Origin of the sequence: Vibrio crassostreae, assembly GCF_041439375.1 — a bacterium.
GTDB lineage: Bacteria > Pseudomonadota > Gammaproteobacteria > Enterobacterales > Vibrionaceae > Vibrio > Vibrio crassostreae_D.
This window is the reverse complement of the sequence record NZ_JBGONY010000045.1, coordinates 1-40,980: the sequence shown is the minus strand read 5'-3', so window position 1 is coordinate 40,980 and position 40,980 is coordinate 1. Positions and strand designations below refer to the sequence as shown.

Sequence of the window (40,980 nt, the reverse complement as noted above, 5' to 3'; positions counted from 1 at the left end):
AATAATCACCCATACTGGCCGTTTCTATCTGAGATCCAATTAGGAAACAAAGCCTAGTGGAGGGCCAGTAATGCTGTCTTTCATTAATAATATATCGATTAAAAACAAGCTGATCTTGCCGATTATTATCTTTATCGGGGTTACTTTCGTCACTATTCAATCAGTTAATTACACTGTCACTTTTGAGCGAGAGAAAGAGAGCCTGATCCAGCGAGTTAAGGTATTGGCGCAAGGGGTAGCATATAACCTACAAGCAGCAATCTTATTTGAAGATAAGTCGTCTGCTCAGGAGATTTTATCAGCGTTCATTGCAGATAGAGATATTGTGAGGGTAAAGCTCTATGACACTAATGAGCAGTTATTTGCTAACTATCAAGTGAGCAATACCTTGATCCCAAGGCCGACTGCTGATGAATTAATTGATATCGCGGATCATCAATTTGCCATCTCTGAACATTTCATCTTTTTGCTTGTTCCGGTGACTCTGGATGATGCTGTTATCGCGAACTTGAGAGTGACGATATCAAAACAGACGTTTAATTCGATCTTAACGAATATTTTCAAGGTTGCAGCCGTCTACCTGTTGTTTCTGGTGATATTAGGGGGAATATTGGTCAAATTGGTTCAACGCTTGATTATCGAGCCGATGTTTGACCTCAATGAGGCGATGCAAGCCTTTGTTGAGCGCCGATCAGAACAACCAAAATTAGTCGCAACCAACCGTGATGAGATAGGGGATCTAGTTCGCGCATTCAATACCATGCTGGAAAGGCTTCAACATCGCGATAACCAAATCAATTTTACGCTAGATAAATTACAAGAAGAAAAATCATTCGCAAATGAAGTGGTTGAAACCGTTCAGCACTCTTTGTTAGTCGTGGACGACAAAGGGCTCATCGTTCATGCGAATGTCGCCACTCGTGATATTTTTAAGTGCTCAGAAGCGTTTCTTGACAACTTGTTGATCCAAGAGCTGATCACAACGAAGCAAAAAGGATTTTTACAAGACGTCATCGACGCCAATATTGAGCTCAATGACGAACTACTTGAAACCACAGATCTATTTCAATCAAAGCGCTGGCTTCGTGTGAGTAGTCGTTCGCTGTCAAAACAGGGCCGTATACTTTATGCAATACAAGATGTAACTGAGATAGAGATAGCAATGAGCCGCCAACGTATTGCGGCAGGTGTTTTCGAGAACAGTAAAGACGGGCTTATAGTATTAAATTCGTCTAACGTAATTACTATGGTTAACCCAGCTGTGACTCAACTTCTCGGTTATCACGCCGATCTGCTGGTGGACAAAACACCATTTGAAGCATTTTCTTGGCAACAATTCTCTTCATTAATGCCGACTATTCGTAGCTCATTGGAAAATTATGGCCAATGGCAAGGAGAAATCTGGGAGAAGAGTGCGTCTGGCACCTTGATTCCAATGTTTGTCAAAGTGAATAGAGTTTCATCAGACAATGAAAAAGATGAGTTTGATATGGTATTAACGCTGTCGGATTTATCTAACGTCAAAGAGATGGAGAGGCTCGAACACTTGGCTCATCACGACGCGTTAACAGGATTAGCCAATAGGGCTCAACTGTATAAGGTGATGGATGATGTCATAACCTCTAGTCATTATTCAAATCAGCTCTTTGCGGTGATCTATTTGGATCTTGATGGTTTTAAACACGTTAACGATAATTATGGACACGATGCGGGCGACGCAATTCTCAAACAAGTATCAAATAGGCTGTTATCTCAGGTACGGGCAGGTGATTTGGTTGCACGTTTGTCGGGAGATGAATTCGTTCTTATTATTAAACAGACAAACAAAGCCTTGTTGGTTAAGTTAGCTGAACGATTGTTAGAGCTTATTGAACGAGAAGTAAATTATAAACAGAGCTCACTTCATGTTGGAGCAAGCTTGGGGATCCATTTAGTTGATGGCTCTGAGCGCGATATTGACGTGATTCTGAGAATTGCTGATGAGGCGATGTACCAAGCGAAACGTAAAGGAAAAGGGCAATTTGTGTTCTCTCATGATGGTTAATTGCCTCAGGCATTTGTGACCTCAACCTAAGTTGTTGTATCATAAGTGATAGGTTGAGTATTTTTAATTAAAAGGTCTGCTAAACATGAATGTTCTAGTTACAGGTGGCATGGGTTACATTGGTAGCCATACAAGTATCCAGATGATTAACGCAGGTATGACTCCTGTACTTTTTGATAGCTTGTATAACAGTAAACCAAGCGTTCTAGAGCGTATCGAAAAGGTATCTGGCGTTCGCCCTAGCTTCATTGAAGGCGACGTTCGTGATAAAGCGCTTTTAACTGAAACCATGAAGAAACATAACATCGAAGCGGTTATCCATTTTGCAGGCCTTAAAGCAGTCGGTGAGTCAGTGGCAAAGCCTCTTGAATACTACGACAATAACGTAAATGGCACGTTAGTTCTTGTTGATGCAATGCGTGACGCTGGTGTTAAAACTTTAGTATTCAGTTCTTCAGCAACGGTGTACGGCGATCCTGCGAGTGTGCCTATCACAGAAGATTTTCCAACTAGTGCGACGAACCCTTACGGTCGAAGTAAGCTAATGGTTGAAGAGTGTTTAACCGATTTCCAAAAAGCCAATCCGGATTGGAGCATTACACTGCTGCGTTACTTTAACCCTGTAGGTTCACATCCAAGTGGTGAGCTAGGTGAAGACCCGCAAGGTATCCCAAATAACTTAATGCCATTTGTATCTCAAGTAGCAGTGGGCCGACGTGAATTCCTATCTGTCTTTGGTAGTGATTACCCAACAAAAGATGGGACCGGTGTTCGTGATTACATCCATGTAATGGATCTATCTGACGGCCACATTGCAGCGCTCGAGAAAGTAGGGCGTAAAGACGGTCTTCATATCTACAACCTTGGTACAGGTAACGGTTCAAGTGTATTAGATATGGTTAAAGCATTTGAAAAAGCGAGCGGCAAAGATATCCCTTACCAACTTGTTGATCGTCGTCCGGGTGACATTGCGGAATGTTGGGCAGACCCAGCCAAAGCTCAAAAAGAACTCGGTTGGAATGCGACACGCACACTGACTGAAATGACCGAAGATACATGGCGCTGGCAGTCAACCAACCCTGATGGTTTTCCTGGCTAACCGAGTTGTTTCATGAATGGTTAATGTACAAAAAGATGCTTTAGAGCATCTTTTTTGATCTAAATCGAATAAAAACTGAATTAGCGGTTAAAAAGTATCATTCTGTATCGGTTGTTGTTATCATGCTTGCGAATTATATGTTTAATGTTAATTTTCTTTGGAGTTAATCATGGAACTAGGCCTAATCATCACTTTTATCATTGCTGCTGCAGTAATGGTTAAGAAAGAAATGGCAGAGAAGTAATTTCACTTACCCCTTTTTGATACAATTTTTAGTGAAATAATAAAAGCCAGCATTTAGCTGGCTTTTTAGTATCTGCAGTTCAGTTTTTTAACGAATTAGAATTCGTATTTAGCTGAAATACCATAGTTTCTTTCCGCTTGAGAGTTTTCTTTGTAAAGCTCATCATCTCCGCGAACATCATTCCAACGGTAGTATTCTTCGTTTGTTAGGTTGAACACACCACCACGAATCGTTAAGTCTTTGATAGGCTTGTAGTAAGCCGTTAAATCAACAACTGTTGCACTTGGAAGCTCTGCTTGACCAGCGTTACCGCCATTTTCATCATCAAAGTTGATGTCTGAACCAGATTTATCAGCCGTATAGTTTAATTTAAGGCTAGTACCCCAGTTTTGGTTTGGCGCATCATAGTTAAGACCTAATACAGCATTCCAAGGGTTCACACTGTTTAGTGCATTTCCGTTACCGTCTTCACCTTCAGTGTAAGACGCCACGAAATGAGTTGAGATGCCTTCAGGCGCTCCCACTAAAACATCCCAAAGTAACGTGTTAGAGAACTCAATGCCCTTAATCGTTGCAGATTCTAAGTTAACATTAGAGTAGTGTGTCGTACCACCAACTTTCTTCGTTACCACAGTTTCAATGAAATCATCGTAATCACTGTAGTAAGCGGCAATTTCAGATGAAGAAGCCTGAGTATTGTGACGGTACCCTAACTCGTATGAAATACTTGTTTCTGATTTCAAATCTGGGTTCGGATCGTTTACGTAACCATGACCAGGGTTGTCATATGTATAGTACAGTTCATCAAATGAAGGAGCTCTAAAGCCTTGGCTAATTTGCCCAAACACAGTACCTGTATCTGTGAGTTTGTAAGTCGTACCTAAACGCCCTGTTACTGCAGAGTCTGAGAAATCAGTTAGTGATTCAGCTGTGTTTTTTCCTGGATCTGTTGAGAAGTAATCAAAGCGTACTCCTGGGGTAACAATGAGCTTGTCATTCAATAAACTAATTTCGTCTTGTACAAATAGACCAAACTTTTGTTCTTTAGCATCAGGAGTGTATACATAAAGCTTGTCATCAGTCGCAGGATCAGAGTTGTACTCCATATTTGTATTGCTGATGTCACTATGTGTATAAGTAGCACCATAAACTAGGTAATGGTTATTAATCTCTTTATCAAGCTGTGTTTCTATCTCTAGCTTATCTTCGGTGTATTCATAGTCTTTTGTTTGAAGATTGTCATTGTTAGCAGGGACATAAGGGGGGAAACCAGGACCTGCAGGTTTAAAGCGCTTCGTCACACCATTCTCTTCTTTAGAAATGTACGACACTTTGCTGGTCACGGTATCGGCAATTGCGCCATCAGTGAACCAAATGTGTTTAATCGCAAATCGATTTTGCTCTGTATCATCTGCACCCGTGTAGCTATCGTAGCTTGAGTGATAAATGTCAGAGTCTGAAGTGTCTTTGATTAGCTCAGCCAGAAACTCAATACGATGGCTTTCATTCAATTGATATTGCAATTTTACCAATAGGTTATCGGCTGATGTGTCTTGATCTTCTACTGCGTAATTCTCTAAGTTATTAGAGTCGCGGAAGTTTTGAAGCTCTTCACCGTCACGACGAGTGTAGGCAACCAATGTTTCTAAATCACCGAATCGATTAGCTAATGCAACATGCTCACTAAAAGAATTATCTTCTGAAGAGTAAGACAGTTTCGCTTGGCCACCGAAGTCTTCGCCGTCTTTCAAGAAATCAGAAGGGTCTTTAGTTTCAAAGGCAACAACACCACCAATTGCGTCACTTCCGTGTAAACTTGAAGCAGCACCTTTGATAATTTCGACACTTTTAAGCATGTCGGGATCAATTGAAATACCGCTAGAATTGATAAATGCGTATGGACCACCATCAAATGAACCTGGCTGAGAAGAGCCATCGACCAAAATCTTAACGCGTTTACCTTCCATGCCACGAATGTTGATAGTCTGTGCGCCTTGGCGAGAGCTTGAATTCATCGTTACACCCGGAGTGTATTCGAAGATTTCATTCACATCTTTCGCCATATTCTCTTCAATTTGCTTATCCGAAATGACAGTAACAGAAGCTGCTGTATTGATAAGTGTTTGATTAGTACGAGTCGAAGATACAACAACCTCATCAAATAGGGCATAATCGTCAGCAAAGGCTGATGTTGATGAAAGCGCTAAAACGATTGAAGCAGAGAGTAGGGATTGCTTATACATCTGATAGTTACCTTAGTTCCATAGTCTTATCTTGATTTGCGAAAGATAATATTGGATCTAAATGATAATTACTATTATTTGCATTTAAATAATTTTCAACCTTATCAGCTAATTCATAATTAATACTCTTAAACACCTGTATTAAAAAGACTTTTACAGTTCCATTCGTGGCATGAATGCTTCTGTTTTTGTGATTCAGATCTCATTTGTAAAGTAGGAAAGCTATGCATAGTCCAATAACACTTGAAGCATTACACATATTAGATGCCATTGATCGTCGTGGGAGTTTCGCAGCTGCAGCGAATGAACTGGACCGAGCACCTTCTTCATTGAGTTATCAAATCCAGAAGTTAGAACAAGACTTAGATATCATGATTTTTGATCGCTCAGGCCACCGTGCAAATTTCACGGAAGCGGGGCAGTTAATATTAGAGCAAGGTAGAATCATTCTTGGTGCCACTGAACAACTCGTTAACGATGCGAATATTCTTGCTAATGGCTGGGAGCTCGATTTAACCATTGCCTTTGATGGCATCATTCCTATTGCCAATTTCTTCCCGTTGGTCGACGAACTCGGGAAAATCAGCAAAACACGTGTTCGCTTACAAGAAGAGATCTTAGCCGGATGTTGGGAATCCCTGACAGATGGCCGAGCCGATTTGTTAGTATGTCCCAAGCTCGACACGATTCCAAACGATATGAAAAGTGACACCATTGGTAAGATGGAAATGGTATGGGTCGCGGCATCAAGCCACTACGTTCATAAGCGCTCTGGCGAGTTCGACCAAAAGGCGAGGGAAAGTTACAGGGTTATTGCAATTGCAGACACTGCACGCGATCAACCAGCGTTAAGTCGCAACATTCTAGAGAAACAACCTCGTTTAACCGTAACAAGCTTCCCTGCAAAAGTAGAAGCTCTAACGACGGGATTAGGGATTGGTACATTACCGAGTGTTATAGCGAAACCATTGATCGAATCTGGCGTTCTACTGCAGATTTCGGGAACAGAACCGCAACCTATCGATATTGTGATGGCTTGGCGACGCAACAAAATGGGCGACGCCAAGTCTTGGTGTATCCAACATCTTAAAAAAACATGGGCGTTAAAGTAACGGTAACACCATATCTGCAGTACCATCTTCAAAACTGATATCTAGCTCGAAGCCGAGCTTCTGGGCTAGTGTCAGCATGCCTCTATTGGTTGGCATTGTCATACCAGACATCTGTTTTGTCTGCTTCGCACGACAGTAATCGATAACCTTAGTCATAAGAATTCGACCTAAACCAACACCTTTAAGATCAGACCGAATCAATATCGCGAATTCAGCGTCCGTATTCTCTGGGTTAATCAGCGCACGGGACACACCAATAATCGCTGGAACGCCTTGTTCCTCACGTACCACTACAAACGCAATCTCTCTATCGAAATCAATCTGAGTAAAATTAGCTAATGCTTCATGATTAAACTCGCCCACATCACTAAAGAAACGCTTGTAGAGATCCTCTTTAGAGACACGATTAATGAAGTCGGCATGAAGTGGTTCATCTTCAGGAAGAATAGGGCGCAGCAACACTTCTGTCCCATCTTTTAACTGGATGCGTTCTTCAAGCTCTACAGGGTAAGGGCGAATCGCCAGTCTTTCTTGTGGATCACCTTCGTAGGCTTTCAATATAATATCGGCATCCAATATCGTAAATTTGTCTCCATTAGCGAGTACTGGGTGTATATCCAAATCGTGTATCTCTGGGCAATCCACCACCATTTGAGAGATACGGACCAACAGCTCAGACAAACCTTCTATATCAATGGGGTTAGGCAGTTTTTGCAGGCGAATCTTGCCACTTTTTATCGCCCTAATGATCAAGTAACGGGCCAGTGTCATGTTAAGCGGTGGGAAAGCAGCCGCGGCATCAATCGATTCGTCCCACTCAGAGCCACCTTGGCCAAGTAAAATGATAGGGCCAAAGGTTTCGTCCGTTGTAACCTTAACTCGCAGTTCTTGGCCGCCTGCAAGCTTGGCCATTCCTTGAATCAACAGCCCATGGATATGCGCGGTAGGGAACGACAATTGAGATCGATCGAGAATTGCCTGAGCGGCATTCGCGACTTCACTACTGTTTCGTAAATTCAGCATCACGCCTTGAACGTCCGACTTATGCGCAATGTCTGGAGAACGAAGTTTTACGGCAACCGGATAACCAATTGTTTCAGCTATATGTACCGCTTCACTTGGGTCGGAAGCAATCCAAGTTGGCAACACATCAAGATTGAAGAGCTTGAAAAACTGACTGTTTTGATGGGTATCAAAACTAACTGTATCTTTATCCAGTAGTTGGCGCTCTATCCAATTTTTTGCATCTGCCAAGTCTTCAATGTGCACTTTTTCTGCCGTGGTCGGCGTTTCCATTAACTGACGTTGGTTACGTCTGTACTCGACCAAGTGCATGAATGCGACCACTGAGCTTTCAGGCGTTCGATAGGTCGGGAAACCCGCTTCGGTAAACAGCTTTCTCGCTGGCCTAGCTGTTAACTCACCAGACCAATTCGTCAGGATGTTAAAGCGCTTGTGGCGAGGGTGCTTCTTAATCGCTTCAATAATTCGTTCAGCCGTTCTAGCGGAATGTGCAATTGCTGAAGGGCTATGCATGATAAGAATCGCATCCGCTTCATCGCCATCGAGTAAGATGTTTATGGTATCGATATAACGCTGATCACCAGCATCACCAACAATATCGATAGGATTGCTATGAGACCAACTCGATGGCAACACCTTGTTCAATTGGTCGAGTGTCTCTTCAGATAACTCTGCGAGTTTACCACCACGCTCAAATAGGGTGTCCACTGCCATAATTGCAGGGCCGCCCCCATTGGTAACAATAGCCAAACGCTCACCACGCAAGGGCACTGAATGAGTCAGTGTTTCTACCGCAGCAAACAGTTCATGTAAGTTCTTAACTCGTAGCATGCCACTACGTCGGATCGCAGAGTCATAGATAATGTCTAAAGTGTCAGCACCGCCAGTATGGGCCATGGCCGCCGCTCTGCCTTTCGCCGTGCGACCGCCTTTTAACACCAGAATGCGTCGGTTTCGCGATGCCGCACGCGCCGCAGAGATAAAGCGCCGAGCATCAGTAATGCTATCAACGTAAAGTAGTATCGCTTCAGTATGAGAATCGGTACTCAGGTAATCCAATAATTCCGAGAATTCGATATCACTGCCATTGCCTATCGAGATAAACGCTGAAAAGCCGATCTCTTTGTCATTAGCCCAATCTAAAATCGTGGTACACACAGCAGCAGATTGAGAAACAAAGGCGATTTTACCAGGTAATGCTGTTACTGGAGAGAATGATGCGTTCAAATTTAACCAAGGGACAATCACCCCCAAACTATTGGAGCCAAGCACTCGGATGTTGTTCTTTTTGGCTATCGCCAGGCATCTTGCGTCATACGTCTCGCCATTATCACTTTGTTGTTGCATGTCGGATGAAAGCACAATGACAGAAGCGATGCCTTTCTCAGCCAGCTCTTCAAAAATGGCGACATTACGAGTCGCATTGGTACACAATATCGCAAGGTCAGGAACGATCGGCAGCGACAAAATGTTTTTGTAAGAGAGTACACCTGCCACCGAGTCATATTTTGGCGTAACCGGCATCACCGCACCTTTGAAATCCCCGTGCAACAAATTGTTCATGACGATATATCCTGCACGCATTTCTCGTTGAGAAGCACCAACAACAGCGATTGAGCGGGGTTTAAGTAGGGGATCAAGATGATTCATAGACATATCCTAGCAATGCACGTAAGTTCATCGTAACTTACTTTTCACTAGCGGGTTGATGGCAAATTCACCGAATTAAGATGAATAAGCAGACACTGCATAAAGTTTGTGAAATAGGTCACCCACTAATGGTGTATAATCTCAAAGTTAACTTGATTCTAAACCGACGTATCGGCATGATTTATAGTAATTATTATTAAGGATATAGAGCTTTCCATGAAAAAATTTGCAATTGTGACTTTGCCACTGCTCTTGGCTGCATGTGTATCTGACGACTACGTTACCAATGTCACTTCAGATAGTTATCAAGAAGAGTACAAGACGGCCAAAGTTGAAGCTCCAGTTGTATCTCAATCTGAGCAAACAGGCGTTGTTGAAGAAAACGTTGTCAACGTGATCAGAACTGAACCTGTTGAACAGAAAGTCACTCAAACGACTAAAGCTAAGCCAGTTGCAGTAGTGACAGGACCAACGAAGAAACAACAAGACATGAACCAGCGTTTTGGTTACACAGTTCAAGTTGTTGCTGTTGGCAGCCAAAGTAAAGTCGATTCTTTCGTGAAAATGCTACCTACGACTTCTCAGCCAGTTTGGGAAAACTACAAAATGGTTAACGGCACTAAGTGGTTCACCGTACTTTATGGTGACTATGCAACGCGCTTAGAAGCTAAAAAGGCAATCTCAACGCTGCCGAGCACTTTCCAAAACTTGAAGCCGTTTGTTAAGAGCATTGATGACATCAAGAACTCTGAATACCCAACGCTTAACAAGTTGAACTAAGTTTTAATTCATAAAGAAGGGGCAAATGCTCCTTCTTTTGTTTTAAGACTCGCTGTTTTGTTTAATAGTTAATCGCTCGCTCTTTCGAACGCAATTTTAACAATCAAAACACTGTACCTATCTCGACTTTTGTTTATCATTGAAGTCAGTATTCCTAGTTTCAAGGACCGAATTTACCCATGAACACCACAAACATCCTTCTACTTTGCGGCGGTGGATCTTCAGAGCATGAAGTGTCTTTAGTTTCAGCTAATTACCTTTTTGAACAACTCAATAGCGTTGCAGATTTTAACGTTGTAAGAGTTGAAATTAAAAACGAGGGCTGGTGTCTTGATTCAGGTGAATTGGTTTATCTTGATATTAACGATCAAACCTTACGCGGTGACAATTTAGAATCTAAAGTCGATTTCATTGTGCCTTGTATTCACGGTTTTCCGGGGGAAACCGGTGACATTCAATCTCTGTTTGAAATGGCTAAAATTCCGTATCTAGGCTGTGGTTCAGAAGCAAGTAACAACAGCTTCAATAAAATCACTTCAAAGCTTTGGTACGACGCGCTTGGCATTCCAAACACGCCTTATCTATTCTTATCAGAAAACGATGAACAAGCTCACTCACAAGCGACTCAAGCCTTTGAAAATTGGGGTCAAGTGTTCGTGAAAGCTGCCCGTCAAGGCTCTTCCGTAGGTTGTTACCAAGTTAACCAAGTAGAAGATTTAAGCGAAGCGATCAACAAGGCGTTCACTTTTTCGGACCAAGTATTGGTTGAGAAATCAGTGGTGCCTAGAGAGCTAGAAGTTGCTGCTTATGAAATCGATGGCGAGCTACATATTAGCAAGCCGGGGGAAGTGATTGCACCTAATGGCGCATTTTACTCTTATGAAGAGAAGTACAGTGCAGACAGCCACTCCATTACCGAAGTTGAAGCAAGTAACTTAACAGATGAACAGCGTGAATTGATTGCAGACAGCGCACGCAAAGTCTTCACTCAGATGAAGCTTCGTCACTTGTCTCGTATTGATTTCTTCCTAACGCAAGACAACGAAATCTACCTGAACGAAGTAAATACGTTCCCAGGTATGACGCCAATCTCCATGTTCCCTAAAATGGTTGAGCATGCCGGTCACAAATTCAGCCAGTTCCTAGAGAACTGTGTGAGAACAAGCATTTCTTAGTTGTTCCAAAATATCTTAGCGAGTCTTACACCACTGGCTAAATAAAAAATAGCGCCTTGAGCTTACCCGCCAAGGCGCTATTTTTTTAAGAGTCCGAGCTTTTTTTAGAGTCAAAGCTTTTTGTTTTTAAAGCCAGTCGTCTATTGATCACGCCGTTTTTTAACTAGCTGTCTATTAAAAGCTAACTATTAACACGCGGTCTATAAACAAGCTAACTGTCAACAAAGAGGACATCAGATTACAGCCAAGGAACTATTGGTTTAATGCCAACAGATAGTCAGCTTATTGCCAAGGGATCAGTGCTTTAAACTTCATCTTCTCAGTCTCAGCCGTCCCAGAATAACCCACATATTGCGCAGGCATTGCAGGGCTGAGCCAACGACCAAAATCCTGAATCTCCCTTACCTTAAGACCTTGTTTTGACAACTCTTGTGCGGCACCCACACGAATCGAATTTCCTGAAAAATGGTGGTTTTCTGCGAGTTGAAGTAAGTCGCTTGCACTTCTTAGTATCCTATAGATCGACGAATCATCTAAAGGTTGCAGACTGATATTCTCATGCTTGTCTATCGCACGAAATACTGGCAACTCATCTTGTGTACCAGTAAACGAAAGCCAACGTTGAAGTGCAACACTGGCTATTTGTGACAACTGATAAGCCGAACCTTTGACCGTGACTTGGTAATGATCTTCAACGTACTCAACATCAGTCATTGATAACGCCTTAAGTTCTGAGCGTTTTAAAGCACACTCGAACATCACGTTATAAATAGCTATATCCCTGATCTCTTTCAAGTTTGCTTTGTCGTCGGAGAGTAACACATTTAAATCAGTGAGATGCTTAGATGTCATAGCATTGGTTTGCTTCGCGTCACCGGCCATTTGCGACTGTAAGTGGAGCAGGGTAAAGCGAACTTGCCTGTGCTTGATTGGATTAGCAAAGTTCAACACAGTATGAAGCATACTAAGCGTTGCGGTGTAACGTTTTAGAGATGCGTATTTTCTATCGTTAGACTCCGTCTCGAGAAAACGACGAACAGCGGTTATAGATGCGGGAAGTGTGTTAATACGATGTTTGGTACAGAACGCATGATAGCGATTCCAATCACTGTAGATACCTAACAGTGAATTACGAGAGTATTGAAATCCTGTCAACTCATCTATAATTTCAATTGTCGCGCACCTGTTCAATTTTTCAACAAATGAATTAATTCTCACAGAGTCGGTTAGAATAGGGACATTTTTTCTCAAATTACCGTACCTCGACAGGTGTTTTTACCATATTATGCTTGATATCATTATAAGTATACTTATGATTAATGTAGTGAAAACAAAAAGATGATTAATGGATATGGCTAATTCAATTTACCGAAGCGTCCATCTGCAATCGACGGATGCCACTAACACGGTTTGGCGTGCTAAGTTAAAGAACAATGTTATTCAGGGCAACCTAGCTGCCGTGAAAAAGAGTATTGATTGGTGGATTGACACCGCATCTATTATTGACCCGAAAGAGTTCACGACGTTAAATAAGTCGAGAGGAACTGGTGGCCAAACTGAAAACTTCAACGGCTATCAGATAAAGAATGACACAGGTGAGCCTAACGCGTGGTATTGCATGTTTAACGGACGTCTTATCAAAGGCGGCAAGGTTGCAATTCAGCGTCATATAGAAGCTTACTTACTCGCAAAACAAAAAGCAGAGCAACAAAAGAAATAAGTTATGAGTTTAGTATATTCAACAGAAACAGGTCGCATTAAGCCTGAAGAAGAGAAAGTCCAGCGTCCTAAAGGCGATGGTATCGTTCGAATTCAAAAAGAAACCAAAGGCCGTAAAGGCAAAGGCGTTTCTGTCGTAACTGGCTTAGACCTAGATGACGCACCATTAAAACTAATGGCAGCAGAACTTAAGAAAGTCTGTGGCTGTGGTGGATCCGTAAAAGATGGCAACATCGAGATTCAAGGTGACGCTCGTGACAAGATCAAAGCGCACCTTGAAAAGAAAGGCTACAAAGTTAAATTCTCTGGCGGTTAATCTCTAACTAATACCAGGGTTAAAATCGAAGATTATTATCACTGGATATTAGGTATTTTATGGTAAATAACCATTATGGTTAAATACACAGTATAACTCAGAGAATATCGACACCAAATAAAGGCAGGGCATCACACAAGAGTCCTGCCTTATAAATACCAAATTCAATTTAACATAACGTACATAATACGCAGTTGGCTAGTGCTTTATTTGGGGTGGCTGCCATCAGTGCTAATCCCGCGCAAGTCATTGAAATCGCTTTTAATCCTAGCCCGTTGCACTTTTTTGCTATGTGTTCCCACATCTGTTTAATCTCTGGATTTTCGTTGCGGTCAACGTGACAACCAAGCAAAGCCATCTCTGGATCAATTCCTGCGCTTTCTGCAAGAAAAACTGCTTCTGAATCAGATATATAGCGAGTTCCTTTTCGCATTTCACCAATCCGCTGTCTTGGTAGATTCAAATCATGTGCAATCTGCTTATCTTGTACGTAGTTTTGCGCCTTTTTGTAGGCATCTAACAGTTCATTTTGATACATAAGACATTCTCCCTTTAGCTACATTCTAGCTGATTAGGCATGATTTTCCGTGCTTAACAGGCACAACTTTTCGTGCCTATAATCTTCCTCAGAGAAACAAGCTTCCTTGTTTCAATACTTTGACTGTCTAGGTTTGGGCTGTTCGCCCTTGACGCTTATAGCTCAACTTAGACGGTCAATCCCAATTCTCAATAATCAGTCAAGGTGGTTGTTATGGTTAATGTTCTATTAGTTTCTGGGTGTCTACCTCGTTACTTTGCAGGCTTTGGTACCACAGCTAGCGGTAAACCTTTTGTGATCACTACAGCTCAACACTTTCACAGTAAGTTCCTTTCAGCTTCTGATGCTCACAGCATTGTTGAACACCTCAACGATTCTTGGCCTTTAGCTCAAGTCTCTTATGTTGTGGAGCGTTAATCATGAAATCAGTCCTTTCATTTTTGTCTAAATGTAAAGTTGAGCTTTCTATTTTCGTAGCTGCTTTTCTTTATTTTACTTTCCTCTTTGATGTCTCTGTTGATTTTGCCAAGTCTAAATTTTGTAGTTTCGAGGTTTCAAATGAAGCTTATTCCGAGATTGTTTCCGCTTCTCTTGAGTTTGATGAAATCAAAGTTCTGACCGCTACTTTGATGTCACATGATGGTCAAATTGATATTTGTGAAGCTTCAGAGCTGCAACGTGCTTATGACGAATTGACTTCATCTAAAGCTAAATTGTTGGGGATGCTTTAATCATGGATTCAATCTACTTCGACAACGAACCCAATCACGGCATCAACGCCTATTTTCCTTGGGGTCATAATTTCTTTAAGTCTCCGCGTGAGTTCTTCCAGTTCATGGAAGCTCACTACGGCATGGTTTCATTTCAGATTGTTGCGATAACTGACGACAACTATCAAGAGCTGTTAGTTAAAGGGGTTTTCCATGCAATCTAAAAAGCCTCATAAGTTTCATGATGAGATACGTCCGGTTCAAGTGGATCACCTAGCCTTTTCGTTTTCGTATGGCTCGCTTAGACATTTGGACAGCTCGAACGAACAAGACTTTATCAACATGCAGTTTCCTGAGTTTAAAAAGAAAACCGTTAACGGTCGTCTTAACTCACCAGAAGCGATAGAGAAATCAATAGAGTCACACCGTAACAAATGTCGCAAGGTTTTAGCCGATAGGTTCGATGAGTTCATGGCAAAAGTCTTTAACTTCCGTCTGTCTCCTATGCGTGGCCGTGGCTTGCATGGCTATGAAGATTCAATGGTGATTTACGATTCTACGGGCACGGTTGAATGTGGTTTGGTGGGTGTTGGCGGTAACAACGACACGGTTTACGTACAAATCAATGGTACGGGTTGCGCTAAGTTGTTCGACTTCACCACACACAAAAAGGTGCATTGGTGGTTGTCACTTTTGGGTATCACTCGCCTAGCCCGTTTGGATCTCTGCGTGGATGACTACACCGGAATCTTTGACTGTAAGTATGCTGAGAAATGTTTTTATGAGGGAGCATTTCGCACTGCTTCTCGTGGACGTGGTCCGACAATGGTTCCTCATAAGCGCGTTTCACAATCCGGTGAATTATCAGAGGAAGCTGTCCTTGTTGGCTCTCGTACCTCTGCAATTTACTGGCGTGTGTACAACAAGAAGTTCGAGCAAAACATCGCTGACCCTGAAGTAATTTGGTACCGCAATGAAGTGGAATTGAAGAAGTGCGATTTGGCACTACTCGCCTCGCCTGCTTCGGCCTTTGCTGGTCTGTGTGACTTCTCAGCAAGTATCGACCCTGCTGAACCGATGAAGATTGAGCTTAACAAAAAGAAAGCCGGTCTTGAGTTCTTTGCTCGTATTGCTTGGGTTCGTCGCCAGTGTGGTAAAGCACTTTCTGAAGTTGTTGCAATGACTGAGGGTGACTTGGGTGAAGCATTCGGAATGCTCATTCCTACGCACCATAGACGCGCAAACTTTGAAACCTCGTTAGGCATTCCTGACGAATACACTAAACAGAAAATCGAAATTTTGGAGTCAAGAATATGCCTACAATAACTGGTATCTCTATCAAGCGTTTCCCGAAATCTAATATGGAGTTCGCGGAGCTGTCTGTCCTACGTGCTGTTGAAGAAGTCGATAACGAGAAGTTTCAACAAACGGGTATCGGTTTCTCAACTGACATCCCTTACAACAAGCAAGCGCTGAAAATTGATGTGGCCTACGCTCGTCAGCTTATCCAAACGCGCGCTTTTGTTGCTAACCGTGAATACGAACTGAGCTTTGGTGCTAACCCAAATGATCCACTTGATATCTTGGTGACCAATCTTGTTCCAGTCGATGAAGAAATTAAAAAGCACTTCGATAACTTTTTGAAAGCTAACAAGGCTTAATTATGGAAACGGTCGTTTATCAATTAACTGGCGATGATTTGGATGCACTGATTGAAGCCCTAATTATTACCATGGTCGTGTTCTCACTATTTGGTCGTGTTTGCTCGTTTGTAATTGATTGGATTGACCGCTTGCTTCTAACGAGAACGATTCGAGATTTAGAGCTTAAAAGAGACTTTCTTTTGTCTGAAATTGGCTCTCTCAATCGTCAAAAAAGTGCTTCAAGTAAGGTTTAACAATGAACTGCATTACGACCACTCAACAAGGTTACTTGAGAACGTCAACTGACTTTGATTGTCAGCTCGTAATGCTCACTGATACTGAATACAACAATTTAGTCACTGCGTCTCAGTCTTTGAACATCGACAGTGAACTCTATACCGCTGTTTCAGGTTGGATTTTATTATCTTTCGTTTCTGGCCATGTGCTAGGACGAATCTTAAAAACTCTTGGCAAAGGCTAAGGGTCAACTTTTAGTAACACACTCTTAAAAAAGGAAATATCATGAAAAAACGTCTATTGGTTCTAGGTTCTACTGCATTTGTATCTGCTTCTTCATTTGCTGATAACACTGCAATCACAACGGCTATCAACGAAGCTGTAACGACTGGTCAATCGAACTACGGTTTGGTTGTGGTTGGTCTTATCGGTCTTGCTGCGATTGGCTTTGGTCTTCGCGCTATCATGAACTCTATGGGGAACTAATGGGAGACATTGTCTCTCAAGTCGTAACCGTCCTGTTTGGGGTGGTTATGGCTATGTCATTCGTATATGGCGTATATACGGGTATCAATGCCTCCTAGTTTGGGGGCGTTTTCTTATCTGGGGTTTACAGTGAAACGATATCAAAAATACCTCGCACTTCCTTTAGTTCTTGTCGCGTTCAATTCCCATGCTTTGCAGTGCGGCGCGGGTGAAGTTGAGGTTGATGGCGTTTGCGTTAGTTCTTGTAAGATACTTAAAGGAAGCGGAAAAAACTTAACGTGGGACTCTTACGTTTGGGGTGATAATCCTCGCTCTTACTGTATTGGTGATCGGTCTACTGGCGCTGCTTGTAACATGGAGCCTAGTTCCGTTTCGATTTCTGTTGAAGCGGGACGTTGGACTAACAAGTTTTATTACACGGGTTCTACTTGTGGCTTTGACCAAATCAACCGCTATTCAGGTGACGTTCCTGAACTCTTTCCGTTTGAAGGTGATGTTAACCAAAATGGCGTTCAAGATGATTTAGAAGATTGGGATGGCGATGGCATTAAAAACGGTGAAGACCCTGACCCATACAGCAATGACAATCAAGTTACGGATGCTGATGGTAATAATGTGCCTGACAATCTCGACACTTATTATGATTCTTTAGAAGAAGCAAAAGACATTCTTAACTGTAATGTTAATGATGATTCTTGCGGCAGTTATCATTCTGTTATGAACAAGCTTAATCGTAATAATTCAGATTTAGCTCGGATTATTTCGAATTTAAGTCAGCGAAATCTTACTCGTGATGATTTTAATCGGGCTATTTCTCAGTTAATCAATACTCAAAAGACCAATGATTTATCTTTTGCTCACAAGATAGACTCGTTAACGGCCGCTCAAGGTGGTTTGGAAAACACCGTTAGAGACAGTGTTTGGGCAGCAAGGCAAGATATAAAAAATCGTTTGGACGACCGTTACAAGCAGACTTTTAATAGATTCGATGATCTAGATGAGGAAGTCGCGATTGTTAAACGCAACACTCAATCCATAATCCACTCTATTTCTGATTTTCCTTCTGGCGGTGGCGGTGCTCTCACTGATGCTCAAAGTAATTGGCTCTTAGACTCTGTTCGAAACAGTGTGAGCAATATGACTAAAAATGACCAACTCATTGCCGGACAAGAAACCGAGCGTGATTTGATGGTCACTTTGAATCGTGATTTAGTTAGTAAGATTCAAGCTTTGGAGGTTTCTAGCGGTGGCCTTACTGACCAACAAAAAACTCAACTAAGAAATGCAGCTAAAGCAAACCTTAACAATAAACTTTTAAAGGCTATGTCCTCTGATGTTGCCCGCCTTTCAAATATCGAAGAAAAGGTTTCAAGCAACAACGCTATGATTGACGGCCTTTACTACGAATTTGAAGATGTTAATTCAAAAATAGATTCCTTGGGCTCTCCTGATTTATCTGGAGTTGAGTCCAGTATTTCTGGCCTATCAGAAAAAATCGACGGCCTTGAAACGACTGATATATCTGGGGTTGAAGGTAAGATTGACGAACTAATCAACGGCATCACTAACAACAATAACTTCGTTGAGCCTAGCTCTGTTTTTAATGGTGAAGGGTTTATTGTCACTCCAACTGATATCGCTGAAGTTCAAAACGAAGTCATAGAAATCAAACAAGAAATGACCGATGAATTTGAAAAGTTCAAAGCGTTATTCTCTATCGATACCAGCTCTTTCAACAACGGTACTTACAAAGAGCACTCCTTAAACCTCAATGTTAACCATGCTGAACGCTCTTTCAAATCGGGCGTACTCTCTGCCCTACTCGATAACGCCACGCTCATCTCAGCCGTTGTGATGTTTTTGTTCGTTTTGTCTGGAATCAGAATGTTAGGTAAGGATTAGTTATGGATTACATCTACTCTTTTATTGATTGGATTAGCTTACAGATGTCATTCATCACTGACTTCTTTAAAGCTATTCCCCAAATGACGCTAGACCTCTTTTCATACATTCAGATTTTCATGATTAAGATGAAATTGAAAGCTGAATTGGAGTTTATCAAGCTCTCTTATAACTCGGCTCAAATCCTCTTAAAAGAGATCGGCTTTAACGACATTCTGTCCAAAGCTTTTAATGCTTTGCCTGACGAGTTGCGATTCTATGCGTTTAAGTTTGGTGTCCCTCAAGGCCTTGCTGTCTGGGCTAACTTCTTCACTACCGCTTTAGTGATGAGGTTATCTAGATAATGGCTATCACTATAAGAACGGGCGCTAACGGCTCTTACAAGTCGGCATACACGGCTTACTTTTCTATCTACCAAGCTTTAAAGGCAGGTAGAACGGTTGTGACTAACATCGAGGGTATGCAGCCCTTAGCCGTCATTGAAGAACGATTTGATATCAAGTTTCCTAGTACCGCTAAACTCTTCCGCGTTAGCTCTAGGGATGAATCTGGCGTCCACCTTTGGACACATTTCTTCTGTTGGTGCCCTATTGGCGCACTTATCGTTATTGATGAGTGCCAGGATATCTTCTCAAAAAACGTCGGCTTTGATATACGCAAAGTGAAGTATAAACCGCTCTCTGACTTCATCACGCAATCGCCACAAGACGGTTTATTACCAAAAGACTATGAGCGCTTTTTCAATTCTCGTTACACCCCTGCGAACATGGACGAATTACAAGATTCAGAGATAGATGATCGTGGAATCGCTGAATACGATTCGGAAGGAAGAATTATCTATCCTCACAGCTTCAATGAGGGATTCATGAGGCACCGAAAGTACGATTGGGATATCGAGTTGCTTTCACCCGATTGGAAGCAAATCGATTCAGGAATCAAGGCATGTGCTAACCAGAACTTCTTTCATAAAGGGCGTGACCAGTTCTTTTGGACAAAGCGAAACCCTTATATATGGAAGCATGATAAAGCAGTAACAACGCCAGCCATTCCTAAGAAAAAGGACGTCAACTTAACCAATCAAAAAATCCCTTTAGACTCTTTCCTACTCTACAAATCTACGGGGACAGGCAGCGCCAAACAACAACTCGCCATGAATACGCTTTTTCGTAGTCCTAAAGCTATTTTGGTTTTCCTTTTATCCATATTCTGTTTCGGGTACATAATCTATGACTTATCCAATCGTTATTTTGAAACTACTGAGACGGTGGAGGAAGCGGGACAAGCAACGTCTTCAGCTGCCGTTCCTAAGCAAAGTGAAACACTACCTAGCAAAAATAGTGAAGCTTCTGGGCATGTATCTTCTAGTGGGGATAGCAGTAAAGGCACTGACAAAGATAGCCTTTCTCATGTTCCTATAGCTGAGGTACTTCCTTTTGAGGGAATTAAGAAAGCGTTTGTAACGGGTGTGAACTTCGCTATTAAAAACGGTTCAATTGAACGTCATGTTAGCATCGAGGTGGAAGCGCTTGATGGTTTCTACTCTGTAAACGAGCACTTTCTAAAAGCTTACGACATTACGTTTGACCGGATTGATGATTGCTTGTTGAAGCTGAACAGAGGCCAGCTGTCGAAGTTGATAACATGTAAGCCTTACGCAGCTGCCGCGGCCACTTTGCCAGAAGTGAGTCGAGCTGATGTTAGTTTGTTTTAACTGGCCCCGCAGGGATAAGAGAGTGCGAAGCGCGAACGAGGCACCGAGCCACACCGTAGAGGTTATTAGTCCGTATGTCTCAACTGGCGAGTGTTTCTAACTGCCAATGCCAATCTAAGTAGCACCCTCCCTCATCCTGCCAGAATCGCTCTTTAAGGCCTTACCACATCGGTAAGGCTTTTTTGTGTTCACTGGCTTTCTTTAAGATCATTTGAGTGTCGAAAAGGATCTCTTTTCAGTGCTGACGGACAACAAGTGAGGACGACGAAGACTGAGGAGGACGAGCGCGGCGGGAGGAAGCCAACCCCCGTGTTGTATCACGGGGGTAAATTCGACCAAACTAAGAGCATTTTGTAGCCATAGCTCTTAGTTTTGCTCTAAATAATTCAACCAGTTGAGTTATTTTAGATATAATCCATTGGAACGTCGTCCCGAATAAATAACAAACGGATTGGAAGTAAAATGGCTAATCAACAGTATGAAAATCAAAAAGTGACACTACGTTACACCAAAAATGAAATTGATCGTGCTGCTCGTAGTATACGTCATGGGTGTGAGGCTGAAGAACGTGAAGAAGCAATTAACAAAATTCAAAATTATCGAGAATTACATGCTTACCCGTTGATGCTAATGAAGAACCATTTGGTTAGAACATCAAACAGGGTCTCGAACGATATCTTGGTTGCTAGGCGCCTCAAGCGTTTACCTACAATTATTAACAAGCTCGAGAGACCATCGTTGGATGGTACGAGTAAAAATGCAATCAAGATGACTCGGATGCAAGATATTGGCGGTTGTAGAGCAATAGTCAAAAACTTAAAGCAGCTTAAAGAATTACAACAATTACTATTAAAAAGTCGCTCTGTTCATAAAATCACCCACACTTCAGATTACCTCACTCCAAAAGCAAGTGGTTATGGTGGCGTTCACTTAATTTATAGTTGTTTTCATGACTCAGACTGTAAACATAATTGGAGAAAGACTAAGGTTGAAGTGCAATTGAGAACTCAGCTGCAACATGCGTGGGCTACTAGTCTAGAGATTATCGACACACTTGAGCAAATTGAACTTAAGACTAGTATGGGTGGTCATGCGCACTGGCGTGAATTTTTCTCTGTGGCAGGTAGGCTTGTTGCTCACGATGAAACAGCATGTATCCTTTCAGATGAAGACTTATATGACTCAGAGTTGCGTTTGACTGAGTTGGCTGAAGAGCTAAATGTCGATACAAAACTTAGTCAATTTTCTCTAGGGATTCAGGCTGCAACTAAAGGATTAAAAGAGCTGAAGTCCCCTAAAAATATTGGAATGTGTTTAGTTACACTAACTACGGATGACTTTAAGCAGGCTTTTGATAAGAACCCTGCAGCGAAAAATGGCAAAAAGAAGTTCAAGCTCAACGTTAAAGTTCAGATTTACAAAACGAATGACACACCAGATGCTCTTAACGAGCTTAACCAATGTGAGAAAAACCCAGAAGTTTTAATGTGTGTTCTATTGTCTGCTAAAAATGCTCAGAACCTTAAAAAGGCTTATCCGAACTATTTTGGCTCTACTGGTGATTTCCGTCGTTTCATAAAGAAACATAAACGTGTAATCGAAACAGAGGCTCCAGAAGATGCAGATACTTTAGAAGAAATTGGTTAGTTAGTAGTTGGTTTAATAGCAAAAAAGCCGAACCCTCTCGATAAAGGTTCGGCTTCTTTCTCCTTGATATGACCAAAAAGGAGGACTGGCTACTTAAACAGGAATTTCAATGTTCCAGTCGCAGCTACTCTACCAATAAAAATCACATCGTGTTAAATGTGTTTACTTAACTAAGAACTCACTCTAGAGAAACCATACTTTTCTAATCCTACTTCTTTATATTGGCTATCGCCCTAGCTAGTCCGAGTAGGTGCGTTGAGGTCTTAATTTCAAGCTCGGATTGAATCCCCAATAACGCAATCCCTGCCAATATTTGTTGCGGCCTCACCACTTGTCCTGTCGGCAGTTCCATTCTGTCGTATAACATTTTGAACTGTATCCAATCTTCGCTAATGCTTAGTTCTCGACCTTTGGCCATTCGCATAAGCCTTTTGCACTCGGGAGGTATCGGGTTTCCCTCATCCCAACCTGTGACAGTTCTCACAGATTTAAAACACAGTTCAGCGACCTCTTCCTTCGTCATTTGGCACTCTAACTCTCGAAAAATGTAATTCTTACTCATTTCGCGATACTTCAATGATAAAACCTCTAAATACAAGAGGTTGCACTGATTTTATAAGATATGCACCATTAAACATAATCAGACATAATACGCACCGATTTGCGTAAAATCTGAGAGTATTCAGTACCTTAGCAATTGCAGATTTTGCGTACACGCGTGCTATAGACGCTTGAAATTCAAAATGTTTCCACATAAATACGATCATTAATTAGTTTTCGTCCTTCAATTTTGCGTTATACCTAGTTTTCGTCACTGTTCTTTTTTCCGGTTTGACGACAAGTTTCATCGAATTCACCGATGGACATCGTGTTTTGTCATCGAAAAAAGAATTCGACGGATGTTTGATAACTTGAAGGAGATCACATGCTCACTCCCCGTTTTGCCGATCTATTGAATCGCTACTTCGACGACATTCATGAAGCCGCCGCGTATTTTTACGTTCAACCGATCACGATCAAGCGTTGGCTGTCTGGCGCGGTCCCGGTCAATCCACTGGCCGAAAAATTGATGAACATTCACGCCCGTGGCTACTTACCGTTGGATCATCGCTGGAACGGATTTCGAATCAACGTTGACCGTGCGATCTTAATTACCCCCGAAGATCGGGAATTCAATCCCAAGGAATTGCTCAGTTTTGCGTACTGGCGTGACGAGCACCGGCAACTGGTTGAGCGCCACGGCAAAATTGAGTCCCCGAAATACTATCCGGCTAAAGAGCATCCCTTGCCATTTCGTGGCGGTCGTCGCATGCCGCCTAAGCCCTGGATCCCGGCCAAATTCAAATAATGGTGCCATTCAGAGCAACAACCCTCGAGATAAGCTTCTTTAATCTAGGAACGTAAAACGTCATGACAACGATAATAGCCAGCCCGAACATTTTCATCGCGGGTGACGCCATGTGGACTAGCCAAGTCAGCGGTTTGGAAGTCGACTGTGAGACGCGCAAACATATCGTGTGTCTCGAGCAAGTGATCTTTTTTTCGGGTGATGAGCACCCTATTATCCTCGCGCAAGCCGTGCTTCTGGCCCTCATTTCTGACGAGGAATACATTCAATTAGCCCAAGCGCTCGACGAACGCGATGAGATTGGCTTGATTGCGGTAACGGAAAACACCGGTGCGCTGATAGACATGCCCATCGGCAACAACGCGACCACCGGAGAGCTGGTGTTTACTGGCTCTGGGGGCTTCCATGCGGCCACGTTTTATCAAGATCTCGACAGATTATCTTGCCTGTTAACAAGAATAGATACAGCGATGACGATGGCGTTCCACGTCGACGAGCAATCCGGCAACGGGATCCACAAGAAGGTGTGGCCTCAGCGCTACGACAACTTGTGTTATACTGACACCAGTTACCGAGAATACATCGGGGCTAAAATTGAAGAATATCACGAGTTCATCGCCGAATGGGCCTTAATGGAGGGCGACAACATGGCAGCACAACTTCCCCGCTCTACAAATCGCACAGCGCCGGCACCAAACGCGCCCAAAGCGACCCCAGAGCGCATGAAAGCAATACTCGACGCGATAAGAAAAAACCAGAAGAAACAAACTGAGAAACAAGAAGAAAGTGCCTAAAACAGAGGCGCCTGAACAGTACGTAGGTCATGTTCAGGCGCTTGTTATGTGACCTAATTTTTGACAACTATCTTAAGCTTTTTATCTATTAGTGTTACCCCTGCATGAGTCACTGATATGTTTCCATCAGAATCAGTCCTCGGAGTCATCAATATACTACATTCACTTCCATCATTATTGAGAAGGCTAGCGGAAATAGAAGGTGATTGACCTTTTTTATGTTCGCTCTTTTTTATCTCAAAACGATAATATTTACGACCATCTTGTTTTCTTTCTTCAAAATCATCGGAACCTAGTAATATTATATATGGCTTAAGTTTTAGAAACTTTAATACAGCGAAAGAAATACTCAAAACAGCTGCGATAATCTTTAGGAAAATGACCACATAATTTAACGCGCCTTCTCCAATGACCGATTCCAGTTCTTTTAAGACAGAAGCAATGGCACCGAATATAACAGCTACAATAAACATCCAATCAATTTCATCTAAATTCATTTATTCTCCTTTACACCACCAAATCCAAGGTTCCATTATGCACATAGCCCCGCCTTAAACATTAAGGCTAATTCGAACCAAAATTTCCATAGTCGAATCGTTTGTTATATTTATTCTCTTTTGATACGAACTATAAATTACCAATTATTTTTTGAATTTCATCTGGATTTAAGTAGCTATTATTAACTTTACCTTCAATCAAAAAACCGTCTGCTAATATTTGGGATAGTTTTTGAACAGACTTTTCATTAAAGAGCTTCGGATAGATCCGCGTATACGCATTGAACGTTGCCTTTAAGTTACGGTGGCAATCTTCAGCTGAACTGAGTGTTGTGACCTCTCCCGAATTAAATATAGGTATGAAAATTTCAAGTAGGTTGTTTTTTAACTCTTGCTTTAGCTTTCTGCGACTTGTGATTTTCTCGAGCCCAAGACCTAAAAAGAATGCCAGAATACCAGGGAGCCATCCATTCATGAAACTATGAAGTGAAATTTTCCACCACTCAATATCATTAATTATAAAATACACTAACTCTTCCTATTGCCCGTGACGTACTTGAAAAATATAACGCCTTAAACATCGAAACTAAAGACAAACCTACAATGCCGAATGTAATAAATTGTGTTGATTAATTTGTTAGACGAATGTTGCCTTCAGCAACGCGACTTGTTGCTCAAACAACCCACTATCAAATTTGGAGTAAGATTTAGCTATATTTACCCATTGAACTCCGGTTTCATCAATATGACGAAATTCAATTTGTAACGCATATTTTGAACAACGAAGAAAACCAAATATAAAACCTACAATCGTTAAAGTAACAACTAAAGCTTTCAACCAAAAAGGTGTACTCTCAAGAGTTGGGATTGCTAACCAAACTGCTCCGGAGAAAACAAATAACCAAAATATTATTTGACCTAGATTGTCGAGTAAGCCAAGTTTCTTAACTCTGACATTATTAATTTTTGATAAAGGATACGAATCTTTTTTAAAGCTAAACTCTTCTTGGCTTAGTTGAAAATCTGTTTCCTTGTACATTATTGCCTCCATTTTTATCAACACTCTTAAATGCTTTATTAGCTTTTTTGGGTTACATACTTTGCGTGAATATCGAGAACAAATGGCTCCACTAAAGCTATACATCGGTCTAGATCGTCATCCGTTATATCTACTTTCTCACCATCTAAGGTATGACCATTTCGATGCACAAGGTCATGGCGTAACTCAAGTTGTTTTAATAGCTCTCTGCTGATATTAAAACGAATGCCAAGAACTTTTTTATAATACATTTCAACATCATTAAGCCGATGCCATACCAATGCTTTCATTGAGTGTATCAAATACTCATCAATAGGGTTGTTTAAAGCAAAAGGAACCGTCACGGTAGCAGAACGAAACTTGTCATGGCTTGCTAGTTTTCGGAGTGATTCTGGAGAATTAGTAAGTTCAAAAATGAACAAGTTTGAAAGATACTGTTCCATTAAGCTTATCACTTTCGAAAAATACAATTGGTTGTGAAAACTATCTCTACTTTGGGCTCTTATTTGCGTAAGTCCTTCAGTGAAAGTATTGAGATATACATCAAATTCCGTATCAGAACTCATTAGCATGGTACTCCACTCTAATTTGCTCTTTTAACGCTCTATCCTTTGTCTCAACGTCTAGCGTCCAATCAACACCAACATTGGAAGACCAAACATTAATGTTAAACTCATTACCTTCCTCGTCTTCAAACGAATCATAGTTTTCGCTAACACTATCCCTATAACGCTCTGCCACAAAGTTAGGAGACGGTACGCTAACAACCGTAACCTCTTCAGTACCGCGATAAATAAGTAGATAGCCACCGGAAATGGGTGGCATACAGTCATTACCTTCTAACGTAAACTTCATCATCTCATTTCTCAAAATACAAATACGTTTCGATTATAACAGCATAGTTTTAGGCTTACACCTTCAGAAAGCTAACGCCCGCTTAAGTGGTGAGTAGCGTAAGACCGATGTTTCTGCAAACCACCTTAAACACAGAACGCAACGTATAGTAAAAATGTCACGTGTTACGAATTAATCCTAAACAGTTCGGTATACGGTTGCGCCAGGCTCAGAGTTTGGCCCCAACTTACTGCTAAAAACGAACAGACAACTAACTAAAATACCTATCTCGAAAAGCTGACATAGAAAAGATGCTGTCTTAAACACCAGACCTGAATCCATCCAAGGCATCGCTATTTCAATTAGCACAGCGGCTAAAACCAAAGTATACCCAACTCGTTGATGCCATTTACCTAACACTCGCGAAAAGTGATGGAAAGCTAACAGATAAAACACCGAAAAAAAAGGCATTATAAACCAGGTGAGATACTCAAAAATTTCAATCAACGAGCTACTACCTTCGCCCAAAGTTGCCATTAGAATCGGGATAATAAAGTTGAGTAGCATGTAAAGAAACGGATATATAAGAATACCCAAGGCAAGATACCGAACTGATTTTTTAACTCCACTTTCCACTTGTGTTACCTTCTCTAGTTGGAGTGACGCATAACACCCAATTAAGTAGCTGACAACGCTACTAATACGTTCAAAATTACCACCAAAATCACTTAAACTGAACTGAGTTGAAAATCCCAAGCGTTGACAGTCTGCTTTAATTGCTTGTTGTTAGCTCTACGACTTAGACTGGACAAAACACAATTTATTGAAATTCATCGCCATGATTTTCTAATGTTTTAGTACCACACTCTAAACAAACTACATAGCGATCGATTAAATCTAGTGACGCTCCTGCTGGACTAGCCATCCCACCAAAAAAACCCGCAAGAAATTCCTTAAACTTTTCTTTCTTACTATTGCCATATTTGGACGGTTTTTGCTTAATCAATTCTTTATGTTCTGTTTTTTGACCACATTTGTCGCAATACCTAGCACTCATTTTAACCTCAATTGTTGTTTTATAAATCCTGAGAATGATATCGGAGTAGCTGCGCATATGAATGAGAAGTGAATCACACATATGAACCAATACGCACATTTAATAAGTAGAACTAACGCTTATTAGATAGAAAATTCTGCATTTAAAAACAGAGTTTTTCTGTCTAGTCTGATTTATGGGAAGAGATTATAATCATCAATCCTAGTTATAACAGTGATTTAAATCATTAACTGTGAAACTGGATGACTAAAGTGCAGATTGTTGTCTTAAGAAATACAGGAAGGGCCACTTCCCTAAGGAAATGGCCCTTTTCTTGATATGATTTATCGACGTTTCTTGTAGCGTTTTCGTGTGGTGTTTGCCCTCACTACGCGCCCGTTTTTAAGTGTGTAGCCTTTCTTAAGTTGGCCGTTTGGTCGACGTCCCTTGCATTTGTGTCCTTTCATTCGGTATCTCCAGTTTTCGTATCCGTTGCTCTTGGTCTTGCTGCACTCGCTTTCTCCAGTTAATGTCCGTTTTAAGAGCCGCAATTGTTCCTAGGCTTGAGACACAGCCGGTTATCAGCGCAATGACCAGTGTGTCTACAAATTCCATCATTTGTCCTTCCATCTAGACACGTAAAATTCGAGGAGATAACGCACCATGGCGCGCATCCCGAGCGTGTCAACGACGACTGCACCCACCACAAACCAATACGGATTCGGGATGCCCTGCAGCGCCTCAAAGCCTTGCTCAACATAGGGCGCGTAATTGGGGATAAACGAAAGGATAAGCGGCACAAACACCACCAAGAGAATGAACTCATCTTTGAATCCCCGCTCTCGAATGCTGACTTCATCGAGGCTACTGGCCTGCTCTTCGCCGCTTTGAAGTCGACGCACCCTCGCCTGATGCTTCTCGCTCTCAAGTTCGTCTTTGCGCTTAAGCGCTTCGGCTCGGTTTTGATTGTGTTGCTTATAGGCAGACACACCACCGGTCACGAGATTAACAAGCGCGCCAATCATGTGTACACCCGTCGACTTAATTCAATGTGCGGACCGTCTTTAAGGCTCTTCCAGTCACCACCCCAAACAATGGCGACATTCAGCTCTCGCGCCGCTTGTTTAAAGGCTTTACTGATGGCGTCGTAGTACTTAAAGTCCCACGTCACCTTGTTGTTCTCATCGTAAGCCACGAAATCGATCGCATGGCCAGATTGGTGCCGACTGAGACGTTTAGCCCCATCGAGCTGGCTCAAGCCCTCTTGATAGAGCTGATATTGACGTTTCGCGGTACGCAGACCTTCCGTAATACCAAAATCATACGGAGACAGTTCGAGTGCTCGACGTACAACCTTTTTCAAGTCGCCATGCACGCCCAACATGCGGGTTTCACTCCGAGCGGATAATACAAAGCCGCTGACGGTCTCATCGATAGTTTTCTTATTCATGAGGTACACTCCGGCCAGTAAGCCACTGGCGAGTAACATTAGCCATCTCATTCGCCCTCCGATTTCACAAGGAGTCTCGAATGCAGCGTAACGCTGGCATCGACGTTGGTGACGGTGATCTCAAGCTTGGTCGCGGCTTTCGGTTTGATAAGAAACAGTGGATAGCCATAGAGAGAATTCGAGGCAAAATACAGATACAAGAGACGGGGGGACGACACTTGCGTGTTGCTCCCTTTGAGAAATCTAAGATAGACGATGCCAGGTTTCGCCAAAATCGGAGAGGCACTGCTGCTCTGACTGTGCGGCGTTGCTTGCGATTGCTTAAAGCGCCTAAGCGTCAAATCGAGCATTTCGACATGGTTGGAAAGTGGGAACGTCGCCTTTCGACGTGAGCCGACAATGAATTTCATCTGATTATCGTGTTTCGCTTCCACGTTCAACAAACCATCATTAGCGCTGGCAAGCTCAGGATTGGTTAATGACAACATCATATCGCTTCTCCTAATCGAATATAGTCATTCTTAGACCCGAAAAGATTCACCGATTGATTGGTGTTGAGCATCAAATGCCCACCTGGACGTAACTCCATAAACCCCTGCACAAGGATCGTGCTTTTATTGGTCGAAGCGGCTTGTAAAATGAGGGTCTTTCTCGCGGTTTTACTGCGAATGGTCTGTGTTCGCCCCGTTAATAACAGAGTTCCATTGCCGATTTTGGCGAACGTCACCCGCTCTGGATCTGACGTCACTTTCAACTCGGTGTTGGTGATGGTCGCTTGCACGTCCAGTGACGCATTCCCAACCTCGACATTCACCGGTTGTTGAATACGTTCAACAGTCAACGGTTGTGTGATTTGGTCGACCGTCACCGGCTCGGCCACTCGATTGACATTAACCGGCGTTTGAACCTCACTAATCTTGGTAGGTGTTTGTATTTCTGAGACTTTAACTGGCGTGACAATGTCACTAACCTTAACCGCTTCTTGTACTTTTTGAACCGATACTGGCGTTTCAATCTGTGCCACACGCACCGGCGTTTGCACTTGACTCACCTGCACGGGATCCTGCACTTTTCTCACGTCCACCGGTTTTTCAATTTCACTGACCAACAGCGCGTTATTGACGCTGATTTTCTGCGCCTTGGTCATGATGAGTAAATCTGACACTTGGTATTCAAACGTCACATCCACGGCCTGATGATTGTGCAGCTCGAGCTTGTCAAAACGGGAGACATCAACGGTGTCACCGGCAAAGATCTCAATGGGACGCATCGCATCGCCCTGCAAAAGAAACGAGTGCGTGGTCTCACGCAAAATAAGGTACTTACCGGACTGACCCGCATTGAAGGTCAGCGTTTGACCGGGATCGAGTGTGTGGGTCTGTTTCATGATGCGCGCCTTGTCATGACCACCCCAATGGTGACCATCGTGCCGATGATCCCAAGGATGAGGGATAATTTTTTCAACGTGGAATTGTCAGATTCATTGCTGCCCGTTTGCTCTCGCGCTTTCGCATTGTTGGCTAAGGCGATCGCCGCTTTGGTGGTTTCGGTTTGTTGCCCGGCCATCGATTTGATGGAATCAATGGCGTATTGACTGACTTCGGATTGCTCTTCTAGGGCTGACGTCCCAAAGCCAAAGGCTTCGTCGACGGTGTTATCGACCACACGCAACGAGTTATCGACCATGTTCAAGGAATCTCCGACCACCGATTCATTGACTCTTAACGCTTGGGTACCAAAATCAAACGCTTCTTCGGCGGTACGTCCCGCAATGGCCATCGCGCCATGATCGGTCATGGTCAAATTGATGTCCGAGTCACTGACGCCCGACAGCATCACGCCGGTATTGTCGCCACCGACCGCCGCACTGCTGCTGGTGTTTGTGGTCGTCGTGGTGTTGCTTTGACGACTTTTAGAAGAACTTCTTCCACCCATATCCGCTAACCTTATTTGTAAAACCCGTTCATCGCCGTGACGTTCAATTTCCTGAACCGGTAACTTCAATCGTCTTGCAATGAATCGCTTGGCACCCTCACGATAAAAATGCGCTCGCACCGAATCAAAGCCATGCTGTTTGGCATGCTCGACGGCGGCCAATGTGCCGGAGGCCATGTCGCCCGATAACGCCACCACAACCAACTCTTTAGTGTTGTTTTCCAGCCGCTCACCACGCAACAACATGACAGTGTCACTTATTTGATACGTTGCCTCTAAGCCTTTTGCGACTTGGGTTTGTGCGTGTTGGTAATAGTCTCTCAGTGCCGGTTTTAGCCGTTGATGGACGTGCGCCCACTTTGCTGGCTGTAAGCTATCTTTTGGATAGCGCATACAAGGCAAACAGCGCCATCAGGACAATGAACCACCACGGCATGCCGCGTTGCTCACCGAGGCTGATGTGCCCGCCTTCAAACCCACTGTTGTTCGTGGTGTTGCCAGAGGTTCCGGACGTAGCGGGTCCTGCTGCGCCCCCTTGAAGGCCACCGCCACCGGTTAATGACGTCAATGATCCGAGCATCATCGCCCTCCTTTGAGCCACATCAGTGACGCGACAAACACCACCACAAGCAACACTTTATTGAGTCCTTTGCCGGCGCTCAGCCCAAACAGGCTGCCGACCCCAAATCCACCCAATACCCAAAACAGTAACGGCATCACCGTCTCCTTATCGTCGAAACGCCAGCGCGCCCAATATCAAGACCAGCAGCACACCAACTCCGCCACCGACGTACAACATCGTGTTGTCTTTCACGGGTTGAGCTTGCGGTGTGGTCACCGTATTCCCCTTGTTATCCACTTGAGGATGATTGGGTTGCTGCGTCTTATCAGGGTTCGTGGATTGGTCATTAGTGGGAAACAGCCAGTCGGCGTTTTCCCCGACCGAATCCAATGCGCCCGCGCCAAATTCCAACAAATCATCAAAAAAGCTTTTCATTGGCGCTCCTTAGGCCGCGCCACTCTGCAACATTTCCGGTCGCGTCACTTTCACCGACTCCACCAAGATCGGAATTGAGCCTGGGACATCGGTGGTGGTCACGGAGAATTTCAAGTTGGAGCTGTGCTGCGTCGGAAACAGTTCATCAATGGAGAACCCACGAACGATCGGGTCAAAATGGAAATACCCGTCTTGGGGCGTGCGCTCATTGCGTTTCGCGTTGGCTTCTGAAATGAAGGTATTGGCTTCGTACTCTTTGACAAAGTCGCGCTCAATTTCCAATTTGCTGATCTTGTCGTGCATGAAATGCATGCGACGAATGCTGATGAGCGGACTCGCCACCAAGTTGGTGAACTCGTTCTCGCCTTGCGCATTGGCCGGCATGGTTTCGCGTTTGATCATCGGCACCAAGACACGCATCGCTTGAGAGTTACTCACCCACGCATGTACTTGGATAGACAGTGGCGTCGCGTTGGCCGCCTTGCCTTTAAATTGGATATCGAGGTGTATATTGTCGCCCAGCTCAGTGACCAAACCGGTGTAACGCACCCCATTTTTGGTGCGTGCCACGATGTCACTGAACGGGATCACAAAATGCCCCGCGGTGGTGTCTCGTTGCTTGTAACGCTCGAGCATCAACAGCTCTTCACCGGTTAAGACGTAGATCTCTTCGGCGTTCAGCGTAATGGCAATGCGCTGCATGTCTGCAGCGCTGGCGTTGGTTTCCAGTACCAACTCGTGGTACGTCGGGCCATTAGGGATAGGCAATGTGCCTTTTTGTCCCCACGACGCGCCAACCATCGAATTCAGTTTGATTGGTTTGACTGACATCGTATTCCCCTTTAAAACCAGCCAGAGCGACCCAGCAACTTATCGAGGCCGCCGACTTTATTGTTCACAGCAAAGACGATCGCACCCGTCGTGACCGCCGCAATTCCGGCGACAATCGCCACATTTTTCACGTTCAATCTCATGGGAGTTCCTTTAGAGTGATTGATGCTGATAACGTGGTGTATAGAGAGGAAAATGACCAGAGCCTTGAACCTGTTAGGCTCAAAGTTAAACCTATTAGGTTACCCGTCATCGCTTGGGGTAGATTTTTCCTTGTTCCCACTTGCCTAAACCCGGTGATTTGAGAATGTAATCGGCGAACTTTTTACGCCCTAAATGCTCTCTATCGACGCAGCTTTGCAGCCCCAAAATGGCCTCCATCGGAATATCAAAATAGTCCGCAATGTACTTGGCATTGCGCCGTGAGCTGACCGCGCCCACGTACACATATTTGGATTCATCGAGTACCGTCTTCGGCACTTCTTGCCCGCGCTGAAACGTCGCGTGCATCACCAAGCCAAAACCGCGACCGCCCGTCCAGAGTTCGCCGGCTAACCCATCAAGCTTTGACGGTGTGTTGGTGAACTTGGCGAGCTCTTCAATCACACAGTGCAACTTTTTCGGATGATGACCATCGCCTAATGACCAGACCATGTTGGCAAACAACTCGAGGTTCTCTCGGGTTCGCGCTTGCTCGACCAGGGCCAACCGAAACGCAGCCTTTTTCTTCCTCGCAAACCACGCCTTGTGGTAGAACTCATCAAAGCTGTGGCACGCTTGCACGCGGCTACCTTTGAGCGGCGCCTCGATGTGCTCACTGTACGGATCGAACATCACCACTTGAGACGAACGCTCAATGAAATTGAGCTGACGAATGGCGGTAGTTTTGCAGCTGCCCGTAGTGCCCATGTAACAAACGTGCTCCGCATTGTGGGCGTTATTCTTGTTCACTGGATTGGGGAGCTTCACTGTCCACCTCCTGCGGCGTCTCGGGCTCAGTTGTCTCCTGAGCCTGTTTAAGTTGGCGCACTTGTTTGGCGCAACCGCCAATCAAGGTCATCGAGGCCATAGCAAACACAAACTCGCCTTGGTATTGGCCGAACCATTTCAAACCGGCGGGTCCGTACTTCTGCAGCATGGGCGATGCAGCGTCTAACCACTGATTACCGGCTCGGGTGTCGATTTCAAACGGCACATCAAACACGGTGCCGACGGTCATCTCCACCACACCTAAACCGTAAGAGAGCATCATGCGCGCGTCTTCTTCCCCGAAACCCAAGGTTTCCGGCGCCGCATCTTGGTTTTCGCCGGTGTCGGCTTCGTCTTGCTCTCGAGCTTCACGTAAGGTTTCTACCGCTTCAACGGCTTGTTGATCACGTTCATCCAGTTCGTTCTCCACGGGCGTGAATGGGGCTTCATTGCTCATGAGTGACTCCTTTCTTGGTCTTCGTTAAGCCAAACCACAACAAGGCGCAGGTGCTTAACAGCAACAACAATGACCAACCTAATCGCGTATTAACCGACTCGGCTTGGTTATCGTTGGGTTTGTCGGCGTTGCTTGAGCCCTTATCAGACTTGGTTTCGTTCGGTTTTTGGGGCTTAGTTGGGTCAGGATTTTTATTAGCACTGGTTTTATAACCAGTAGTGGCTTTATCTGGACTCGACACCATGTGGTTGTGTAACCAATCTTGAAACGGTTTCCCCGCGCTTTGGTTGGTTTTGCAACTCGGGCAAATGGTATAGAGCTGACCGAGACGGCGCTTATTCTTAGGCGGCTCACCGCCCTCGATGAGCTTATGCTCGCCCACGGCGTGCACCGTGCAGATCTCATCACAGCCATGCGTTGGGCAGGCAATGTAACCTTTGATCGGATTCTTACTGGCCATGCGTCGCCTCCAGTTCACACAAGCGAAGATGGAAGTTGTTCATGAGGGATTTCAGCAAGTGGATGGTTGTCGCCACCTGTTGGCTGGCTTCTTCTGCCGCTTGGATCGCGACAAGGGGTTTCTTGAAGGTGGGCACCGTGCTCCAGTCTGGAGCCGCTTGGGTCAGCGTTTGTTCAACGAGCTCAAGCTCGCTGACCAATTGTTGGTAGCTCTGTTGATGCATTGTCATTGTGTTGTCCTCTGTCTCACGACGTTGGTGTGTCCCTGTCTCACGACGTTGGTGTGTCCCTGTCTCTCGACGTCAACCAATAGATTATAACAATTAAAATAGCAAAACTAATAGGTTTTAGTAATCAAAATGAGAGCTTCGATTTCGCCTTTTCTTTCCTAATAGACCGTCGCGTAGCGACTTCATGGCCGTTGCTGTTCCCGCATTTTCGGTGTTTATCGCCATGCTATCGAACGTCTCGCGTCATAAGGCTCCAGCTCGCTGGCGAGCTCGATGAGCCGCTTCCTTTAATAAGTTATCCCCGTTTTTCACGGGGTAACAGTAACTGTCCCTTACATCTATCTTTAGATAGATCATTAGTCTTTAGACTATGCGTTGTGATCTCAAAGACTGAATTCATGGAGCAGTTAACGCCGTAAAACACCGGTTAGCGAACGGGTTATCCACAACGGCACAATCACCGCATTCAAACGATGAAATTTGGGAGGAATAGAGACGAAAAACCCCGAAAAATCGGGGTTCAGACGGATCGAGGCGCAGTTTGAGCTTTGATCTTAAGGCACTGTGCTGTCATGACGTTGAGTATTACGACGTGCAAACTTACGCAGTAACGTGATCGGTGTAAGAAGGTAACGGATGTGGACACCGGTTGAGGCGGCCATTTTTTTGAGGTTCTTAGTCGCAGCTTGTTTGGCATTCGCGTAGGCCACGTTTAAGCCGAGATCGCGAAAATACTTGTCGGTGATGCGCTTGATGGATGCCAATCCATACCAGTCGCCGCTGATGTTCTCTCGAGGTTGCTTGGACGTGATCCACCCTCGGTCTTTCGCGTAACTCACGCACTGTTTCACGCGCCATTCCGGTAAACCAGTGCCTTTGGCTACATTCGCCCAAGTTCTAAGCAAGAACCCTTTAGCGGTCACCACCCCTACTTTACAAGTCCGAAACTCAAGCTCACTGACCAAGTAATCCATCACTCGACCAATATCCGCTAAATATTGGCGCTGCGTGGATTTCCCCGAACGGGACAGCAGATAGTCATATTGTGAGGGGTTCTCAAGTAACTTTCTCCAGCGATCACGATTGAGCGCGGCCAATGGCCGCGCACTTCTTTTGTATGGGGAACGTTGGTGCTGATTTGTCTTCATCACTCTTTGACGCGCTTTAGGGTCTGTTGTTAGGGTTTTTGAACAACGGTTTTTGACGTTCAACGATTTGTCTCAGCGACACAATCACCAATCTGACACTCGACGTTAGCTTGCCTTGTTTGGCCGCTTGCTCAGCTGCCGCTAATGTCTCATCCAGTTTCGATTCTTGGTTATTCATCCCGCCTCCAAACAGTGATATCTCGCTCCACCTCACCCTATACGAATTTTCTAATACGGGAAATGCGTGTCGGGGATGGTAATTCAGCAATTTCTAGCTTTTAATCATCTCAAAGGACGTGGACGAACATGCAAGTTATTAACTACACAAATGCACTTTTGAATCGAGTCAAAGCCAAGTACGAACTGACTTCAGAGTACCAATTGGCAAAGAAACTTAAGGTTAGCGAGAAGAGACTATACAATTGGAGAAGAGGCATCTCCGGAATGGATTGGGACATCGCGTTCCACATCGCTGATATCTTGGGTGAAAGTGATCAAAATGTCGTGTTTGGCTTGCTGCCTAACAAACAGAAAAATCGAAGAGTAATCAAGGTGTTAAAGGATAACGCACCCGATTGAAAAGGTGCGTTTTTGCTTTAACACCACGTACATAATACGCACTGAGCTTGTAAGCCCCAGATAGTAATGTCACTATTTTCCAAAGTTATCCTTATCATCGTTTCCTCTTAAACCCTTAATACAACTGGCGTCTCAAGCATATTTAGTTCACCAGCATTCTCTAAACGCTCTTTTAACCCAATCATTATATGTGTGGCCAACATCTACATGATTCGTTTACACAAAGCCGATCAACGTGAACATTTGTTCTGTTTGTCTAACTTACATCTACTTGTACTAACGATTCACCGCGCTGTGTGCAAACCTTGTGGGCATTGCTGTCGTTTCTATTTCAGATTTTACACACGCCACCGTGTTTCTTGTTGGCTACACACGTTGAATTCTGTTTTGTGTTATCCAGTAAGCCAGTTAAGTTTTCTCGCACGAGCTCGTCTGTAATTTTCCATGCTGATTTTTTTAAACCCTACTTACTGCTCGCACTAAGTTTGTGCCTGTTGGTTAGATTATTGGATTACTCTGTGTATTCGTCAGATCTACGCAATGTCATGAACAGACTTGTTCACATGGGCTAAGTCACTTTACTGAAACTCACAAACATCCACGCTCGCGGTTACTTGACCTTAGATCATAGTTGGAATGGATTTAAGATACACTTTGACCGTGCGACCTTGGTCACGTTGAACGACGCGAATTTAATCCGAATATTCATTCTTCGTTTCAATCTACACTCTACAAAAGCTTTTTAAGAGCTTACTTTAGCACCTATTATATTTCTCTCTCTATTTCTTCATGAAATCTACGCCAGAGAGGCTTAAGTTGGCGTTTGATAGTTTTACTTTGCATAGTTTTTGCGGCCCTCAATCCATAGGTAACGAAATTCCTCCCACCTAAGTGAGTATAGCGACTATACAATTTACGCTTATAAAGTTTTTTCTCAGGCAAACCTTTAGTTATCCGAACCGAATTATACTTGTCCATTGTTCTTTTAGCTAAACGAATCCCACGTTTCATTTTTTCCGAATACCTCGCCAGTGAAGATGACCGAATATAAACATTTTCACCATCAAACATGAAACCTAAATATTGAAGCATTTGCTCCGAAGTTAAAGAGCCATTTTTATATTTGAATGTTCTTAATTCGGTTTTTTTTGGATTAATTGTAACTTTTAAGCTCTTTATTCGATCTTGAGCATAGCCCGCTACTCTAACTTTGAGAGGTGTCGGTACTATAAACAACATATCATCACAGTAGCGATAATATTTTCCACCATGAATATCTACGTACCTTTTCATTTCTGCATCAAACTCAAGCATATAAATGTTTGATAAAAGTGCGCTTATTGGAGAACCTTGAGGTATACCAAATGAGTTTTTGTTTGGCTTTATAAGCTTCTTCGTCCGAACGATATCTCGAAACTCCTTAGCAGTACAAATTCGATTTCGTCCATTTTTGGGGTTATTAGGCGAAATGCCAAACTCATTATACAAATCAACTTTATTTACTTGGGCAAACTTAGTGATAGATTTAAACACATTGAAATGGTCAGGTGGGAGTTTGTCTTTGCCTAGTAAACCAGACCAACTTTGTTTCAAAATTGAGTGATCTAGCGTGTCAAAGAATTTAGAGAAATCTAAAGCTACTGCACTACACTCCCCCATATCCTTAATTTGCTCGAACGCTTCAAAGGCAAAATCGATATTACTTTTCCCCAACCCACGGAAAGCAAGAATACACTCTGATAGCCCTAGTTGCTTTAATCTAGATTCGTACTTTCTACTCAAAATTTCGGCATAGTAAGCATAAATATGGCTATCTACATGTGCTGAATAAGCAATTGGACGCTCTTTGACTGCAATATCGATTTTTCGCGTTTTCTTATCTTTACTTATTTTCTTAGATTCAACCGCATAATTGATTAAGGGAAAGAACGCATGTTTTGCTACAAGATCTGAGTTAGTGACTAGATTGCGTGCTTTTTTTAAGCTGATCGGCAAATCGAAATGAAGATACCCGCGATTTCGATACCAGAGAGGAATATTTGATGACATTAGAGTACTCTAGCAAAACCGAGGCAGACTTAGAACTGCGGCAATTCCTTACGCCTTACCTCGGCTTAACCAAGTTGTTAAAACAACCATCCACGAATCCGGAGACTCTAGCCGCGTCATGTTAGAAATGGATTATACTGTAACTATAACCGTGGAGGTATCTATGAAGACCCTATTCCAGTTCCTGCTGTCTATCTGCTCAGCTTGCCTTATTGGCATACCGCTGGGAGTTGACAACCTGTTAAGTTCCTTTTGATCAGGAACTAATAAGCCCCTACCAAAAGCCAGTCAATGATACGATCATAAGAAACAAAATGCAATGTAATCAGTAAAGTATGATGTCAGTTCAAGAATCTAACATCCAGTTCCATGTGTAACTTAGAACGCCCCAGACACCCGGCGTAACAGGAATAACAAACCTTTAGGAGCCTTGTGGTTACTATATTTTTTTTAAGTCACTCTTAAAAGAACACAAGAAGTTCTCTAATTGTATAGCATTTAACTTTTGAATTGGTTTTGGGAAATCAAAGATCTCTAGAGTTTCTTCAAGAGAAGAGTCTTCCGGCAATAGTTCTTTATCCTCCAAATAGCTAGCCCCTATTCGAGTACCAGCATGTAGAAATACCTTCGTCGGTTTAAAGCCTAAATATGCTGATATTCTTACCGCGGCATCATAAATTGATAACTCACCGAAACCAGAAACTTTAGTCGCTTTCACAATACTGTAGACATCATCAAATGATTTAGCCTTTTTTAACTGAGAGGACTTTGATCTAAGCTTAACTGCCATGCTTGATAATATAGTATTATTTACACCTCGAAGATTACCCTTGTCGTCTTTAAACTCTTCTTGGTGAATATGCTTAAGCTCATATTCTTGTGACTCATATAGGATTTTAAACTTTGCACTACACCCATTCGCAATAGCAGCGTCCAAATTCGGTAAATTACGGTAGTATTGCAGGTATGCATCCAAGAAATCAGCACGACTCTCAAACTCAAAGCATTTCCCCAAGGTATCTCCATTTGCATCTTGAGGTTTAAATAATTTGTACTTTTTACTAAAATACAAATCGACAATTGACTCTAATTTATTCAAATTTTCCATAAATTCTCCTGGGAAAGAAACGTCAAGATAATATATGAATAAGGCTCCCACCTAACTCAAATTAGTGTTACTAAAAACAAACCCAACGTAGATAAATATACAAAACGTTGGGTGTATTCTTACTTTTTCAAGGACCTTTAGTTTAATAGTCTTTCTGACACTTCTGGAGGCATAACCGCTGATAGAAGTACGGGAACAGCTTCTAAGGCTACTGTCCCATCTTTAATTTTACGTTTAATGTATGCTGGATATTTCTCCGGCAGATAGGTCTCTTGAAACCACACTCTAAACTCTGATAATGCGCCCACAGGGTATGCATTGATCTCGGGATCTAGTTGTCGATATGAATCTGGATATTTATGAGCGATTTTGATTCGCTCACCATGAACAACCTCTAAGCTTTGATTTTTCCAAAACTTAGCCCAATGGATGCCTAAACTACCGTCCGGCATTATAGAGTCGTCAACAATAATATTATTGCGAATAAGAGAAGCAATAATCGTAGTAGCTTCATCAAACATCGTGAAATACCCTTTAGGGCATTCATTATTTAGGACTCGCTCTTGGAATAGTTTCCAGCTTTCAGATATTAGATCCTGTTCATTGTAATCAAGACGATCATATATGTACTTACGCAAACCTAGCTTGGCAGCTCTACGATAGTTGCGAACAGCTTCTGGTTTAATTACCTGAGCATAGTGCGCGTAATAATCTGTAATAGCCATTACAATTTGTTCGGGCACAGCGTGAATCACGCCAGTAATCGAGTTCTTACTGTCTATCTCTACATAAAGACTGTCTGGAACAAAGTCCGACTCTGTCCATTCCTTTATTAATTCTGTTAGTTGTTGACCTCGGATTTTCCCCTGAGCTTCACCCGCGGACCCAGGGCGGGATCGCACTTTGTTAACAGATATGATCTAATAGCTCCAAACCCATAT

General features: G+C 43.2%; 54 protein-coding genes. 22 read left to right on the top strand and 32 right to left on the bottom strand.

Annotated features, from left to right (window positions below; genetic code table 11):
- Positions 1–70: 70 nt before the first annotated feature.
- Positions 71–2,044, top strand: a complete 1,974-nt coding sequence (locus ACED45_RS17310; RefSeq protein ID WP_371714574.1) for a sensor domain-containing diguanylate cyclase — start codon at positions 71–73, stop codon at positions 2,042–2,044.
- Positions 2,045–2,129: 85 nt separating this feature from the next.
- A complete protein-coding gene (gene galE / locus ACED45_RS17305; protein ID WP_061016972.1) occupies positions 2,130–3,143 on the top strand; it encodes a UDP-glucose 4-epimerase GalE in 1,014 nt (337 codons plus the stop codon).
- A 339-nt stretch (positions 3,144–3,482) separates the two neighbouring features.
- Here the strand turns inward: galE and ACED45_RS17300 are convergent, their stop codons facing one another.
- Positions 3,483–5,630 (bottom strand): TonB-dependent hemoglobin/transferrin/lactoferrin family receptor, encoded by a 2,148-nt coding sequence (locus tag ACED45_RS17300; protein WP_371714573.1) that lies wholly within the window; start codon positions 5,628–5,630, stop codon positions 3,483–3,485.
- Between the two features lie 224 nt (positions 5,631–5,854).
- On the opposite strand from ACED45_RS17300, the gene ACED45_RS17295 reads away from it, so the two are divergent.
- On the top strand, positions 5,855–6,742 hold the full coding sequence (locus ACED45_RS17295) for a LysR family transcriptional regulator (protein ID WP_371714572.1): 888 nt from the start codon (positions 5,855–5,857) through the stop codon (positions 6,740–6,742).
- Here ACED45_RS17295 and ACED45_RS17290 read toward each other — a convergent pair.
- Positions 6,734–9,415, bottom strand: a complete 2,682-nt coding sequence (locus tag ACED45_RS17290) for a bifunctional acetate--CoA ligase family protein/GNAT family N-acetyltransferase (RefSeq protein ID WP_371714571.1) — start codon at positions 9,413–9,415, stop codon at positions 6,734–6,736. The two genes, ACED45_RS17295 and ACED45_RS17290, sit on opposite strands and share 9 nt — an antisense overlap.
- 216 nt (positions 9,416–9,631) lie before the next feature.
- Here ACED45_RS17290 and ACED45_RS17285 point away from each other — a divergent pair, with 216 nt between their 5' ends.
- A complete protein-coding gene (locus ACED45_RS17285) occupies positions 9,632–10,195 on the top strand; it encodes an SPOR domain-containing protein (RefSeq protein ID WP_060981319.1) in 564 nt (187 codons plus the stop codon).
- 179 nt (positions 10,196–10,374) lie between these two features.
- Entirely contained in the window at positions 10,375–11,370 is a 996-nt protein-coding gene (locus ACED45_RS17280) for a D-alanine--D-alanine ligase (RefSeq protein ID WP_371714570.1), read from the top strand.
- 282 nt (positions 11,371–11,652) lie between these two features.
- Here the strand turns inward: ACED45_RS17280 and ACED45_RS17275 are convergent, their stop codons facing one another.
- The gene (locus ACED45_RS17275) at positions 11,653–12,621 is read right to left on the bottom strand and encodes a tyrosine-type recombinase/integrase (RefSeq protein WP_371714569.1); all 969 of its coding nucleotides are present in this window, start codon (positions 12,619–12,621) and stop codon (positions 11,653–11,655) included.
- A 100-nt stretch (positions 12,622–12,721) separates the two neighbouring features.
- On the opposite strand from ACED45_RS17275, the gene ACED45_RS17270 reads away from it, so the two are divergent.
- Together ACED45_RS17270 and yciH are read left to right on the top strand one after the other, a co-directional pair.
- A complete protein-coding gene (locus ACED45_RS17270) occupies positions 12,722–13,090 on the top strand; it encodes a DUF3319 domain-containing protein (RefSeq protein ID WP_060981728.1) in 369 nt (122 codons plus the stop codon).
- 3 nt (positions 13,091–13,093) lie between these two features.
- A complete protein-coding gene (gene yciH, locus ACED45_RS17265) occupies positions 13,094–13,405 on the top strand; it encodes a stress response translation initiation inhibitor YciH (RefSeq protein ID WP_050649524.1) in 312 nt (103 codons plus the stop codon).
- A 169-nt stretch (positions 13,406–13,574) separates the two neighbouring features.
- Here the strand turns inward: yciH and ACED45_RS17260 are convergent, their stop codons facing one another.
- The gene (locus ACED45_RS17260; protein ID WP_371714568.1) at positions 13,575–13,943 is read right to left on the bottom strand and encodes a DUF3693 domain-containing protein; all 369 of its coding nucleotides are present in this window, start codon (positions 13,941–13,943) and stop codon (positions 13,575–13,577) included.
- A 213-nt stretch (positions 13,944–14,156) separates the two neighbouring features.
- Here ACED45_RS17260 and ACED45_RS17255 point away from each other — a divergent pair, with 213 nt between their 5' ends.
- From ACED45_RS17255 to ACED45_RS17200, 12 genes are all read left to right on the top strand, one after another.
- Positions 14,157–14,360, top strand: coding sequence for a hypothetical protein (locus tag ACED45_RS17255; RefSeq protein ID WP_046209395.1), 204 nt, complete (start codon positions 14,157–14,159; stop codon positions 14,358–14,360).
- Between the two features lie 2 nt (positions 14,361–14,362).
- A complete protein-coding gene (locus ACED45_RS17250; RefSeq protein ID WP_102445874.1) occupies positions 14,363–14,674 on the top strand; it encodes a hypothetical protein in 312 nt (103 codons plus the stop codon).
- Between the two features lie 2 nt (positions 14,675–14,676).
- Positions 14,677–14,877, top strand: a complete 201-nt coding sequence (locus tag ACED45_RS17245) for a hypothetical protein (RefSeq protein WP_371714567.1) — start codon at positions 14,677–14,679, stop codon at positions 14,875–14,877.
- On the top strand, positions 14,867–15,979 hold the full coding sequence (locus tag ACED45_RS17240) for a replication initiation factor domain-containing protein (RefSeq protein WP_371714566.1): 1,113 nt from the start codon (positions 14,867–14,869) through the stop codon (positions 15,977–15,979). The genes ACED45_RS17245 and ACED45_RS17240 overlap by 11 nt, the downstream gene beginning before the upstream one ends.
- Positions 15,967–16,314 carry a DUF1293 family protein gene (locus tag ACED45_RS17235; protein WP_371714565.1) on the top strand — a complete coding sequence of 116 codons (348 nt, stop codon included), beginning with the start codon at positions 15,967–15,969 and terminating at the stop codon, positions 16,312–16,314. Before ACED45_RS17240 ends, ACED45_RS17235 begins: the two co-directional genes overlap by 13 nt.
- Before the next feature lie 2 nt (positions 16,315–16,316).
- Complete coding sequence (locus ACED45_RS17230; RefSeq protein WP_371714564.1) at positions 16,317–16,550, top strand: hypothetical protein; 234 nt, start codon at positions 16,317–16,319, stop codon at positions 16,548–16,550.
- A 2-nt stretch (positions 16,551–16,552) separates the two neighbouring features.
- Positions 16,553–16,777 carry a hypothetical protein gene (locus tag ACED45_RS17225; RefSeq protein WP_048659346.1) on the top strand — a complete coding sequence of 75 codons (225 nt, stop codon included), beginning with the start codon at positions 16,553–16,555 and terminating at the stop codon, positions 16,775–16,777.
- Between the two features lie 41 nt (positions 16,778–16,818).
- A complete protein-coding gene (locus tag ACED45_RS17220) occupies positions 16,819–17,019 on the top strand; it encodes a hypothetical protein (RefSeq protein WP_055319872.1) in 201 nt (66 codons plus the stop codon).
- A 129-nt stretch (positions 17,020–17,148) separates the two neighbouring features.
- On the top strand, positions 17,149–18,921 hold the full coding sequence (locus tag ACED45_RS17215; RefSeq protein WP_371714563.1) for a hypothetical protein: 1,773 nt from the start codon (positions 17,149–17,151) through the stop codon (positions 18,919–18,921).
- A 2-nt stretch (positions 18,922–18,923) separates the two neighbouring features.
- Positions 18,924–19,265: a hypothetical protein gene (locus ACED45_RS17210; RefSeq protein ID WP_055319869.1), complete on the top strand. Its 342-nt coding sequence runs from the start codon at positions 18,924–18,926 to the stop codon at positions 19,263–19,265.
- Positions 19,265–20,632, top strand: coding sequence for a zonular occludens toxin domain-containing protein (locus tag ACED45_RS17205; protein WP_371714562.1), 1,368 nt, complete (start codon positions 19,265–19,267; stop codon positions 20,630–20,632). Before ACED45_RS17210 ends, ACED45_RS17205 begins: the two co-directional genes overlap by 1 nt.
- Before the next feature lie 462 nt (positions 20,633–21,094).
- On the top strand, positions 21,095–22,279 hold the full coding sequence (locus ACED45_RS17200; protein ID WP_371714561.1) for a RelA/SpoT domain-containing protein: 1,185 nt from the start codon (positions 21,095–21,097) through the stop codon (positions 22,277–22,279).
- 208 nt (positions 22,280–22,487) lie between these two features.
- Here the strand turns inward: ACED45_RS17200 and ACED45_RS17195 are convergent, their stop codons facing one another.
- Complete coding sequence (locus ACED45_RS17195) at positions 22,488–22,856, bottom strand: phage protein (RefSeq protein ID WP_016792151.1); 369 nt, start codon at positions 22,854–22,856, stop codon at positions 22,488–22,490.
- Positions 22,857–23,204: 348 nt separating this feature from the next.
- Here ACED45_RS17195 and ACED45_RS17190 point away from each other — a divergent pair, with 348 nt between their 5' ends.
- Both ACED45_RS17190 and ACED45_RS17185 read left to right on the top strand, forming a co-directional pair.
- Complete coding sequence (locus ACED45_RS17190; RefSeq protein WP_017073518.1) at positions 23,205–23,627, top strand: phage protein; 423 nt, start codon at positions 23,205–23,207, stop codon at positions 23,625–23,627.
- A gap of 62 nt (positions 23,628–23,689) precedes the next feature.
- Positions 23,690–24,421, top strand: a complete 732-nt coding sequence (locus tag ACED45_RS17185) for a hypothetical protein (protein WP_017102028.1) — start codon at positions 23,690–23,692, stop codon at positions 24,419–24,421.
- 53 nt (positions 24,422–24,474) lie between these two features.
- Here the strand turns inward: ACED45_RS17185 and ACED45_RS17180 are convergent, their stop codons facing one another.
- From ACED45_RS17180 to ACED45_RS17065, 24 genes are all read right to left on the bottom strand, one after another.
- Positions 24,475–24,918: a hypothetical protein gene (locus ACED45_RS17180; protein WP_231903191.1), complete on the bottom strand. Its 444-nt coding sequence runs from the start codon at positions 24,916–24,918 to the stop codon at positions 24,475–24,477.
- Positions 24,919–25,048: 130 nt separating this feature from the next.
- Positions 25,049–25,447, bottom strand: coding sequence for a hypothetical protein (locus ACED45_RS17175; RefSeq protein WP_231903193.1), 399 nt, complete (start codon positions 25,445–25,447; stop codon positions 25,049–25,051).
- A gap of 108 nt (positions 25,448–25,555) precedes the next feature.
- Positions 25,556–25,957, bottom strand: a complete 402-nt coding sequence (locus ACED45_RS17170) for a hypothetical protein (protein ID WP_017102030.1) — start codon at positions 25,955–25,957, stop codon at positions 25,556–25,558.
- Positions 25,958–25,995: 38 nt separating this feature from the next.
- Positions 25,996–26,523 (bottom strand): hypothetical protein, encoded by a 528-nt coding sequence (locus ACED45_RS17165; protein ID WP_371714560.1) that lies wholly within the window; start codon positions 26,521–26,523, stop codon positions 25,996–25,998.
- Entirely contained in the window at positions 26,513–26,815 is a 303-nt protein-coding gene (locus ACED45_RS17160) for a hypothetical protein (protein WP_371714559.1), read from the bottom strand. Before ACED45_RS17160 ends, ACED45_RS17165 begins: the two co-directional genes overlap by 11 nt.
- Before the next feature lie 174 nt (positions 26,816–26,989).
- On the bottom strand, positions 26,990–27,427 hold the full coding sequence (locus tag ACED45_RS17155) for a hypothetical protein (RefSeq protein ID WP_371714576.1): 438 nt from the start codon (positions 27,425–27,427) through the stop codon (positions 26,990–26,992).
- Positions 27,428–27,611: 184 nt separating this feature from the next.
- Positions 27,612–27,848, bottom strand: coding sequence for a hypothetical protein (locus ACED45_RS17150; protein ID WP_123300957.1), 237 nt, complete (start codon positions 27,846–27,848; stop codon positions 27,612–27,614).
- Positions 27,849–28,247: 399 nt separating this feature from the next.
- Positions 28,248–28,445 (bottom strand): hypothetical protein, encoded by a 198-nt coding sequence (locus ACED45_RS17145; protein ID WP_371714558.1) that lies wholly within the window; start codon positions 28,443–28,445, stop codon positions 28,248–28,250.
- Positions 28,442–28,852, bottom strand: a complete 411-nt coding sequence (locus ACED45_RS17140) for a hypothetical protein (RefSeq protein ID WP_371714557.1) — start codon at positions 28,850–28,852, stop codon at positions 28,442–28,444. The genes ACED45_RS17145 and ACED45_RS17140 overlap by 4 nt, the downstream gene beginning before the upstream one ends.
- On the bottom strand, positions 28,849–29,328 hold the full coding sequence (locus tag ACED45_RS17135; RefSeq protein ID WP_371714556.1) for a M15 family metallopeptidase: 480 nt from the start codon (positions 29,326–29,328) through the stop codon (positions 28,849–28,851). The genes ACED45_RS17140 and ACED45_RS17135 overlap by 4 nt, the downstream gene beginning before the upstream one ends.
- Positions 29,325–29,768: a hypothetical protein gene (locus tag ACED45_RS17130; RefSeq protein WP_371714555.1), complete on the bottom strand. Its 444-nt coding sequence runs from the start codon at positions 29,766–29,768 to the stop codon at positions 29,325–29,327. The genes ACED45_RS17135 and ACED45_RS17130 overlap by 4 nt, the downstream gene beginning before the upstream one ends.
- On the bottom strand, positions 29,765–30,664 hold the full coding sequence (locus ACED45_RS17125; protein WP_137001656.1) for a hypothetical protein: 900 nt from the start codon (positions 30,662–30,664) through the stop codon (positions 29,765–29,767). Before ACED45_RS17125 ends, ACED45_RS17130 begins: the two co-directional genes overlap by 4 nt.
- Positions 30,661–31,605 carry a hypothetical protein gene (locus ACED45_RS17120; RefSeq protein WP_371714554.1) on the bottom strand — a complete coding sequence of 315 codons (945 nt, stop codon included), beginning with the start codon at positions 31,603–31,605 and terminating at the stop codon, positions 30,661–30,663. Before ACED45_RS17120 ends, ACED45_RS17125 begins: the two co-directional genes overlap by 4 nt.
- A complete protein-coding gene (locus ACED45_RS17115; protein WP_016787082.1) occupies positions 31,586–31,792 on the bottom strand; it encodes a hypothetical protein in 207 nt (68 codons plus the stop codon). The genes ACED45_RS17120 and ACED45_RS17115 overlap by 20 nt, the downstream gene beginning before the upstream one ends.
- Entirely contained in the window at positions 31,792–31,929 is a 138-nt protein-coding gene (locus ACED45_RS17110) for a hypothetical protein (RefSeq protein ID WP_165887195.1), read from the bottom strand. The genes ACED45_RS17115 and ACED45_RS17110 overlap by 1 nt, the downstream gene beginning before the upstream one ends.
- Positions 31,930–31,939: 10 nt before the next feature.
- Complete coding sequence (locus ACED45_RS17105; RefSeq protein ID WP_132974615.1) at positions 31,940–32,209, bottom strand: hypothetical protein; 270 nt, start codon at positions 32,207–32,209, stop codon at positions 31,940–31,942.
- Positions 32,210–32,218: 9 nt separating this feature from the next.
- Positions 32,219–33,040 carry a major capsid protein P2 gene (locus ACED45_RS17100; protein ID WP_016787085.1) on the bottom strand — a complete coding sequence of 274 codons (822 nt, stop codon included), beginning with the start codon at positions 33,038–33,040 and terminating at the stop codon, positions 32,219–32,221.
- 11 nt (positions 33,041–33,051) lie between these two features.
- Complete coding sequence (locus ACED45_RS17095) at positions 33,052–33,183, bottom strand: hypothetical protein (protein ID WP_016787086.1); 132 nt, start codon at positions 33,181–33,183, stop codon at positions 33,052–33,054.
- A 106-nt stretch (positions 33,184–33,289) separates the two neighbouring features.
- A complete protein-coding gene (locus ACED45_RS17090; RefSeq protein ID WP_240800825.1) occupies positions 33,290–34,009 on the bottom strand; it encodes a type IV secretory system conjugative DNA transfer family protein in 720 nt (239 codons plus the stop codon).
- Positions 33,978–34,466, bottom strand: a complete 489-nt coding sequence (locus ACED45_RS17085; protein WP_371714552.1) for a hypothetical protein — start codon at positions 34,464–34,466, stop codon at positions 33,978–33,980. The genes ACED45_RS17090 and ACED45_RS17085 overlap by 32 nt, the downstream gene beginning before the upstream one ends.
- The gene (locus tag ACED45_RS17080; RefSeq protein WP_132970255.1) at positions 34,456–34,926 is read right to left on the bottom strand and encodes a hypothetical protein; all 471 of its coding nucleotides are present in this window, start codon (positions 34,924–34,926) and stop codon (positions 34,456–34,458) included. Before ACED45_RS17080 ends, ACED45_RS17085 begins: the two co-directional genes overlap by 11 nt.
- Positions 34,916–35,155 (bottom strand): hypothetical protein, encoded by a 240-nt coding sequence (locus tag ACED45_RS17075; protein ID WP_016787090.1) that lies wholly within the window; start codon positions 35,153–35,155, stop codon positions 34,916–34,918. The genes ACED45_RS17080 and ACED45_RS17075 overlap by 11 nt, the downstream gene beginning before the upstream one ends.
- Before the next feature lie 554 nt (positions 35,156–35,709).
- Positions 35,710–36,303, bottom strand: a complete 594-nt coding sequence (locus ACED45_RS17070) for a hypothetical protein (protein ID WP_371714575.1) — start codon at positions 36,301–36,303, stop codon at positions 35,710–35,712.
- 16 nt (positions 36,304–36,319) lie between these two features.
- Positions 36,320–36,481, bottom strand: coding sequence for a hypothetical protein (locus ACED45_RS17065; RefSeq protein ID WP_371714551.1), 162 nt, complete (start codon positions 36,479–36,481; stop codon positions 36,320–36,322).
- 128 nt (positions 36,482–36,609) lie between these two features.
- Between ACED45_RS17065 and ACED45_RS17060 the strand changes: the two genes are divergently transcribed.
- The gene (locus ACED45_RS17060; RefSeq protein WP_137001547.1) at positions 36,610–36,882 is read left to right on the top strand and encodes a helix-turn-helix domain-containing protein; all 273 of its coding nucleotides are present in this window, start codon (positions 36,610–36,612) and stop codon (positions 36,880–36,882) included.
- A gap of 765 nt (positions 36,883–37,647) precedes the next feature.
- On the opposite strand, the gene drt2 is transcribed toward ACED45_RS17060, so the two are convergent.
- From drt2 to ACED45_RS17045, 3 genes are all read right to left on the bottom strand, one after another.
- Positions 37,648–38,931, bottom strand: a complete 1,284-nt coding sequence (gene drt2, locus ACED45_RS17055; RefSeq protein ID WP_371714550.1) for an antiviral reverse transcriptase Drt2 — start codon at positions 38,929–38,931, stop codon at positions 37,648–37,650.
- Positions 38,932–39,370: 439 nt separating this feature from the next.
- A complete protein-coding gene (locus ACED45_RS17050) occupies positions 39,371–40,039 on the bottom strand; it encodes a hypothetical protein (RefSeq protein ID WP_065680067.1) in 669 nt (222 codons plus the stop codon).
- Positions 40,040–40,176: 137 nt separating this feature from the next.
- The gene (locus tag ACED45_RS17045; protein ID WP_371714549.1) at positions 40,177–40,764 is read right to left on the bottom strand and encodes a hypothetical protein; all 588 of its coding nucleotides are present in this window, start codon (positions 40,762–40,764) and stop codon (positions 40,177–40,179) included.
- Positions 40,765–40,980: the final 216 nt, after the last annotated feature.

Bases quoted from the DNA above. Each gene is read 5' to 3' on its own strand.
- ACED45_RS17310 (WP_371714574.1), top strand. From the start codon at position 71: ATGCTGTCTTTCATTAATAATATATCGATTAAAAACAAGCTGATCTTG.
- galE (WP_061016972.1), top strand. From the start codon at position 2,130: ATGAATGTTCTAGTTACAGGTGGCATGGGTTACATTGGTAGCCATACA.
- ACED45_RS17300 (WP_371714573.1), bottom strand. From the start codon at position 5,630: ATGTATAAGCAATCCCTACTCTCTGCTTCAATCGTTTTAGCGCTTTCA.
- ACED45_RS17295 (WP_371714572.1), top strand. From the start codon at position 5,855: ATGCATAGTCCAATAACACTTGAAGCATTACACATATTAGATGCCATT.
- ACED45_RS17290 (WP_371714571.1), bottom strand. From the start codon at position 9,415: ATGAATCATCTTGATCCCCTACTTAAACCCCGCTCAATCGCTGTTGTT.
- ACED45_RS17285 (WP_060981319.1), top strand. From the start codon at position 9,632: ATGAAAAAATTTGCAATTGTGACTTTGCCACTGCTCTTGGCTGCATGT.
- ACED45_RS17280 (WP_371714570.1), top strand. From the start codon at position 10,375: ATGAACACCACAAACATCCTTCTACTTTGCGGCGGTGGATCTTCAGAG.
- ACED45_RS17270 (WP_060981728.1), top strand. From the start codon at position 12,722: ATGGCTAATTCAATTTACCGAAGCGTCCATCTGCAATCGACGGATGCC.
- yciH (WP_050649524.1), top strand. From the start codon at position 13,094: ATGAGTTTAGTATATTCAACAGAAACAGGTCGCATTAAGCCTGAAGAA.
- ACED45_RS17260 (WP_371714568.1), bottom strand. From the start codon at position 13,943: ATGTATCAAAATGAACTGTTAGATGCCTACAAAAAGGCGCAAAACTAC.
- ACED45_RS17255 (WP_046209395.1), top strand. From the start codon at position 14,157: ATGGTTAATGTTCTATTAGTTTCTGGGTGTCTACCTCGTTACTTTGCA.
- ACED45_RS17250 (WP_102445874.1), top strand. From the start codon at position 14,363: ATGAAATCAGTCCTTTCATTTTTGTCTAAATGTAAAGTTGAGCTTTCT.
- ACED45_RS17245 (WP_371714567.1), top strand. From the start codon at position 14,677: ATGGATTCAATCTACTTCGACAACGAACCCAATCACGGCATCAACGCC.
- ACED45_RS17240 (WP_371714566.1), top strand. From the start codon at position 14,867: ATGCAATCTAAAAAGCCTCATAAGTTTCATGATGAGATACGTCCGGTT.
- ACED45_RS17235 (WP_371714565.1), top strand. From the start codon at position 15,967: ATGCCTACAATAACTGGTATCTCTATCAAGCGTTTCCCGAAATCTAAT.
- ACED45_RS17230 (WP_371714564.1), top strand. From the start codon at position 16,317: ATGGAAACGGTCGTTTATCAATTAACTGGCGATGATTTGGATGCACTG.
- ACED45_RS17225 (WP_048659346.1), top strand. From the start codon at position 16,553: ATGAACTGCATTACGACCACTCAACAAGGTTACTTGAGAACGTCAACT.
- ACED45_RS17220 (WP_055319872.1), top strand. From the start codon at position 16,819: ATGAAAAAACGTCTATTGGTTCTAGGTTCTACTGCATTTGTATCTGCT.
- ACED45_RS17210 (WP_055319869.1), top strand. From the start codon at position 18,924: ATGGATTACATCTACTCTTTTATTGATTGGATTAGCTTACAGATGTCA.
- ACED45_RS17205 (WP_371714562.1), top strand. From the start codon at position 19,265: ATGGCTATCACTATAAGAACGGGCGCTAACGGCTCTTACAAGTCGGCA.
- ACED45_RS17200 (WP_371714561.1), top strand. From the start codon at position 21,095: ATGGCTAATCAACAGTATGAAAATCAAAAAGTGACACTACGTTACACC.
- ACED45_RS17190 (WP_017073518.1), top strand. From the start codon at position 23,205: ATGCTCACTCCCCGTTTTGCCGATCTATTGAATCGCTACTTCGACGAC.
- ACED45_RS17185 (WP_017102028.1), top strand. From the start codon at position 23,690: ATGACAACGATAATAGCCAGCCCGAACATTTTCATCGCGGGTGACGCC.
- ACED45_RS17180 (WP_231903191.1), bottom strand. From the start codon at position 24,918: ATGAATTTAGATGAAATTGATTGGATGTTTATTGTAGCTGTTATATTC.
- ACED45_RS17170 (WP_017102030.1), bottom strand. From the start codon at position 25,957: ATGTACAAGGAAACAGATTTTCAACTAAGCCAAGAAGAGTTTAGCTTT.
- ACED45_RS17165 (WP_371714560.1), bottom strand. From the start codon at position 26,523: ATGAGTTCTGATACGGAATTTGATGTATATCTCAATACTTTCACTGAA.
- ACED45_RS17160 (WP_371714559.1), bottom strand. From the start codon at position 26,815: ATGATGAAGTTTACGTTAGAAGGTAATGACTGTATGCCACCCATTTCC.
- ACED45_RS17150 (WP_123300957.1), bottom strand. From the start codon at position 27,848: ATGAGTGCTAGGTATTGCGACAAATGTGGTCAAAAAACAGAACATAAA.
- ACED45_RS17145 (WP_371714558.1), bottom strand. From the start codon at position 28,445: ATGATGGAATTTGTAGACACACTGGTCATTGCGCTGATAACCGGCTGT.
- ACED45_RS17140 (WP_371714557.1), bottom strand. From the start codon at position 28,852: ATGATTGGCGCGCTTGTTAATCTCGTGACCGGTGGTGTGTCTGCCTAT.
- ACED45_RS17135 (WP_371714556.1), bottom strand. From the start codon at position 29,328: ATGAGATGGCTAATGTTACTCGCCAGTGGCTTACTGGCCGGAGTGTAC.
- ACED45_RS17130 (WP_371714555.1), bottom strand. From the start codon at position 29,768: ATGATGTTGTCATTAACCAATCCTGAGCTTGCCAGCGCTAATGATGGT.
- ACED45_RS17125 (WP_137001656.1), bottom strand. From the start codon at position 30,664: ATGAAACAGACCCACACACTCGATCCCGGTCAAACGCTGACCTTCAAT.
- ACED45_RS17120 (WP_371714554.1), bottom strand. From the start codon at position 31,605: ATGCGCTATCCAAAAGATAGCTTACAGCCAGCAAAGTGGGCGCACGTC.
- ACED45_RS17115 (WP_016787082.1), bottom strand. From the start codon at position 31,792: ATGCTCGGATCATTGACGTCATTAACCGGTGGCGGTGGCCTTCAAGGG.
- ACED45_RS17110 (WP_165887195.1), bottom strand. From the start codon at position 31,929: ATGCCGTTACTGTTTTGGGTATTGGGTGGATTTGGGGTCGGCAGCCTG.
- ACED45_RS17105 (WP_132974615.1), bottom strand. From the start codon at position 32,209: ATGAAAAGCTTTTTTGATGATTTGTTGGAATTTGGCGCGGGCGCATTG.
- ACED45_RS17100 (WP_016787085.1), bottom strand. From the start codon at position 33,040: ATGTCAGTCAAACCAATCAAACTGAATTCGATGGTTGGCGCGTCGTGG.
- ACED45_RS17095 (WP_016787086.1), bottom strand. From the start codon at position 33,183: ATGAGATTGAACGTGAAAAATGTGGCGATTGTCGCCGGAATTGCGGCG.
- ACED45_RS17085 (WP_371714552.1), bottom strand. From the start codon at position 34,466: ATGAGCAATGAAGCCCCATTCACGCCCGTGGAGAACGAACTGGATGAA.
- ACED45_RS17080 (WP_132970255.1), bottom strand. From the start codon at position 34,926: ATGGCCAGTAAGAATCCGATCAAAGGTTACATTGCCTGCCCAACGCAT.
- ACED45_RS17075 (WP_016787090.1), bottom strand. From the start codon at position 35,155: ATGACAATGCATCAACAGAGCTACCAACAATTGGTCAGCGAGCTTGAG.
- ACED45_RS17070 (WP_371714575.1), bottom strand. From the start codon at position 36,303: ATGAAGACAAATCAGCACCAACGTTCCCCATACAAAAGAAGTGCGCGG.
- ACED45_RS17065 (WP_371714551.1), bottom strand. From the start codon at position 36,481: ATGAATAACCAAGAATCGAAACTGGATGAGACATTAGCGGCAGCTGAG.
- ACED45_RS17060 (WP_137001547.1), top strand. From the start codon at position 36,610: ATGCAAGTTATTAACTACACAAATGCACTTTTGAATCGAGTCAAAGCC.
- drt2 (WP_371714550.1), bottom strand. From the start codon at position 38,931: ATGTCATCAAATATTCCTCTCTGGTATCGAAATCGCGGGTATCTTCAT.
- ACED45_RS17050 (WP_065680067.1), bottom strand. From the start codon at position 40,039: ATGGAAAATTTGAATAAATTAGAGTCAATTGTCGATTTGTATTTTAGT.
- ACED45_RS17045 (WP_371714549.1), bottom strand. From the start codon at position 40,764: ATGGCTATTACAGATTATTACGCGCACTATGCTCAGGTAATTAAACCA.